The organism is Brenneria roseae subsp. roseae, assembly GCF_003115845.1.
Classification (GTDB): Bacteria; Pseudomonadota; Gammaproteobacteria; order Enterobacterales; family Enterobacteriaceae; genus Brenneria; species Brenneria roseae.
Window position 1 is genome coordinate 173,015 of the sequence record NZ_KZ819024.1, and the last position, 57,671, is coordinate 230,685.

Annotated in this window: 46 protein-coding genes, 2 pseudogenes and 1 CRISPR repeat array (2 of these 49 running past the window's edge); of the genes and pseudogenes, 24 read left to right on the top strand and 24 right to left on the bottom strand. The window is 51.7% G+C overall.

Translation table 11 applies throughout. From position 1 onward, the window contains the following. Together csy3 and cas6f are read left to right on the top strand one after the other, a co-directional pair. Positions 1 to 466 carry the final stretch of a type I-F CRISPR-associated protein Csy3 gene (gene csy3 / locus DDT52_RS05105; RefSeq protein ID WP_136155401.1) on the top strand. The gene continues 545 nt to the left of window position 1, outside the view, so only the last 466 of its 1,011 coding nucleotides appear in the window; the start codon falls outside the window, past its left edge; it ends in the stop codon at positions 464 to 466. Positions 467 to 476: 10 nt separating this feature from the next. Continuing rightward, entirely contained in the window at positions 477 to 1,031 is a 555-nt protein-coding gene (gene cas6f, locus DDT52_RS05110) for a type I-F CRISPR-associated endoribonuclease Cas6/Csy4 (protein WP_136155402.1), read from the top strand. 128 nt (positions 1,032 to 1,159) lie between these two features. Beyond that, a CRISPR array of direct repeats spans positions 1,160 to 2,267; the repeat unit is 28 nt; unit sequence GTTCACTGCCGTATAGGCAGCTTAGAAA. A gap of 374 nt (positions 2,268 to 2,641) precedes the next feature. Here cas6f and DDT52_RS05115 read toward each other — a convergent pair. Continuing rightward, positions 2,642 to 3,061, bottom strand: coding sequence for a secondary thiamine-phosphate synthase enzyme YjbQ (locus DDT52_RS05115; RefSeq protein WP_136155403.1), 420 nt, complete (start codon positions 3,059 to 3,061; stop codon positions 2,642 to 2,644). Between the two features lie 169 nt (positions 3,062 to 3,230). Further along, the gene (gene uvrA, locus DDT52_RS05120) at positions 3,231 to 6,068 is read right to left on the bottom strand and encodes an excinuclease ABC subunit UvrA (RefSeq protein ID WP_136155404.1); all 2,838 of its coding nucleotides are present in this window, start codon (positions 6,066 to 6,068) and stop codon (positions 3,231 to 3,233) included. Between the two features lie 250 nt (positions 6,069 to 6,318). Between uvrA and ssb1 the strand changes: the two genes are divergently transcribed. Continuing rightward, positions 6,319 to 6,858, top strand: coding sequence for a single-stranded DNA-binding protein SSB1 (gene ssb1 / locus DDT52_RS05125; protein ID WP_136155405.1), 540 nt, complete (start codon positions 6,319 to 6,321; stop codon positions 6,856 to 6,858). A gap of 146 nt (positions 6,859 to 7,004) precedes the next feature. Here ssb1 and DDT52_RS05130 read toward each other — a convergent pair whose 3' ends face one another. The 3 genes and pseudogenes from DDT52_RS05130 to bglB all read right to left on the bottom strand — a co-directional run bounded on the left by DDT52_RS05130 (position 7,005) and on the right by bglB (position 9,335). After that, positions 7,005 to 8,039, bottom strand: coding sequence for a LacI family DNA-binding transcriptional regulator (locus tag DDT52_RS05130; RefSeq protein ID WP_136155406.1), 1,035 nt, complete (start codon positions 8,037 to 8,039; stop codon positions 7,005 to 7,007). Between the two features lie 2 nt (positions 8,040 to 8,041). Further along, positions 8,042 to 8,149, bottom strand: a pseudogene (locus DDT52_RS21415) (carbohydrate ABC transporter permease); the annotation flags it as partial. 88 nt (positions 8,150 to 8,237) lie between these two features. Next, positions 8,238 to 9,335, bottom strand: coding sequence for a beta-galactosidase BglB (gene bglB / locus DDT52_RS05140; RefSeq protein ID WP_136155407.1), 1,098 nt, complete (start codon positions 9,333 to 9,335; stop codon positions 8,238 to 8,240). 508 nt (positions 9,336 to 9,843) lie between these two features. On the opposite strand from bglB, the gene DDT52_RS05145 reads away from it, so the two are divergent. From DDT52_RS05145 to DDT52_RS05165, 5 genes are all read left to right on the top strand, one after another. Beyond that, positions 9,844 to 10,551, top strand: coding sequence for a metal ABC transporter ATP-binding protein (locus tag DDT52_RS05145; protein ID WP_136155408.1), 708 nt, complete (start codon positions 9,844 to 9,846; stop codon positions 10,549 to 10,551). Next, positions 10,548 to 11,402, top strand: coding sequence for a metal ABC transporter permease (locus tag DDT52_RS05150; RefSeq protein WP_136155409.1), 855 nt, complete (start codon positions 10,548 to 10,550; stop codon positions 11,400 to 11,402). Before DDT52_RS05145 ends, DDT52_RS05150 begins: the two co-directional genes overlap by 4 nt. 31 nt (positions 11,403 to 11,433) lie before the next feature. Then, entirely contained in the window at positions 11,434 to 12,312 is an 879-nt protein-coding gene (locus DDT52_RS05155) for a metal ABC transporter substrate-binding protein (protein WP_109052512.1), read from the top strand. Between the two features lie 363 nt (positions 12,313 to 12,675). Beyond that, a complete protein-coding gene (locus DDT52_RS05160) occupies positions 12,676 to 13,623 on the top strand; it encodes an ROK family protein (RefSeq protein WP_136155410.1) in 948 nt (315 codons plus the stop codon). Between the two features lie 41 nt (positions 13,624 to 13,664). After that, the gene (locus tag DDT52_RS05165; RefSeq protein WP_136155411.1) at positions 13,665 to 14,687 is read left to right on the top strand and encodes a LacI family DNA-binding transcriptional regulator; all 1,023 of its coding nucleotides are present in this window, start codon (positions 13,665 to 13,667) and stop codon (positions 14,685 to 14,687) included. On the opposite strand, the gene DDT52_RS05170 is transcribed toward DDT52_RS05165, so the two are convergent. From DDT52_RS05170 to DDT52_RS21135, 3 genes and pseudogenes are all read right to left on the bottom strand, one after another. After that, complete coding sequence (locus DDT52_RS05170) at positions 14,668 to 15,483, bottom strand: DeoR/GlpR family DNA-binding transcription regulator (RefSeq protein WP_136155412.1); 816 nt, start codon at positions 15,481 to 15,483, stop codon at positions 14,668 to 14,670. The genes DDT52_RS05165 and DDT52_RS05170 overlap by 20 nt on opposite strands. A gap of 51 nt (positions 15,484 to 15,534) precedes the next feature. Next, positions 15,535 to 16,515, bottom strand: a complete 981-nt coding sequence (locus DDT52_RS05175; protein WP_136155413.1) for a D-threonate 4-phosphate dehydrogenase — start codon at positions 16,513 to 16,515, stop codon at positions 15,535 to 15,537. Further along, positions 16,508 to 16,690: pseudogene (locus DDT52_RS21135) on the bottom strand (nucleotide-binding domain containing protein); the annotation flags it as partial. The pseudogene DDT52_RS21135 and the gene DDT52_RS05175, both read right to left, overlap by 8 nt. 361 nt (positions 16,691 to 17,051) lie before the next feature. Between DDT52_RS21135 and DDT52_RS20890 the strand changes: the two are divergent. From DDT52_RS20890 to dtnK, 3 genes are all read left to right on the top strand, one after another. After that, positions 17,052 to 17,216, top strand: coding sequence for a hypothetical protein (locus DDT52_RS20890; protein WP_168709735.1), 165 nt, complete (start codon positions 17,052 to 17,054; stop codon positions 17,214 to 17,216). Positions 17,217 to 17,271: 55 nt separating this feature from the next. Further along, positions 17,272 to 18,267: a 2-keto-3-deoxygluconate permease gene (locus tag DDT52_RS05180; protein WP_136155414.1), complete on the top strand. Its 996-nt coding sequence runs from the start codon at positions 17,272 to 17,274 to the stop codon at positions 18,265 to 18,267. Between the two features lie 181 nt (positions 18,268 to 18,448). Next, positions 18,449 to 19,711 (top strand): D-threonate kinase, encoded by a 1,263-nt coding sequence (gene dtnK / locus DDT52_RS05185; RefSeq protein WP_136155415.1) that lies wholly within the window; start codon positions 18,449 to 18,451, stop codon positions 19,709 to 19,711. A gap of 242 nt (positions 19,712 to 19,953) precedes the next feature. Here dtnK and yacL read toward each other — a convergent pair whose 3' ends face one another. After that, entirely contained in the window at positions 19,954 to 20,343 is a 390-nt protein-coding gene (gene yacL, locus DDT52_RS05190; protein ID WP_136155416.1) for a protein YacL, read from the bottom strand. A gap of 445 nt (positions 20,344 to 20,788) precedes the next feature. Next, the gene (gene acnB, locus DDT52_RS05195; RefSeq protein ID WP_136155417.1) at positions 20,789 to 23,386 is read right to left on the bottom strand and encodes a bifunctional aconitate hydratase 2/2-methylisocitrate dehydratase; all 2,598 of its coding nucleotides are present in this window, start codon (positions 23,384 to 23,386) and stop codon (positions 20,789 to 20,791) included. 537 nt (positions 23,387 to 23,923) lie between these two features. On the opposite strand from acnB, the gene DDT52_RS05200 reads away from it, so the two are divergent. Beyond that, entirely contained in the window at positions 23,924 to 25,552 is a 1,629-nt protein-coding gene (locus tag DDT52_RS05200; RefSeq protein ID WP_136155418.1) for a methyl-accepting chemotaxis protein, read from the top strand. Positions 25,553 to 25,599: 47 nt separating this feature from the next. Here DDT52_RS05200 and DDT52_RS05205 read toward each other — a convergent pair whose 3' ends face one another. Then, positions 25,600 to 26,457, bottom strand: a complete 858-nt coding sequence (locus tag DDT52_RS05205) for an alpha/beta hydrolase (protein ID WP_136155419.1) — start codon at positions 26,455 to 26,457, stop codon at positions 25,600 to 25,602. 217 nt (positions 26,458 to 26,674) lie between these two features. Further along, positions 26,675 to 28,975 carry a TonB-dependent siderophore receptor gene (locus tag DDT52_RS05210; RefSeq protein ID WP_136155420.1) on the bottom strand — a complete coding sequence of 767 codons (2,301 nt, stop codon included), beginning with the start codon at positions 28,973 to 28,975 and terminating at the stop codon, positions 26,675 to 26,677. Between the two features lie 441 nt (positions 28,976 to 29,416). Here DDT52_RS05210 and DDT52_RS05215 point away from each other — a divergent pair, with 441 nt between their 5' ends. Together DDT52_RS05215 and DDT52_RS05220 are read left to right on the top strand one after the other, a co-directional pair. Further along, positions 29,417 to 30,400 carry a helix-turn-helix transcriptional regulator gene (locus DDT52_RS05215; protein WP_136155421.1) on the top strand — a complete coding sequence of 328 codons (984 nt, stop codon included), beginning with the start codon at positions 29,417 to 29,419 and terminating at the stop codon, positions 30,398 to 30,400. A gap of 117 nt (positions 30,401 to 30,517) precedes the next feature. Then, positions 30,518 to 31,846 carry an MmgE/PrpD family protein gene (locus DDT52_RS05220; RefSeq protein ID WP_136155422.1) on the top strand — a complete coding sequence of 443 codons (1,329 nt, stop codon included), beginning with the start codon at positions 30,518 to 30,520 and terminating at the stop codon, positions 31,844 to 31,846. On the opposite strand, the gene DDT52_RS05225 is transcribed toward DDT52_RS05220, so the two are convergent. The 5 genes from DDT52_RS05225 to pdhR form a co-directional block, all read right to left on the bottom strand. Further along, on the bottom strand, positions 31,835 to 32,998 hold the full coding sequence (locus DDT52_RS05225; protein ID WP_136155573.1) for a dienelactone hydrolase family protein: 1,164 nt from the start codon (positions 32,996 to 32,998) through the stop codon (positions 31,835 to 31,837). The two genes, DDT52_RS05220 and DDT52_RS05225, sit on opposite strands and share 12 nt — an antisense overlap. Before the next feature lie 237 nt (positions 32,999 to 33,235). Beyond that, a complete protein-coding gene (gene lpdA / locus DDT52_RS05230) occupies positions 33,236 to 34,660 on the bottom strand; it encodes a dihydrolipoyl dehydrogenase (protein WP_168709743.1) in 1,425 nt (474 codons plus the stop codon). A 214-nt stretch (positions 34,661 to 34,874) separates the two neighbouring features. Then, the gene (gene aceF / locus DDT52_RS05235) at positions 34,875 to 36,749 is read right to left on the bottom strand and encodes a pyruvate dehydrogenase complex dihydrolipoyllysine-residue acetyltransferase (protein ID WP_136155423.1); all 1,875 of its coding nucleotides are present in this window, start codon (positions 36,747 to 36,749) and stop codon (positions 34,875 to 34,877) included. Between the two features lie 14 nt (positions 36,750 to 36,763). Continuing rightward, a complete protein-coding gene (gene aceE, locus DDT52_RS05240; protein ID WP_136155424.1) occupies positions 36,764 to 39,427 on the bottom strand; it encodes a pyruvate dehydrogenase (acetyl-transferring), homodimeric type in 2,664 nt (887 codons plus the stop codon). 212 nt (positions 39,428 to 39,639) lie between these two features. Beyond that, positions 39,640 to 40,404, bottom strand: a complete 765-nt coding sequence (gene pdhR / locus DDT52_RS05245; protein ID WP_109052493.1) for a pyruvate dehydrogenase complex transcriptional repressor PdhR — start codon at positions 40,402 to 40,404, stop codon at positions 39,640 to 39,642. A gap of 790 nt (positions 40,405 to 41,194) precedes the next feature. Between pdhR and DDT52_RS05250 the strand changes: the two genes are divergently transcribed. Beyond that, positions 41,195 to 42,553, top strand: a complete 1,359-nt coding sequence (locus tag DDT52_RS05250) for an amino acid permease (RefSeq protein WP_136155425.1) — start codon at positions 41,195 to 41,197, stop codon at positions 42,551 to 42,553. An 84-nt stretch (positions 42,554 to 42,637) separates the two neighbouring features. Here DDT52_RS05250 and ampE read toward each other — a convergent pair whose 3' ends face one another. Together ampE and ampD are read right to left on the bottom strand one after the other, a co-directional pair. After that, a complete protein-coding gene (ampE, locus tag DDT52_RS05255; RefSeq protein ID WP_136155426.1) occupies positions 42,638 to 43,492 on the bottom strand; it encodes a beta-lactamase regulator AmpE in 855 nt (284 codons plus the stop codon). After that, positions 43,489 to 44,064, bottom strand: coding sequence for a 1,6-anhydro-N-acetylmuramyl-L-alanine amidase AmpD (gene ampD / locus DDT52_RS05260; RefSeq protein WP_136155427.1), 576 nt, complete (start codon positions 44,062 to 44,064; stop codon positions 43,489 to 43,491). Before ampD ends, ampE begins: the two co-directional genes overlap by 4 nt. A 418-nt stretch (positions 44,065 to 44,482) precedes the next feature. Between ampD and DDT52_RS05265 the strand changes: the two genes are divergently transcribed. The 5 genes from DDT52_RS05265 (at position 44,483) to hofC (ending at position 49,847) form a co-directional block, all read left to right on the top strand. Next, on the top strand, positions 44,483 to 45,343 hold the full coding sequence (locus DDT52_RS05265; RefSeq protein WP_136155428.1) for a nucleoside-specific channel-forming protein Tsx: 861 nt from the start codon (positions 44,483 to 44,485) through the stop codon (positions 45,341 to 45,343). 232 nt (positions 45,344 to 45,575) lie between these two features. Beyond that, positions 45,576 to 46,466 (top strand): carboxylating nicotinate-nucleotide diphosphorylase, encoded by an 891-nt coding sequence (gene nadC / locus DDT52_RS05270; RefSeq protein WP_136155429.1) that lies wholly within the window; start codon positions 45,576 to 45,578, stop codon positions 46,464 to 46,466. Between the two features lie 284 nt (positions 46,467 to 46,750). Further along, positions 46,751 to 47,197, top strand: coding sequence for a prepilin peptidase-dependent pilin (gene ppdD / locus DDT52_RS05275; RefSeq protein WP_136155430.1), 447 nt, complete (start codon positions 46,751 to 46,753; stop codon positions 47,195 to 47,197). A gap of 2 nt (positions 47,198 to 47,199) precedes the next feature. After that, positions 47,200 to 48,645: a type II secretion system protein GspE gene (gspE, locus tag DDT52_RS05280; protein ID WP_136155574.1), complete on the top strand. Its 1,446-nt coding sequence runs from the start codon at positions 47,200 to 47,202 to the stop codon at positions 48,643 to 48,645. Further along, positions 48,642 to 49,847 carry a protein transport protein HofC gene (gene hofC, locus DDT52_RS05285; RefSeq protein WP_136155431.1) on the top strand — a complete coding sequence of 402 codons (1,206 nt, stop codon included), beginning with the start codon at positions 48,642 to 48,644 and terminating at the stop codon, positions 49,845 to 49,847. Before gspE ends, hofC begins: the two co-directional genes overlap by 4 nt. A gap of 30 nt (positions 49,848 to 49,877) precedes the next feature. Here the strand turns inward: hofC and DDT52_RS05290 are convergent, their stop codons facing one another. Beyond that, on the bottom strand, positions 49,878 to 50,918 hold the full coding sequence (locus DDT52_RS05290; RefSeq protein ID WP_136155432.1) for a GMP reductase: 1,041 nt from the start codon (positions 50,916 to 50,918) through the stop codon (positions 49,878 to 49,880). A gap of 187 nt (positions 50,919 to 51,105) precedes the next feature. Between DDT52_RS05290 and coaE the strand changes: the two genes are divergently transcribed. The 3 genes from coaE (at position 51,106) to yacG (ending at position 52,746) form a co-directional block, all read left to right on the top strand. Further along, positions 51,106 to 51,732 (top strand): dephospho-CoA kinase, encoded by a 627-nt coding sequence (gene coaE / locus DDT52_RS05295; RefSeq protein ID WP_136155433.1) that lies wholly within the window; start codon positions 51,106 to 51,108, stop codon positions 51,730 to 51,732. Next, positions 51,725 to 52,477: a cell division protein ZapD gene (zapD, locus tag DDT52_RS05300; RefSeq protein ID WP_136155434.1), complete on the top strand. Its 753-nt coding sequence runs from the start codon at positions 51,725 to 51,727 to the stop codon at positions 52,475 to 52,477. The genes coaE and zapD overlap by 8 nt, the downstream gene beginning before the upstream one ends. Before the next feature lie 68 nt (positions 52,478 to 52,545). Next, a complete protein-coding gene (gene yacG, locus DDT52_RS05305; protein WP_136155435.1) occupies positions 52,546 to 52,746 on the top strand; it encodes a DNA gyrase inhibitor YacG in 201 nt (66 codons plus the stop codon). A 174-nt stretch (positions 52,747 to 52,920) separates the two neighbouring features. Here yacG and mutT read toward each other — a convergent pair whose 3' ends face one another. The 3 genes from mutT to secM all read right to left on the bottom strand — a co-directional run bounded on the left by mutT (position 52,921) and on the right by secM (position 56,703). Further along, entirely contained in the window at positions 52,921 to 53,316 is a 396-nt protein-coding gene (gene mutT, locus DDT52_RS05310; protein ID WP_136155436.1) for an 8-oxo-dGTP diphosphatase MutT, read from the bottom strand. A gap of 72 nt (positions 53,317 to 53,388) precedes the next feature. Then, complete coding sequence (secA, locus tag DDT52_RS05315) at positions 53,389 to 56,091, bottom strand: preprotein translocase subunit SecA (RefSeq protein WP_136155437.1); 2,703 nt, start codon at positions 56,089 to 56,091, stop codon at positions 53,389 to 53,391. 99 nt (positions 56,092 to 56,190) lie between these two features. Beyond that, positions 56,191 to 56,703 carry a secA translation cis-regulator SecM gene (gene secM / locus DDT52_RS05320; RefSeq protein WP_136155438.1) on the bottom strand — a complete coding sequence of 171 codons (513 nt, stop codon included), beginning with the start codon at positions 56,701 to 56,703 and terminating at the stop codon, positions 56,191 to 56,193. A 28-nt stretch (positions 56,704 to 56,731) separates the two neighbouring features. Between secM and DDT52_RS05325 the strand changes: the two genes are divergently transcribed. Further along, entirely contained in the window at positions 56,732 to 57,259 is a 528-nt protein-coding gene (locus DDT52_RS05325) for a DUF721 domain-containing protein (RefSeq protein WP_136155439.1), read from the top strand. Between the two features lie 12 nt (positions 57,260 to 57,271). On the opposite strand, the gene lpxC is transcribed toward DDT52_RS05325, so the two are convergent. Continuing rightward, on the bottom strand, positions 57,272 to 57,671 hold the final stretch of the coding sequence (gene lpxC / locus DDT52_RS05330; RefSeq protein ID WP_109052674.1) for a UDP-3-O-acyl-N-acetylglucosamine deacetylase. The gene runs 518 nt beyond the window's last position; only the last 400 of its 918 coding nucleotides appear in the window; the start codon falls outside the window, past its right edge — the gene reads right to left on this strand; its stop codon occupies positions 57,272 to 57,274.

The window sequence follows — 57,671 nt, forward strand, 5'->3', positions numbered from 1 at the left end:
CCAGCCGTCCGGTGAGTTGGCTGCGCTGGCACAGGCAATCGCACAAGGTTTATCTGGAGAATCCTCTGCCCTTTTTACCGTGGAAGCTTACGTACAACTCGGCAACGGACAGGAGGTTTTCCCCTCTCAGGAACTGGTGCTGGATGAAAAAGCCCGTAACGGAAAAAGCAAAATCCTTTATCAGGTGAATGGCGTCGCCGCCATTCACTCTCAGAAAATCGGTAATGCGCTACGCACCATTGATGACTGGCATCCGGCAGCCGATGAGGCAGGTCCGATTGCAGTCGAACCTTACGGTTCAGTCACCAGCCGTGGTAAAGCATACCGCCAGCCGAAAGAAAAAATGGATTTTTATACGCTGTTGGATAACTGGGTCATTAAAGGGGATGTACCAGCGACAGAGCAACAGCACTATGTGATCGCCACGCTGATTCGTGGCGGCGTGTTCGGCGAAAAAGGCGAATAAGGTAGCGACAATGGATCACTACATCGACATTCGTGTATTACCGGACCTGGAATTCAATGCGCCACAGTTATTGAACGCATTGTTTGCCAAACTACATCGAGCACTAGGGTTACTGGCAGACGGTTCAATCGGCGTGAGCTTTCCTGAGGTCGGCAAAACGTTGGGGGAATGTCTGCGGCTGCATGGTACAGCAACAGCGTTATCGACACTGGAGCAAACCGGTTGGTTGAAAGGGCTACGGGATTACACCCGAATTTCCAAACTCCAGGCCGTACCCGATGGCGTGAAATTTCGCACCGTGCGTCGCGTTCAGGTTAAAAGCAGCGCCGAAAGGCTACGCCGCCGTTCGGTTAATAAAGGGTGGCTTACCGCTGCTGAAGCCGCTGTGCGGATTCCTGATGCAGTAGAGAAACGTAGCAAACTGCCCTTTGTGCAACTAAAAAGCCTTTCCAGCGGACAAATGTTTCGACTGTTCGTTGAGCATGGACCACTACAGGATACTCCCGTCGCAGGTCGTTTCTCCTTCTATGGTCTAAGCACAGAAACCACCATCCCCTGGTTCTGACCCTTTTTTTACGGCCGACTGCAACTGATTGATTTCAAATGCAGTTGGCCTTCATAACAAAAAAGGGAGTTTTGCAAAAAAATGCGTATTTTCTTTAAAAATCTGGTGATTAGTGTAAAAAACTAACGGTTCACTGCCGTATAGGCAGCTTAGAAAGCCTCGTTCCCTTCAATATTTCCTGACTCGATGTTCACTGCCGTATAGGCAGCTTAGAAAACTGGTATAGCTGCGGGAATATCTTTCCCTTCGTTCACTGCCGTATAGGCAGCTTAGAAAAACCAGCTCAATGCATATCATGAAAACAAGCAGTTCACTGCCGTATAGGCAGCTTAGAAAACAGAAGAAAAGAACGATCTGATCACCGAAATGTTCACTGCCGTATAGGCAGCTTAGAAAATCAAACCCGTCAAGCCACGCCGACTCAATGAGTTCACTGCCGTATAGGCAGCTTAGAAATCAACATCGTGACCTCGCAGTTTAAGAACCGGGTTCACTGCCGTATAGGCAGCTTAGAAATTTCCCAGCGGACGGTATTACTTTCTCTGTTTGTTCACTGCCGTATAGGCAGCTTAGAAATCTGCCGTGTCGATATCCAGCATGCTCTGAATGTTCACTGCCGTATAGGCAGCTTAGAAACAAAGCGCTCGCTAATCTGGATGTCGTAGTAAGTTCACTGCCGTATAGGCAGCTTAGAAAGCAATGAAATTGAGGGGTATGAGAATGGTGATGTTCACTGCCGTATAGGCAGCTTAGAAACCTCAATTGTCCTCCCCTGCGCCTTTCCACTCGTTCACTGCCGTATAGGCAGCTTAGAAATTTCATTGCAGACGACGCAAGCGCGCCTTGAAGTTCACTGCCGTATAGGCAGCTTAGAAAACTGCCGCCACGGCCATCAGGAACCAATTGATGTTCACTGCCGTATAGGCAGCTTAGAAATATCGCTAACTATTCAGCAGGTATCTTCTTACGTTCACTGCCGTATAGGCAGCTTAGAAAGGCCACGCAGAAGGCCGTTTTCAACCCATCGTGTTCACTGCCGTATAGGCAGCTTAGAAAGAAAGTCCCGGCCAAATCATCGCCCAAATACAGTTCACTGCCGTATAGGCAGCTTAGAAAAGTTCAGCCAGCGAGCCATAGCAGCAATAGATGTTCACTGCCGTATAGGCAGCTTAGAAAGGACGGGCAGACGGTCACAGTAAAATCGCAATGTTCACTGCCGTACAGGCAGAACATAAAGCCGCTTTTCTTCAATGAAAGCGGATTAGCATGGCTGGATTAGAACGAACGTCAGTTCTTCGAACTATTCGTCGTTTTACCCGCAATGGTGACAAGCGCCAACGCGTTGTCCGCTGGCAGAATCCGCATTCCCGGTGGGTCGCCCGCCTAATGGAGAAATCACTGTTTTTATATCAACTGAGTAATACATTAGCATCGTGGAGGTTAATCAATTTTGATAAGAAACCGCTGGAAAGAATAAATTAAGCTGGGCTCAGAATAATACGCATTAACTATCAATATAAAAAACATTCTTCATTTTGTGAAAGTGCTAAAAATACAATAGAACTTCAGCTCAAATGAGTAGCAGGTGAATTTTCGTTTATTCATTACCGTTATTCCCCCTGGATAGTGATAATAAGCGTCCTGCTATCGCCATGATTACGATGCTCACATAAATAAATTCCCTGCCAGGTCCCCATATTTAAGCGTCCGTTGCTGATCGGAATAGTTAAATTATTTCCCAACAGACTCCCTTTCAGATGCGCGGGCATATCGTCGCTGCCTTCATATACATGGCGATAATAAGGTTCATCTTCCGGAACCATATGATTAAAGAAATTTTCAAAATCCTGCCGCACGGTAGGGTCGGCATTTTCATTGATCGTCAGTGCTGCTGAAGTATGTTTGATAAAAACATGCATCAGCCCAACGTTAATTTGTCGTAACGTTTTCACCTGCGCCAGCACTTCATCAGTAATCAGATGAAAGCCTCTGGTTTTAGGCTTAAGACGGATTTCATGTTGTATCCACATGGAAAACCTCCGATAGTGCTACGACAGCACGTGATAAAGATTAAACAAGAAACCGAGAAGAATAAGTCTTTTACCCGATGCCCGTATTCTTTAAACGATATCCTTGCCAGCGTTCAACATACCGTCGCCTTAGCTTCCTGCATGTTGAACGCGATGGATAAGAACAACATTACGCCGGCTGACGCGCCAGAATCGGTTTCAGGAAACGCGCGGTATGCGATTTTTCACACTCGGCAACGGTTTCCGGCGTACCGGAAACCAGGATCTCACCGCCGCCGCTGCCGCCTTCCGGCCCCAGATCAATGATCCAGTCGGCGGTTTTTATAACATCGAGATTATGTTCAATCACGACAATGGTATTTCCCTGATCGCGCAATTGGTGCAAAACCGCCAGCAATTGCTGAATATCGGCAAAATGCAGGCCGGTTGTCGGCTCATCCAGAATATACAGCGTCTGACCGGTGCCGCGTTTCGATAATTCACGCGCCAGTTTCACACGCTGCGCCTCGCCACCGGATAACGTGGTTGCCGACTGCCCCAGACGGATATACGACAGGCCAACGTCTATCAGCGTTTGCAGCTTACGGGCCAGCGCGGGTATTGCATCAAAGAACTCGCGAGCTTCTTCGATAGTCATATCCAGCACTTCATGGATGCCTTTGCCTTTGTACCTGATTTCCAGCGTTTCACGGTTATAACGCTTACCTTTACACTGATCGCACGGCACATAAATATCCGGCAGAAAGTGCATTTCCACTTTGATCACACCGTCACCCTGGCAGGCCTCGCAACGTCCGCCGCGGACGTTAAAGCTGAAACGACCAGGATTATAGCCGCGGGTTCGCGCTTCCGGCACGCCGGCGAACAGTTCACGGATTGGTGTAAAAATGCCGGTATAGGTCGCCGGGTTGGAGCGCGGCGTGCGGCCAATTGGGCTCTGATCGATATCGATAACCTTGTCGAAATGCTCCAGCCCCTGAATCTCACGGTATGCCGCAGGCTCCGCCAGCGTGGCGCCGTTTAACTGACGCTGCGCCAGCGGGAACAGCGTGTCATTAATCAGCGTGGATTTGCCCGAACCTGAAACACCGGTCACGCAGGTAAACAACCCTACAGGCAGGATCAGGGTCACATCCTTAAGGTTATTGCCTTTCGCACCAATCAGCTTCAGCACTTTGGTCGGGTCAGCCGGAACGCGGTGTTCGGGGACTTCAATCTTGCGTTTGCCGCTCAGGAACTGCCCGGTCAGCGAGTCAGGCACCGCCATAATCTGCGCCATTGTACCTTCGGCCACAATCTGACCACCGTGTACACCCGCCCCCGGTCCGATATCAATCACATGGTCAGCGGCACGAATCGCATCTTCATCATGCTCGACCACAATCACGGTATTGCCCAGATTACGCAGATGAATCAGCGTTTCCAGCAAACGCGCGTTATCTCGCTGATGCAAACCGATGGACGGTTCATCCAGCACGTACATCACCCCCACCAAACCCGCGCCAATCTGGCTTGCCAGACGGATACGCTGCGCTTCGCCACCGGACAAGGTTTCTGCCGAACGTGAGAGCGACAGGTAATTAAGCCCGACATTAACCAGGAACTTCAGACGATCGCCGATTTCTTTCAGCACCTTTTCTGCAATCTGGGCGCGTTGCCCGCTGAGCTTCATATTCTGGAAGAAGCTCATCGCATGGCCGATGCTCATATCGGAAATCTGTGGCAACGTAGTTTGTTCGACAAATACATGACGCGCTTCTTCACGCAGACGCGTACCGCCGCAGCTGGCGCAAGGGCGATTGCTGATAAACTTCGCCAGCTCTTCCCGCACCGCGCTGGATTCCGTCTCTTTGTAGCGGCGCGCCATATTGTGCAGAACGCCCTCAAACGGGTGACGGCGCACCGAGGTATCACCCCGGTCATTAATATATTTGAACTCGATATTTTCTTTGCCTGAACCGTAAAGGATCAGTTGCTGAATGGAATCGCCCAGGCTTTCAAACGGTACATCAACATCAAATTTGTAATGGTCGGCCAGCGAACGCAACATCTGGAAATAATAGAAGTTACGACGATCCCAGCCGCGGATCGCTCCTCCCGCCAGCGACAGCTCCGCATTCTGTACCACCCGGAGCGGGTCGAAAAATTGCTGAACCCCCAGGCCGTCACAGCTTGGGCACGCGCCAGCCGGGTTGTTGAATGAGAACATACGCGGTTCCAGCTCGTGCATGCTGTAACCGCAGACCGGGCAGGCGAAATTGGCGGAAAACAGCAGTTCCGGCATCGTCGGGTCGTCCATATCCGCCACCACCGCACTACCACCGGAGAGCTCCAGCGCCGTCTCAAACGACTCCGCCAAACGCTGAGCCAGATCGTCACGCACTTTGAAACGATCGACCACCACTTCAATGGTATGTTTTTTCTGTAATTCCAGCTTCGGCGGATCGGAAAGATCGCAGACTTCACCGTCGATACGCGCACGGATATATCCCTGCGTCGCCAGATTTTCCAGCGTCTTGTTGTGCTCGCCTTTACGGTCTTTCACAATCGGCGCCAGCAGCATCAGACGTTTGCCTTCCGGCTGCGCCAGCACGTTGTCCACCATCTGGCTAACCGTCTGGGCATCCAGCGGAATATCATGCTCCGGGCAACGCGGCTCACCCACGCGCGCAAACAGCAAACGCAGGTAGTCATGAATTTCGGTAATCGTCCCCACCGTGGAGCGCGGGTTGTGTGAGGTAGATTTCTGCTCGATGGAAATCGCCGGCGACAGGCCTTCTATATGATCGACATCCGGTTTTTCCATTAGCGACAGGAACTGGCGCGCATAGGCGGAAAGTGACTCGACGTAACGTCGCTGTCCCTCGGCATACAGTGTGTCAAACGCCAGCGATGACTTACCTGAACCAGATAATCCGGTGATCACTATCAGCTTGTCGCGAGGGATTATCAGATTGATATTCTTGAGATTATGAGTACGGGCACCACGAACTTCGATCTTATCCATTCACACACTTCCCGGAATAAATACAGTTTTGCATCATCTCACTGATGGAGACAACCGGTACGAAACGTGCAATTATGGCACAAAAAAAGCTGAATGGATATCCAGTATCCAATCCGTTTTCTATGCAAATGTTGCAAACGTTTTCTTCATTTTTGATCGCGTTCCGCAGGTATGATAGATACTTTTCCCATGTTAAGATTGATCGTTTAGACTTAAAAATAAATCTATTGATTCATCAGGAGACACGAGCATGGCCAGCAGAGGCGTTAATAAAGTGATTCTTGTCGGACATCTGGGGCAAGACCCGGAAGTTCGCTATATGCCGAATGGTGGTGCAGTTGCCAACATCACTCTGGCCACGTCCGAAAGCTGGCGTGACAAGCAGACCGGCGAGCAGAAAGAAAAAACCGAATGGCACCGCGTTGTCCTGTTCGGCAAACTGGCGGAAGTCGCAGGCGAATACCTGCGCAAAGGCTCTCAGGTTTATATTGAAGGTTCACTACAAACCCGTAAATGGACCGATCAGTCCGGGGTAGAACGCTATACCACCGAAATCGTGGTCAACGTCGGCGGCACCATGCAAATGCTGGGCGGACGTCAGAGCGGTGGCGCAGCGCCTGCCGGCGGCGGTCAGCAGCAAGGTAGCTGGGGCCAGCCTCAACAGCCGCAGGGCGGCAACCAATTCAGCGGCGGCGCTCAGCCGCAGCAAGCCCGCCCTGCTGCGCAAAATAACACGCCGGCGCCCAGCAATGAGCCGCCAATGGACTTTGACGACGATATCCCGTTCTAGGATTTATTTTTCATAGTTTGGATAGAATATCGCTGTAACGCCCCGCTAGTTCGGGGCTTTTTTCTTCACGGTCGATATCCTCAGTTGTCCCCCTGCCATACGCTTCGCCTTGACGCCACGCCCCGAAACAGAGTGGTTAAGGCAAGCTACAACGCCCGCACCGACCCCCTGATCACCACGCGCCCCGCCAGTTCGGTACGCTGGGCAACCCCCAGCGCCTGTGATGGCGTCAGCTGCTGCGTCAGCAGTTGCAGCGAAGCCCTGGCGATAGCCTCAAAGGGAAGATTCACGGTCGTGAGCGAAACGGGCAGCATATCAAGCGGCAAAATATCATCCATACCCATAACCGAAATATCTTCCGGTACGCGTAGCCCATACTGGTACAGCGCATCTACTACGCCAATGGCCTGATTATCCGCGGCACAGAAAACCGCCGTCACGCCGAGACGATCGGGATGGGCGGTCAGCCAACGCAAGACGGCATCCCGCGCCGTTCGCGGGTGGAAATCCGGCAATGACAGAATCAGCGCTTCGTCTACCTCAATCCCTGCCTGGCACAACGCTTCACGATAGCCTCGCTCACGCTGTTTGATGGTCATACGGGATGTCCAGGTGAGATGAAGAATGCGCAGGTGTCCCTGTCCGATAAGATAGCGCACGGCAGCCGCAGCCGAATAATGGTTGGCCGGCATCACGCAATTCAGCCGCATGCCGGGGTCTTCCCCATTAATCAGCACCGCCGGAATACCGCTTTCCGCAACGGCATTCAGCAGCATGGGGTGATCGTCGTTCACAATCAGGATGCCGCTTTCACGTCCGTCCTGTAGCTCACGCAGCAGTTGTTGTTCGTTAATGGTATCGTGCTCGCCCAGAAAAGGACGCAGTTGGATATTGCGTTGCAGACAGAGGGTTTTCAGCGCGTTAATCAGGGTCAGCGAGACCAGATTGTAATCATTTTCCAGCATCAGGTTGCGCGGCGTGGCCAGCATAATATGACGCAGTGGCTCGGCATGGGGCGCCAACGCCTTACCTGCCTTATGCAAGGGATAGCCTTGCTCGGCGGCAATCGCCATGATGCGCTGTTTGACTTTGGCGCTGATGGGCGCAGTGCCGTTCAAAGCACGGGATACCGTGCTGATTGAAACCCCGGCGCGATCGGCAATATCCTTGAGTGTCGACATCGTTATTTCATCCCCGTATTGGCAATACCTGTAGCGATGTATTTTGGCAGGAAGACACACACCGCCGTCACCGGCAACAAAGTGAGCATGGTCATCGCCAGTATATAATGCCTGCGGGTATCAGATCGTTCATTTTACACTCGTTGATCCACCGTTCGCCGCAGCCGAACGCTTCCAGACTCACCCTTGCCAGTCTCTTCAAACAGAATGTAAGCGCGCCAATAACATCAGCATGACCAGTGCTTGTCCGTAAGGCACGGCAACATTGGGAATATCGCGGTAAAACTGTAAATCATGTCCCATGGCGGTGCCGTCGGAGACGCCCTGCACCACGCCCGCGTCATCAATCTGCGCGACGACGGCGGCAAACCCTTTATCCAACCGCGCCTGCGGAAAATCGTTCAACATGCCGAGCCGCCGCGCCGTCAGGATCCCGGCGATAAAGCCCGCGCTGGCGGAGGTTTCGAGCGGAGAATCCGGATCGTCCAGTAAAGTATGCCACAGGCCGGAGTCGTGCTGACAACCGGCCAGCGCCTGCGTCTGCTGCTCCAGAATGGCTTCCAGCGTGCGCAACACCGGCGCAGACAGCTGATCCTGCGCCAGCACGCGCATTTCCGGCAGCACCAGCGTGATCCAGGCGTTGCCTCGCCCCCAGAAGGCATTAGCGTAATGATGTCTTCCGATGAATGTCCAGCCGTGATACCACAACCCGCTGCGTACATCCGCCAGATAGCGGGCATGGGTTAACAGTTGATACTCGGCTTCTTCAATCAGATCGCGGCGCAACAACAACCGCCCTGCCGCCACCAGAAAGAGTCCGGCCATAAACAGCGTGTCATCCCACAATTGTCCGGTGTTGGGGCGTTCTTTCACCGTGTGCTGAAAACCGCCATCTTCCGTTTTGGGTAACGAATGCAGCAGCCAGTCGGCCCATTCGCTCACCGCCTGCCGCCATTGCGATGGAGCCTGCGGGTTATCCAGACACAGCAGCGCCAGCACCAGCATCGGCGCCGTGGAATTGATCTGCCGCGGCGGCAGGCCGATATCCAGCTTTTGCTGATACCATTGCTCCAGCGCCAGCAACATGGCACGATCCTGCTTCAGATTCGCCAGTTTCCAAAAACCGTAAAGCCCGACGCCCACTTCCCAATCCCATTCCTCAAACTGAATCGCCAGCTCATCGGCAAGATCGGTTTCCTGCGTCACGCTGTCGATGGCCTTTAGCCGGCAGAATGCCCGCGCCACCTGCTCCAGCAACGCTTCGGTTTGTAATTTATCGAGCGATCCCGTCGGCATCTTATGCGCCCCTTGTTTCGTTAATTCAATGCAAATTTGCATTAATGTTTATTTGCATTCAAATTTTGACAATTCGCATTAATAAATAAGATTGCCACTTTTTTATATGTGATGAATCCCACAAAAACACGCTTTATAAATAAAGGGTTAAAATATTTTTAACCAGAGTCACATAAAACAATCCATGACGACGGCGAAATAATGACATGACAATGCAAATTTGCACGATTAAATACCGTGCGCTTTCAGGAGAGAATTTTCAGCAACCCTGCGCATGACGCGCCCCCTCATCACCACGCGGAAGTCTCATAACGTTTTTAAATACTTTTTTACCTATTCCGGCATGCCATATTGCAATAAAAATGTTATGTTATAATATAACAATTCATATCAATGTGCGGATAACGATGATGAGCCTTTATTCCCTCTCCGCCCCCAAACGGGTCCTGCTGGTGTCAGCGCTATTGTCATTCCTGTGGTTACTGGTTGTCTGGGCGGTGATGTTGCCATGATCGCATTACAAGAACTGGCGTTTGGCTACCGTGGCCAGACCCCGTTGGGGATACTAAGCGGAAGTTTCAATTCAGGATCGCTCACGGCGATTATCGGTACGAACGGCAGTGGAAAATCCACGCTGCTAAAAACGCTGGCGGGGCTGCTTCCTCCGCTGTCCGGCACCTTTCGCATCAATAATGCGGGAAAAAATACCATTGGCTACCTGCCGCAGCTTTCCGAGTTTGATCGACAGTTTCCTATCAGCGTCTGCGATCTGGTTCTGATGGGCTGTTTGCCGCACAGCGGTCTGCTGCGTGGTATTTCCGCCGATTGGCGTAATAAAGCAATACAGGCGCTTGAAGCGGTTTCCATGGCCGGGTTCGCCCATCAGCACATCGGCAAGCTCTCCGGCGGGCAGCTACAGCGTATTCTGTTTGCCCGTCTGCTGTTGACCCAATCGCCCATCATCCTGCTGGATGAACCCTTTACCGGCATCGACAGCCAAACCACGCAGACTCTGCTGACCCTTCTTCAGCGACTGCATGAAGAAGGCCGAACGATCCTTACCGTGCTGCACGATCTGGAACTGGTTGAGCAACATTTCCCCCAGGTTCTACAGCTGATCAACGGCAGTCACCGCTGGGGAAACCGACAGCAGATCTTCGCCAGCCGGCCGACAAGCGCCAGTGCCGCTCCGGTACTGCGGAGCGTGGCGTCATGACGTGGTTTCATTTAATCAGTACGCCGTTCGCCGAATTCGGCTTTATGCGTCGCGCACTGGTCGGCTGTCTGGTCCTGACGCTCAGCGCCGCGCCGCTGGGCTGTTTTCTGCTGCTGAGAAGAATGAGCCTGATTGGCGATGCGCTCTCTCACGCTGTCCTGCCGGGCGTTGCCATTGGCTATCTCGTTTCCGGCATGTCCTTGCTGGCGATGGGCATCGGCGGCTTTATCGCCGGACTGTCGGTTGCCATGCTCTCCGGCCTGGTCAGCCGTCAGACTGAACTGAAAGAAGACGCCAGCTTTGCCGGCTTTTACCTCGGCTCGCTGGCACTCGGCGTCACGCTGGTTTCCCTGCGGGGCTCCAGTATCGATTTGTTGCATGTGTTGTTTGGCTCTATTTTGGCCATCGACCGCGCCGCCCTGATCGACATTGCGCTGATCGGCTCGGCTTCTCTGATCGTGTTCGCCATTATCTATCGGGCGCTGGTGATTGAATCCTTTGATGTGACGTTCTTGCGCATTGCGTCCGGCCGCCACCGCGCGGTGATTCACGGCCTGTTTCTATCGCTGGTCGTGTTGAATCTGGTGGCGGGTTTTCAACTACTGGGCACGTTGATGGCGGTCGGCATGATGATGCTCCCTGCCGCCTGCGCCCGCTTCTGGACACAGCGGCTTGCCATCATGCTGGTGACAGCGATGCTTCTCGGCATGGCATCCAGCCTGATCGGGCTGCTCTGGTCATACTACGCTGACCTGCCGGCAGGACCGGCCATTATTTTGACCACGACGCTGTTTTTCTGTTTTTCAATTTGCTTCGGCCACAACGGCGGCATGCTCCGTGCTCGCCGCTGATTCCATGATGTAGAACTTCTGTGAGGAAAAAATGAAACGTTCACTACTCGCGCTTGCTTTATCCGGTCTGCTTTTAAGCCCGCTGGCGATGGCAAAAAACCTGAATGTGGTTGCCAGCTTTTCCGTATTGGGCGACATGGTCAGTCATATTGGCGGCGATCGCGTTACGGTAACCGAACTGGTTAAACCCAATGGCGATCCCCATGAATTCGAGCCGTCTCCGCAGGACAGCAAAACGCTGGCAAAAGCCGACGTGGTTTTCGTTAACGGACTGGGACTGGAAGGTTGGCTGGATCGGCTGGTTACCGCCTCGGGCTATACCGGCAAAGTGGTCACCGCCTCCGACGGCGTCCAGACCCGGACCATGATCGAAGACGGCAAAACGGAAACCGACCCCCACGCCTGGAACAGTATGGGCAACGGGGTGATCTATGCCAACAACATCGTTAATGCGCTAATTGCGGCAGACCCGCAGAATGCCGACGACTATCGCAAACAGGGGGAAGCTTATATCCGGCAGTTAACCGAACTGGACAGCTACGCAAAGAAAACCTTTGCCGATATTCCACCAGAAAAACGCAAAATCTTGACCAGTCATGATGCATTCGGCTATTTCAGCCAGGCATATGGCGTGAAATTCCTGTCGCCAGTCGGCTATTCCACCGAATCAGAGGCCAGCAGCAAAAAAGTGGCTTCACTGATCAAACAAATCAGGGAAGAAAAAATCAAAACCTACTTTATTGAAAATCAGACCGATCCGCGTCTGGTGAAACAAATTGCCAACGCCAGCGGCGCACAGCCCGGCGGTGAGCTGTATCCGGAAGCCCTGACCGATGCATCCGGCCCTGCGTCAAGCTACACCGCCGCGTTTAAACACAACGTTGATGCCATTGCATCAAGTATGAAGTAGCGCGCCATGCCAGCCCCGAGGGGAAACGCTGACTCCGTTTCCCCTCGGTAAAAAATCTAGCGCTCACTCTGATGACAGGATTGGAGACTCGCCGGATTTATTTAATGACGACCCAAAAAGTTTAGTAAACAAAGAAAATATCTTACTACTCCTGTCGTGATATTGTTCACAATTTTGGTTTATTTTTGCTTTCATCTTCAGAAATATAAAAAATATCTTAATGAAATATATGAATAAAAATAAAAAACCACCCCATAACATCGATAAAGCCAATTGAGTTTAGTAAACAAAAAGAAGTAGACTGACGCAACAGGTCATGGCGCTGCCTCCATCCGTCGGGGTTTTGAGCGGGAGCGATGAAGCATGTTAAGTCTGGGCATTGATATCGGTGGTTCGAAAATAGAAGCTGTGGTGCTGAATTCCCCCGGCGAGACGGTGTACAAACAGCGCTATCCAACGGAAAAGCAAAGCTACATCGCGTTCTTCACCCTGTTGTGCCGCGTGATCGACGATGTTCGTCAGGCAGTGTCGCATCCTTTCAGTATCGGTATTTGTCTGCCGGGAACCGTCGAAGCGAGCAACGGCGACATCAAGAATTCCAATATTCTGGTCATTAACCAGCAGCCGCTGCCTGCCATGCTTGAAGCATACTGCCAACAGCCGATTGCCATCAGTAATGATGCAAACTGCTTTGCGCTGTCAGAAGCCATAGATGGCGCGGGAAAAGGATACGACACCGTCTTTGGCGTGATCCTCGGCACCGGCTGCGGCGGCGGTATTGCCATTCATCAGCAGGTGATAGACGGGCGCAATCGCTGTGCCGGTGAATGGGGGCACAACGCGTTACCGCGTTACAGCCCGAAACGAGATGGCCCCACCGCCACCTGTTACTGTGGGCAAGATAACTGTATTGAATCCTTTATTTCCGGCACGGGTTTATCGCAACGCTACAACCTGCGCTATCAGCGCACGCTGACCGCCAAAGAGATTCTGGATGCCGTCGATATGCAGGACGACGATGCTCGTTCTCAGTTTACGCTATTTCAGGATCAACTGGCCCGCTCGCTGGCGGACGTCGTCAATCTGCTCGATCCTGATGTCATCGTGATCGGCGGCGGGTTATCAAATCGTCGCGTACTGTATCAGGGGCTGGATACGCAGGTTGCCCGCTATGTGTTCAGCAATACCTTTACGACGCCCATTGTTCAGGCGGTACACGGGGACAGCAGCGGTGTTCGGGGCGCGGCGTGGCTGGGACAAAAACTGTCGTCAACATCCGCTGCGGCACCACGCTGTGGTAATCTTCCCTGACATATTTGAATCGTAATGCCCATACCGATCGAAGGTAACGAATGACCAAACGTATCAGGATCAGGGATATTGCCGCTGAGGCGGGCGTTTCGGCAGGCGCGGTGTCACGGGCATTAAAAGGACAACCGGGTCTGAAAGAGGAGACGCGTCAACGCATTCTCAGCATAGCGCAGCAACAGGGCTACGACTTCACCCGGCTGCGTAACGATAAAGTCCGTCGCGTACTGTTTTTACTGCATCGCCAGCACAATATTTCCAGCGCATTGTCGTTCTATTCACCGTTATTGCTTGGCGTGGAAAATGCCTGCCGGGAAGCGGGGATCGCCCTGAGCTTTCTGGCATTGGGCCCCACTGACCCGGTGGAGCAGCAGGTCCGTCTGCACAATCCCGATGCGCTGCTGTGCGCCGGCTTTTTTGAACCGGAACTGCTTGCGGTTTTACAACATATGCAACTACCGCTGGCGCTGGTTGACCTGTGGTCGCCGCACCTTCCCTGCGTCAATCCCGATAACTTTCAGGGCGGCTATCTCGCCACTCGCCACTTGATGGCACAGGGCAGAACACGTATCGCGTTTCTCGCCAGCAGCCTTGCTCACTACAGTATCCGTTTACGCGAAAAGGGCTACCGTCAGGCGCTGTTCGACGCCAAACAGCTTACTCCACCGGAATACGAAGCGATTGCGCCTCCCCTGTTGGATATTGAAGCCTCGCTGACCCAAGCCGTGGAAGAATTGCTGGTTCTGCCCCAACCGCCCGACGCCATTTTTGCCTACAATGATTCCGCCGCACTGATTGCCATGCGTGTTTGTCAGCAGCGAGGATTGAAAGTCCCGCAGGATATGGCCATTGTCGGTTTTGATGACATCGAAACCGCCGCCATGGCGCACCCACCGCTGACGACGATCGCCATCAATAAAGCCGAACTCGGACAACAGGCGCTACAGCTGTTGATTAATCCCACAGAGGAAAACCAACAGCGGCTGCTGACAGTAGAACTGGTGCCAAGGGAAAGCGCCGGGGAAACCGCCATCCCGGGTGAAACACTCACACCAGTTTCAGATTAAAGGGCTGCGCCTTTAGCTGGTTTTGTACATCGGGAGGGAGTCCCACGTCCGTAACGATGTCACTCAAATCCGCAAGCGGCGTGACACAGAACAGAGAATAAGCGCCGTATTTGCTGCTGTCCGCCAGTAATACCCGGCGACTGGCATTCAGGCCGAGATCCTGTTTCAGGCCTGCCTTTTCCTCGGTCGGCGTGGTGATGCCTTTTTCCAGACTCCACGAGTTACAACTGATAAACGCAATATCCGGGTAGATGCTGCGCAGCAGACGCCGGCCATGTTCACCAATACAGGACTGGCTGCTGTCATCAATACGCCCGCCAATGATGGTGACTTCAATCTGTTTGAATTCAGACAGAAACAGCGCAATTTGCAGGTCAGCCGTAATAACGCGCAGCGGTAAATGGGTCAGGTTACGCGCCAATTCCAGCATGGTGGTGCCGGCATCCAGCACCACCGCACTACCCGGTTTCACCAGCTTCGCCGCATAGCGGGCAATCGCCTGCTTTTCCTGCAAATTACGTTGCAGCTTCTCGTTGGTCGTTGGCTGGGAAGGGATAAAACGATTGAGAGTAACGCCACCGTGACTACGGCTGATCACCCCTTGTTCATCCAGTTTGATCAAATCGCGGCGAATGGTCGCCGGGGAGGCATCAATGACGGAAACCAGCTCATCCACCGTCACCAGATTATGGCTCTTCAGATAGTCCATAATCTGATCCAGACGGCTTTGCCCTTTCACTCTCTCTCCACTTATGCGCAAAGCATCGCTCAATGTTTTCTCCTCGACGATATTCATCCGTTTAACTCATACGGCTCTCGTCGTGAGAAGTCCGTCACTAAGCGCGAATTACGCGAGCTGCATGGCTAACTGGATTGAGATCGCCATGCTCTCAGACTTCGCTTTTCCTGTCCACGCAATATCAAAAGCCGTACCGTGATCGGCGGAAGTACGAATAAAAGGCAGCCCGGCAGTGATGTTGACCCCATCATAAAAACCAAGCAATTTCAGCGGAATATGCCCTTGATCGTGATACATCGCCACCACCATATCATACTGGCCTTCATAGGCTTGCAGATAAACGGTATCCGGCGGGCACGGGCCGTACACATCAATGCCTTTGGCCTTCATCGCTTCAACAGAAGGCGACACGATCTTGATCTCTTCATCGCCGAATAACCCATTCTCGCCGGCGTGCGGATTGACCCCGGCGACCGCAATGCGGGGATGTGCGAAACCAACCCGTTTCAGAAAGGTATCCGCCATCGCAATGACCGTTTCAACGCGTTCGCGGTTAAGCGTATCGAGGAACTTGCGCAATGCGATGTGCGTTGAAACATGAATCACCTTCAGTTTATCCGTATACAGCACCATCGCGTAGTCGCGGCTGTTGGTCAGTTTCGCCAACAACTCGGTATGCCCCGGATAAAGATGGCCGGCAGAATGGAGCGCTTCTTTATTCAACGGGGCGGTAGCGATCGCATGCACTTCGCCCGCCATCGCCAGTTCTGTCGCGCGTTTAATGCAGCGGTAGGCCAGATCGCCCGCCTGCGCCTGAACTTTGCCGGGCTTCAGCGTCTCCGGCTCAGCCAGCGGTTCATCGATTATGTTAATCACACCCGGTGTAAAAATGGCATCGGCAGGCTTATCAATCACCCTTAGCTCCACCGCTGGCACGACATTCAGCGCAAGAATACGACGCAGTGTCTGTACACACCCAACCACGACGGCAGGCGCGCCGGAAAGTTCCCCCTCGGCCAGAGACTTGATAATAATCTCCGGACCAATACCCGCCGGATCACCCATGGTTACTGCTATAGTTTTACTCACTGGCCTTCTCCTCAATAAAACGTAAAACGTCGAGCAAGGTGGTTTCGTCGCCAAAGCCGCCTGCTTTAGTCATTACAGGCGCATCGCCGGCCAGACACTCCTGCCGCCGTCCCCATGGCTCTCAACCGGTAATTTGTCTCTTAATCTGGAACCCGCTGGCCTCCAGCGCGGCGGCGGCGTATGAAAATGCACCGGAATATCGTTCAGTACCAGGTCACGCTGCTGTATCAGGGCAATCTTTTTTGATCGATTTCGCTCACGCAATCCGTCATAACATAAGCAGGATAACGAAACCACCAGACAAACATAGCGAATAAGCCGGTCTCTCCTCGCCTTGTCATCTGAACCTGGATTGATTATATTAAATCATAATTGATTATATGTGAGCAAGATCAGATTATTTAATATCTAATTAACTTATAAATTACTCTTAGTAACATCGTGGACTGTCGTCTCTCTTAATGAACGAACAATCCCGGAGGGCAAGAGTCGCGTGAAGAGAAAATTCAGCACAGCAACAGCAATAGGCAGACAGGATGAATATTCACAATACGCTCCTTAGCAAAGTCCAGACACTGATTCAACAGACCCGCCAGCAGGCTGGACAGACGCCTCTGCCGCGCACGCCGCTACTCTTGACTACAGGTTCAGCGGCTGGTGAAGAATGTGCCGGCGCCGATGATAAACATGATTACGTATAGAAAATATAGATAGGATTGTTATTTTCTATAGTGACATATCCAGGAGAGATTAAAAATGGTTACAGAATCTAAAGCATTTAGTATACCGATGTTTGATTTCATGAATAAAATACCTGGTGGATTAATGTTAATTCCACTAATCCTGGGGTCAATTTTTGGAACTTTTTTTTCTGATGCATTAATGGTGGGATCTTTTACTACAGCACTGTTTAAAAATAGTGCCATGCCATTAATTGCACTATTAATTTTTGCAACCGGCACACAGGTATCCTGGCGCTCCAGCGGGCCGGTTCTCGCCCATACCGGTGTTGTTGTATTCATGAAAAGCGTCATACCAGGATTCCTGATTGTTTGTTTAGGTTTATTTATCGGCATTGATGGTTTTTTAGGGATCTCCATTCTGGCTTTACTGGCAGCCGCGGATAATAGTAACGGTGGCTTATGGTTAGCATTTACCGGGAAATACGGCGACTATCGGGATCGTGGAGCCTATATGGGTTCAGCGGTTACTGACGGCCCATTCTTTAGCATGTTATTTTTAGGGGTTTCCGGATTAGCTGAAATACCTTTATCCATGTTTGTCGCGGCTATTTTACCCTTCATCCTGGGCATGATAGTCGGTAACCTTGATAGTAAATGGAAGGCTATTTTAATTCCGGTACCTAACATCGTCATCCCGTTCTTTGCTTTTGCATTAGGTACCGGCATTAATCTTACCAGTGTTGTTACCGGCGGCGTTCAGGGTATTATTGTCGGGATAATCGTTGCCCCTTTTACAGGTTGGTTAGTTTATCTTGGTTACAAATATATTCTTCGCCGCGGCCCTAAAAGCGGTATCGGTTTTATCGCCGGGACAACGGCTGGTAACGCGATAGCCAATCCTGCGATTATTGCAGCGGTTGATCCCCGGTTTGCCCAATATGTGGACGTTGCTACGGCCCAGGTCGCCGCATCAGTATTAGTGACTGCAATACTGGCTCCCGTTTTAGCCTCATGGATGTTAAAACGCAACAATGCCTTAAGTTCACCGGATGAAGAAGAAATAGCGTAATTTTCATCTTTTAACCGGCATGTTTATCTATCAATTTGGCCGGCCAAAGGCGGGCCTGCGGCGGGAAACAGGACGTCGCTTATTAATCCCCGGAAGCGCCAACACCAGAATGTGACCGGGGAAGGCGTTAAAAAAAATTATAAATCAGTCAGATAAGAACAACCATTTCGAGAGGAATGATATGAAATTATTAGTTATCGCCGATGATTTTACCGGTTCTAATGATACAGGCGTTCAATTTGCTAAAAAAGGCGCAAAAGTCGATGTCTCTTTTTTATGGGATGATAAAAACGAAACCGATACGGAAGTGCTGGTCATTGACTCAGAAACCCGGGCCGTATCCATTGACGAGTCCAAACGGCGAATAAAAACCTGCATTATTCAACAGGAAACAGAATCCCGGGGGATGACGATTTACAAAAAAATAGATTCAACCCTGCGAGGTAATTTAGGTGCTGAAATAGAAGCCATTTTTGACGTAACGAATATCAGGCTGGCATTAGTCGTCGCGGCAATCCCTAATAATGGACGAGTGACCAAAGAAGGTATTTGCTATGTCAACGGAACACCGTTATTAGAAACAGAATATGCAACGGATCCCAAAACGCCGATCCATTCGTCCTCCATTAAAAACATTATCGCCAGCCAAACTGATTTGCCCGTTCACGAAATTCATTTGGCGAATATTCGCAGTGGGAACGCAAACCAACTCATTGATATAATTGAAAATAAAGAACGTTCCATTATTATATTGGATACTGAAACCGAGGAGGATTTGCGGATAATAGGCCAGGCGATTGATAATATATCCTGCCCTGTTGCTTTTGTTGGCGCTGCCGGGTTGGCCAGTGTATTGCCTGAACGTTTTTACAAAGAGCGACACAATAAATCACCCGCGTTAGTGATATCCGGCTCTATGAGTGATGCAACGATTAAGCAAATTAACTATGTGGTCAAAAATAGTTTAGCCGATATTATTGACATTGACGTCGATAGATTATTGTCCAGTGACTATATTCAGTTATTAACCGAGGTGGTTACCGAGGCTTCAGATATCCTTAAAAAAGGACATCACTGTATTATTCGATCGTGCACTGATTCCAGCGCCCGTAATACTATTGAAGAGCGATGTGAAAAATTGGGTTTCTCCAGGCAGGAACTGGGCGAAACCATAAGTTTAAAACTGAGTGAGATCACCAGAGAAATCTTACAAAAAAACAGCGTGGGCGGGTTATTTTTAACCGGCGGCGATATTGCCATTGCGGTTGCAAAAACAATTAAAGCGAAAGGCTATCGGGTCCAACATGAGGTCGCGCCATGTATTCCGTGCGGGGTCTTGATTGATAGTGAAATAAATAATGCCATTCCTGTTATCACAAAAGCCGGTGGTTTTGGTGCAGAAGACGCGATAAAAGTGTCTTTAGAATTTTTTGGAAAGATTTAATGCTTATAGTTTATTATACGCTTGATATTTGGATACCGATGCGAGGAAAAATCACTTAAAAAAATAGCCATTAATCATAGCGACGGTATTTGGGCGTGTTCCCGGCATAGCTCACGCTGAACGCACACGTCCAAAGGCCGGCGAGTGCGGAGCCGTCTGATTATCGGACCCGGTGACCGCATGGACGGCCACCTTTAAGCAAAATGGCGATGACACAGCATCACCAACAAGAGCCGGGGCGGTCATAATGTCTTCTTCTGCCCTGCCGCGCCATTTTCCCATACAAACTCGCGATATTTTTTCATTACCGTCAGAAAATCATCCGTACCGCAGAGCGATAGACTTTCTTCATCATAATAGCTCATCCCGTCTTCCATCTCATCGACGGAAAATTCAAGCTGGTTGGCGCGTATCATCACCTCTTCGCTATCCAGCAACAGGGTATATTCATGGCCGACATACTGCCACTGACGTTCGCTCCCCGACACGGAATGCGCCGCCGCCTCCACCTGTTCAAGTAACGCTAAATTATCTTTCACCTCTTCATTAAACCAGTGGCCAAGGGCTTCATGCCCCATTGACATTCTGACTATCACCTGGCCGGTAACATCGCGCAGAAATTCGTAGTCCATGGTGCCCCCTCCTGTATCACTCTCGTTATTTTTAGTTTAAAGGGCATTGGGTATTGCCACAGTGATGGTTCGCAAACGTCTGGTAAAAACCGGTAAGATTATTTGCTTCTCAGGCCGCCGAACCCGCTGACATGGCGGCAATGCGTAAAACTCACCTCCGCTTCCCGCGCCGGATGACGATTTCTTCCGGCCCGTCATCTTCAGCTCTTTCTCAACATCATCATAACCCATTGCTATATAATGGAAAATTATATCTCTTACGCTGCCGGTCAAATTCATTTTTATGAGCAGGCAGACTATCTGATGTTACCGCGGCGACGGAAGCAACGTTATTCCAGAGAAGTGAGGGGAAGAAGAGGTAAATATCCGATAAAAAACAATGCCGGTCACCTTAAGTGACCGGCATTAGGCCGAGGTCTCCCCCGAAGAACAGCACTATCGCGATTCAGACTGCGGTCTGGAAGATCACGCCATCCGCTTTCTCGGTATATTGACCCAACTGGTCAAAATTCAGATAGCGGTAGGTATCCTGCGCGGTTTTATCCACCTGGTTCATATAGGTTTGGTACTCTTCCGGCGTCGGCAGACGGCCCAGCAGGGATGCCACCGCGGCCAGTTCGGCGGAAGCCAGATATACATTCGCCCCCGTCCCTAAACGGTTCGGGAAATTACGCGTGGAAGTTGAAACCACCGTCGCACCGTCGGCCACTCGCGCCTGGTTACCCATACACAGCGAACAACCCGGGATTTCAATCCGTGCGCCGCTCTTGCCAAATACGCTGTAATAGCCTTCTTCCGTCAGCTGAGCCGCATCCATTTTGGTCGGCGGCGCAACCCACAGACGGGTCGGCAACTGGCCTTTGTGGCTATCCAGCAGTTTACCTGCTGCACGGAAGTGACCAATGTTGGTCATACAGGAACCGATAAAGACTTCATCGATCTTTTCACCCTGCACGTCAGACAGCCAGCGAGCGTCATCCGGATCGTTCGGCGCACACAGGATCGGCTCTTTGATTTCAGCCAGATCGATGTCGATAACGGCGGCATATTCCGCATCGGCGTCCGCTTCAAGCAGTTGCGGATCGGCCAGCCATTTTTCCATGCCCTGAATACGACGTTCCAGCGTGCGACGATCGCCGTAGCCTTCCGAGATCATCCATTTCAGCAGCACGATGTTGGAATTCAGATACTCAACGATCGGCGCTTTATCCAGCTTGATGGTACAACCCGCGGCGGAACGCTCCGCCGAGGCATCCGTCAATTCAAACGCCTGCTCGACTTTCAGATCCGGCAGACCTTCGATTTCCAGAATACGACCGGAGAAAATGTTTTTCTTCCCTTTTTTCTCCACGGTCAGCAGGCCTTGCTTGATGGCATACAACGGAATGGCATGAACCAGATCGCGCAGCGTAATGCCCGGCTGCATTTTACCCTTGAAGCGAACCAGTACGGACTCGGGCATATCCAGCGGCATCACGCCCGTTGCAGCGGCGAAGGCCACCAGCCCGGAACCCGCCGGGAAAGAAATGCCAATCGGGAAACGGGTATGGGAATCACCGCCGGTTCCCACGGTATCTGGCAGCAGCATGCGGTTCAACCAGGAGTGAATGACACCATCGCCCGGACGCAGGGAAACCCCGCCGCGGTTCATGATGAAATCAGGCAGCGTGTGGTGAGTCGTCACATCAACCGGCTTCGGATACGCCGCCGTATGACAGAAAGACTGCATCACCAGATCGGCGGAGAAGCCCAGACAGGCCAGATCTTTCAGTTCATCACGGGTCATCGGCCCGGTGGTGTCCTGCGACCCTACGGAGGTCATTTTCGGCTCGCAGTATTCGTTCGGACGAATACCGGCGACGCCACAGGCGCGGCCAACCATTTTCTGAGCCAGCGAGAAGCCCTTGGCGCTGGCTTCCACCGCTTTGGAAATACGGAATACGTCGCTGTGCGGCAGCCCCAGCGACTCACGGGCTTTGGAGGTCAGTCCACGACCGATGATCAGCGGGATACGTCCCCCTGCGCGAACTTCATCCAGCAGTACGTCGGTTTTCAGTTCAAACGTCGCCAGCACGTCATTGGTGTCATGACGGCAAACTTCGCCTTTGTACGGATAGATATCAATCACATCGCCCATGTTCAGGTCGTTGACATCCACTTCAATCGGCAGCGCACCGGCATCTTCCATGGTGTTAAAGAAGATCGGCGCAATTTTACCGCCAAGCACCACGCCGCCGCCGCGTTTGTTAGGCACATAAGGGATGTCATCCCCCATGAACCACAGTACGGAGTTGGTTGCCGATTTACGTGAAGACCCCGTACCGACCACGTCGCCAACGTAAGCCAGCGGGAAACCTTTTTTGTTCAGTTCTTCGATTTGTTTGATCGGACCCACCACGCCCGGCTGATCGGGTTCAATGCCTTCCCGGGCATTTTTCAGCATCGCCAACGCATGCAGCGGAATATCGGGACGCGACCAGGCGTCTGGCGCAGGCGACAGGTCATCGGTGTTGGTTTCACCGGTCACTTTAAATACGGTTACGGTAATCTTTTCCGCCAGCTCAGGGCGGGACAGGAACCACTCGGCATCCGCCCAGGATTGGATAACCTGCCTGGCATAAGCGTTACCCGCTTTCGCCTTCTCTTCCACATCATAAAAGTTGTCGAACATCAGCAAAGTGTGAGACAGGGCTTTGGCGGCAATGGGCGCCAGCACATCACTATCCAGTGCTTCAATCAGCGGGTGGATGTTGTAACCACCTTGCATGGTGCCCAGCAGCTCAACGGCTTTCTCAGGCGTCACCAGGGGAGAAGTGGCCTCGCCTTTTGCAATGGCCGCCAGAAAACCCGCTTTCACATACGCGGCTTCATCAACACCAGGGGGAACGCGGTTAGCTAACAGATCCAGTAAAACATCTTCTTCGCCTGCGGGTGGGTGCTTTAATGACTCAACCAGCGCGGCCATTTGTATGGCATCTAACGGCTTAGGAACAATCCCCTGTGCAGCCCGGTCGGCTACGTGCTTACGATATTCTTCTAGCACGACTTTCTCCTCGCTCTCATTGTCTTCGTTATGCCCGGCGCTCTTGTCCCGGTCTTGATGTCCATGCCTGGGTGTAAGCTTGTGGATGTAAGGTAATAGAGTGTCCGGTCCAGCCTCGTCAGCATACCAGAATTTGAATCGATTGTTAATTCGTTCACATAATAGCAACATTAATTATTATTAAATCGACCCTTATGCACGGTTAGTTATTTTTATCCGATGCTGGCTGACTTCAGCAGAATAGCATGCTCCTGATAACACACACTATACCCAATAGATTTCAAGGCGATCATCGCGTAAATCATCTTGCTTTCCAAGCCGATAACGGTGTGAGACCAAAGACCGGCACCGCAGCGCTTTAACAAAATGGCGGGGACGACATGGCAGGAAAAAGTCCGGACCGTTCACGATAGAATATGCGTAATTGTTAATAACCCGACTCCGGCGTAGCTCATAATAAATCAGTATGCAAACAATTGCCCCAACTGCCGATAGGCTATTAATAGTTAGGACAATATTGATACACCGGGAGTCGCTATGTTGTTGTTGCGAAATATCACCATCAGAAAAGTATTGTTGATTATTCTCAGCCTTTTTTTGTTGTTATGGGGAGGCGTCTCATGGTTCACATTATCATCCCTCAATCAGGCGACGCATTTCCTGACCATCGGTAATACACAGGTTGAAGGGTTAAATACCCTGACCGACGGCAATAATCAGGCATTACGCGCCGCAATCCGCCTCAATCAGGCCATGACGCTGATGCAAAGCGGAAAACTGGATGACATTGACGTTACGGTTTCGTCAGCCGTCGACGCCTTAAAGAGCAGCAAAGATAACCTTGAGAAATTCAAACAACAAACGCATCCACAGATTGATCGGCAGGTAGTCGATAACGTGATTGCAGCCTGGAGCAAACTCATCGACCAGGGATTGCAGCCCATGATGGACACGCTGCAAGAAAAACGCTTTGCCGAGTACCGGCGTTTATTCCGGGATGATTTTCAGTCTTTGAATGAGGCATTTATCACCGAGTTAAATCTTTATCAGGCCCTGTCAGCGGATAACCATACGTTGCAGCAGATCTATTCGCTGGTCGACTGGTGTAAAAAGATCCTGATTGCCGCCATGGCGACGGGCGCCATCATCCTGTTGCTGACCGATCGTTATCTGTCGAGCTATGTGGTTAAACCCCTGACCTTGATTAAAGCGCATTTCCGTACGCTGGCGGAAGGACGGCTCGATCGCTCTCTGGAAGATTTCGGCCGTAACGACGCAGGCCAGCTTATTCCCTATCTGAAAGAGATGCAGGAAAGCCTGAAATCAACGGTATCCACCATCCGCGACAGCGCCCACTCCATTTATCAGGGCACGGCGGAGATCAGCGCCGGTAACAACGATCTCTCTTCCCGTACGGAACAGCAGGCATCGGCATTGCAACAGACCGCGGCCAGCATGGAGCAGTTGGGTATTACGGTGAAACATAATACCGATAACGTTCATCAGGCCACGAGACTGGCGGAGAATGCCGCTACGGTCGCCAAACAGGGCTGGGAAATGGAACGTGAACTGGGCGTCATTATGCAGAGTATCGCCACCAGCTCGCATAAAATTACCGAAATTACCGGCATGATCAACAGCATAGCTTTTCAAACAAACATTCTGGCGCTAAACGCCGCCGTAGAGGCGGCGCGCGCCGGTGAGCAAGGACGCAGTTTCGCCGTGGTGGCGGGAGAAGTGCGTAATCTGGCGCAAAAAAGCGCTCAGGCGGCCAAGGAAATCGAGGGTCTGATTACTGAATCCGTTGAACGCGTTGATGCCGGTTCCAGGCAGGTAGCGCGAACCAGCGAAGTCATGGACGGCGTGATTACCTCTATCCGGCAGGTGAACGATCTGATGGGCGAGATTGCATCGGCTTCCGACGAACAGGCTCAGGGAATCAATCAGGTCAGTCAGGCGGTTACGGAGATGGACAGCGTCACACAGCAGAACGCCGCACTGGTGGAACAATCTGCGGCAGCGGCGGCATCGCTGGAAGAGCAGGCCCGCCAGCTCACCCAGGCAGCGGCAATATTCCAACTGGGGCAGGACAGCGATCGACAGGAAGACACCGGCGCTTTCACACCGCCAATTTCACAGCTATCGATGCTCGGAACGGCATCCTGAGAATCGGGGCGTCGGGGAAAAAAGCTGAAAACCATTTTCTGAAGTTCTTATCGACCATTTCCGGCAGGATCCTGCCGGAAATGGGTACGCAACGCATGCTGCAAAGCGAACAACGGAACGGATTGATGCGACTGTTCAGGATAAATATCCAGCGTAACCTGTAAATTCGATGAGTGGTTCTGCAACGACCACGCCAGTTCCCGGATCCCGTCGACCATCCGCCGCTGATGACGATGCCGCCGCAGCGCGAGACGCTGTTCGTCGGGCAACTGCCATTCCCACGGTTCCAGCGACTGTTCATATTCTCCCACCGATAAGGCCAGACTGGCGGTGTGCGGTATCGAGCGCGCAAGAAAACGTTCGGCTTGCTGAATAAGGTAACCCCCATTCCACCAGACGGATGGACTGGCGGCATAAAAATGCTGAAACGCGTTTGGTGCCGCAAACAGCGTATCGACAGTAAACAAACCGCCATAGGAATGACCGAATAATGCTTCGCGCCGGCTGTCAGTTGCATATTTACCGGCAATAAATGGTTTTAACTCGCTCAGGATAAAGTGACGAAACCCTGCCGCATTACCCGCCATACCGGATGGATAATACCCGCCCTGCGGATTCGCTTCCGGCACGATGCACTCAACCGCAGGACGATAGTCCCGTTCACGCCGGGTAGGGCCATCGTAATCAATCGCCGCAATAATCCCCCCGCCCATGCCGCAACGCGGATGGGCCAGCGCGTCCATCAATGACACGGCGACAGGAAAATAGCGGGCGCCATCCAGGAGATAAATAACCGGCCAACCCTGCGGCGGCGGCGGGATATCAGGGCAAAAGGACATAATGCGAAAGCGTCCGCATGCGGACGAGTCAAACATCTCATCACATGTATTGCGTAACTGATACATCCATCCTCCTGAACTTTTTCTTATTATTTATGTTGACGCCCTACTTGCCAAACCAAAAAACGCCGGAAGCGTTTTTTGACCACGCCCGGCGTTGGCCCGTCAGGGATGGCTGATCACAAAAAATCCGGTGGGTAAATTACCCCCACCGGAAACGATAGTGCGATGACGCCCGGTCTTTTAACCGGCGCCAACACGCGGCACCGGCTTAGCATAACCGTTAAAAGCGGGTATTCAGGCTGACAAAGAAGGTTCTGCCCGGTTCATTGTAGGTGGCCGCGCCGGCGCCATATGCAGTTACGGCCGTCCCGGTGGCGGTGGTATTAGTCAACGACTGCGCATTACCTGCCCTGAACTGACGTTTATCAAGCAGGTTATCAACACCGACAGTAACGCTGGCATACTTATTCACATCATAAGTGCCACTCAGACCGAACACCGCATACGGGCTAACTTCGTGCCGATCATACTCGGCAGTCAATGGCAGAGACGATGTCGCCTCTCCCTTATAGTTATATTTCTTCGGTTTCTGACGACCATACCAGGTCATGTCTGCCAGGAAAGAAAGGCTGTCAGTTGCCTGCCAACTGACAGAGGAATTCAGAGTGAATTCCGGTGTAATCGACAAATAATCACCAGTGGTTTTGTTTTTCGACTGCAACATCCAGGTAATATTATTATTCCAACTGATAGTATCCGTTACCGGAATATTCAGCGTACCTTCCACCCCTTCCACCAATGCTTTTGGTACGTTTTCCCATTGAAGAATGGCTGAATCAAGCGTGGTCGTTGAACCTGTTGAATGTATGCCAGATTCAATCTTATTACGATAATCATTACGGAAATAGGTCACGCCAGCCTGATAACCGTTACGATGAAACTCAAGACCAATTTCCTTATTAATACTGGTTTCCGCCTTCAGATCCTCATTCCCCATCAGGTAACATCCGTTTGTACCTGCAACACTACAACCATTGCCACGGCTATAGAGCAAATAATTGGGATTCATCTGATAAAGATTCGGTGCTTTATAAGCGCGGGCAATACCCATTTTCAACGTAAAATCTTCACCCAATTGTTGAGACAGGTTCAGCGACGGGCTCCAGTTACTCCCGACTATACTGTGATGATCGAAACGTAAAGCCGGCGTCAGCATAGTGCTGTCAGTCATTTCAATATTGTCTTCAGCAAAGACCGATGCAATACGGGCTGACATACGATCGTTGCGTGTGCCAGTAGGGTATCCGTCGATGATTCCGCCCAGTTGTGATTGCGTATTCGAGGCTGGATCTTTTAATTTCTGTTCAGACCACTCGACCCCAATGGTTGCCGTCTGATTAAACAGCGCCTCAAACGGGATATTAACTTCACTGTGGCCAGTAAATGCATCCAGCTTGATGGTGCTGAAGTCATTCCCTTCCGGCCGACCGGCTGGCCCACCCGCCAACAACTCAAAAATACGCGTATTGTGGGTACGTTCATATTGCAGGTAAGAGGTTGAACTTACACCACTATCCCAATAGCCACGATGGGTGATGGCAAAATTCTGCCGGTACATCCGATTGGTTTCCCGACCATAATTTTCCAGTGAGGTGGCACTACTGTTGTTATTTTCGGTATCCCCAGCGTAGATATTGCCCTGACGGCTGGCGCCGGCTTCAAATTCCAGCGACTGCTGTTTGGTAATGTCCCAGCGCAGCAGACCATTAATATCTTTATTGCGCACCCCTTCCCGCCCGGCCGGGATGGTAGTTGACAGTGGGCTGATCTGGTGGCCGTCGTTAATATCCCAGGCATCGGCCTGCGTTTTATTGATATTACCGAACAGACGGAAACTCAGGTTATCGGTCAGCCCGCCCATCAGGCTGAAATCGGTGCGTTTGGTCGCCCCTTCAGACTTATGCGCCGGCATATTCATATAGGTATTCCAGGTGCCGTGCAGTTCCTGCGTTGGCTGTTTGGTAATGATATTCACCACCCCGCCCGCGGCCCCATTGCCGTAGCGTGCCGCAGCCGGCCCCCGCAACACTTCAATCCGTTCTACCATATCGGCAGGTACCCAGTTGGTATCGCCACGGGTATCACGCTCGCCGCGCCAGCCATAGCGTACTGCATTACGGCTGGAAACAGGTTTACCGTCCACCAGAATCAGGGTATTTTCCGGCCCCATGCCACGCAGGTCGATCTGACGGTTATTTCCGCGGGAGCCACTGTTTGAGTTACCCGACAGATTAACCCCCGGCATGGTACGTATCAGTTCCGACAGGTCGTTAGCCGGTGGTCGCTTACTGATATCTTCCGCGGTAATCACCGACACACCGGGAGCCTGCCGGGTTTGTTCTGCGGCGGTCACCACCATTGTATCGCCCGATGTGCTATTATTTTCAGCCTGTTCCTGAACCTGAACGGCAGGCTCGTCAGAGGCAGCGCCTGTCGTTTGCGCAACAGTCAGAAAAGCGCTCATCCCACAGCTGACGCCAATGAGAGTCGCCAGATAATGGCGTGGTTGTGGTAATTTCATCAAAATCATCCTGCCCTGTAATCAATGAGTCTATCGTCTGACAGACGTTCTGGTGCCGCTACGGATACCGCAAACGTAACGGACAATCAGCAACGTGCTGAATAATAAGGGCGGAGAGAAAACCGGCGGCAAGCACGGTTGTCATCAAGGAGAACATCGTGTGTCGTGGTGAACACGTGTCGTTGTAAACGCATGTTGTTCTACATACGCATTGTTGTAATCAGTCAGTCCTTTTTCTCCGCAATACCAACAATGGCGCATGCGCATAAACGACGAGGAAACGATCCTCAACGAAAAATGCTATTGAGAAGTATTTGCATTACCATTTTGGCGCAGTCATTGTTACATTTGTCATTCGGAATGAGGTTTGCACTAACAGCAAATTGTTTTGCCAAAACATCAAAATGGCGGGGAATAACCAGATAAATACCAGGGGGAATCATGCAAAATACTATTCCATCGTCAAAATCCATCTATAAAAATCACATTGTGCAACAGTCCAGCCTGGTATCGAATGACTACCGTCTGCTCGGCCCCAAATGGGTGGATGACACGCCCGTGCTCTTTGGCAGTTTCAGCGTTATCCCGTTGAACCAGCATGTAACCTTGCATATTGCCGACGTTATCAACCTGCACAATATGAAAACTCAGGGCATGCTGAATGGTGCGATCAAGCTCGCCATCGTGGTCAATGGCACTGCGCATGTGACATTTGGCGAACAGCAATTACATCTGGGGGAGCATCAGCCCGCTTCCCTGGTGGTGTTAACCGAGCCCACCCTGTTTACCCGCATCGGCAAACGTGATGAATATGAACGCACCGTTTCACTGACCTTCAGCCGCGAGTGGCTATACGGTAATCTGCTGGATAGCGTCAATGACTGGCAGGCAATCTATGATTTTACCCAGACGCACCTCGCCACGCACCTGTGGACGCCCTCCCGTCAGGCGCTGGCCATTGCCCTGCAAATATTGAATTCGGAACCCTGTAAAACACCGCTTCAGCGGCTTTACCTTGAAACCCAGTGCATGAATCTGATTATTGAGGCTTTCACTTCTCTGACAGCCAGCGTCATGCAGGAAAAAAATAATGGCGTCACGCTGCGGGGATATCACCGTATTCAACAAGTCAGGGATATGCTGGAAAGCGGAATGGCCGACCAGCTCTCAATGAGCGAAATTGCCAAAAGCGTTAATATGAGTGAAAGTACGCTACAGCGACATTTTCGTCAGACCTTCAACATGACGGTGTTTGAATACTTGCGTAACTGCCGGTTACAGCGCGCCATGCTGGCCTTGAAAAAAGACGGTATCGGTATTGCGCAGGCCGCCAGTATCGCTGGCTATAACAGCCCCGCCAACTTCGCTACCGCGTTGCGGCGCGCATTTGGCATTACACCGGGGCAGTTGAAAGATCGGTTCTGAACGAATGAATTACCGTTGATATAATTCAAACCAATAATATATTTCATTTAGTTATTAATACCCTTTCAACAGAGCGCAGTAGATTAAGACATCTTTATTGCTGACTTTTTGCCGCTTATGACCAACCAGACTGACTTAACGACTACCCTCGCACAGTTCATTACGCACAGTTTACCGAGCCAGGCGGCGATCGATGCCGCCCGATTGGGGGTAACGGATTTTGTTGCTACTGCCCTGCCGATAACACAGGGCGCCATCGTCGACAGCGGCCTGATCCCGTTAAAGCAGGTTTTCAGCGGTACCGACAGCCAGACAAACAGTCTGATTCTGGGTTATGTCGGCCATGCGCTGGACTTTGATGACTATCATCCGGCTTTCCGCGGACATCCCAGTACGGTGATCCTGCCGGCACTGTTTGCGCTATCAGCGGAAAATCCGCACATCACCGAAGATGCCTTCCTGACCGCCTATGTCATCGGCGTGGAGGTCGCAGGCAGAATCGGCCTGGCTTGCGGGCCTCGCCATTACAGTCTTGGCTATCACAATACCGCGACGTTAGGTGCTATCGCGGCGGCCGCAGCCGCAGTTCGTCTGCTTGGCGCGCCGGTTGAACAGACCAAAAATATACTGGGTCTGGCGGCCACGCAGGCGGCAGGCTTACGCGCACAGTTTGGTTCAGCGGTAAAACCGCTTCATGCGGGGTTCGCCGCCAGAGCCGGCGTCACGGCAGCCAGGCTCGGGCTGGCGGGGTTCAAGGGCAATCCAGAGCACGTTATTGAGGCTTTTCTGGCTGCGCATGGCGATCGGAAACAGCAACCCTCATTACTGACTGAATCCTGGGGAGCGCCGTGGCGCATCCTTTCGCCTGGTCTGGAATTCAAACGCTACCCCACCTGTGGCGGTACACACAGTGCGGCGGAAGCGGCTTTCGAGCTAAGAGAACGCTGGTACGCACAACACGACAGCGGCGTTTCGCTTACCGACAGCGTAGAGCAGATTACCGTCTCCTTTCCACCCGGCGGCGATATCGCGCCGTTTATCCGCAGAGCCGCCACCGGCGTAGAAGCACGTTTCAGCCTGGAATATGTGATTGCCGCCGCGCTGCTGGAAGGTGAACTGAAGCTGACGCGTTTTGCGGAAGGGCCGGCTGATCCCGAAATTCTGGCGCTGGCTGACAAGGTTATCCGGATAGCGGACGATACCGCGCCACCGGACGAACAGGATCCCGAAGCCCGTTTTCATGAGGTCACGCTGTATTTGCATGATGGCACCATGCTGCGCCATCGCGTCACCCGTCGGGAGACAGCGATGCAGCCGACCGATTTGCGCGCCAAACTACGGCAGACCATCGGTTCACTGCCGCATCTGGACAGCGGGCAGCTCGCCGACCGTTGTGCATTAAGACAGGAAGGCGATCTGCGCTATCTGATTTCGCTATTGCTTTAACCATCGATCCAGCCAGATAAAGATGTCTTCCTGCTGCTCCTGATAGAAAACGTGACCGAGTTCAGGCCAGATTTTCGTTTCCAGCTTGCTATCAGCCTGTTGCGATTGCCAAACCTTATGCATTTTTGCATACGCGGCTTCCACGGCGCTATTGGGGAACAGTTTGTCCTGGCCGCCGTTGAACAGCAACATTGGCCTGGGTGCGGCGATGCTGGCGACATCAGGAAAATCCATACGCGCAGGTAAACCGGGATGCAGCATGTAAAACGCCGACTGTCCGCGCAGCACATTGTTGCCCGGCGTCATCAGCCCTTCGTAAGTCCCCATCCAGGAAACGGCTACCGTTGCGGCCACTCTGTCGGACAATGCCGCCAGTTGCCAGGCGCGATAGGCGCCCATGGAAAAGCCGACCACGCCGACACGTTTGTCATCCACCTGCTCAAGCGAAGCCAGAAAATCGATCGCTCGCGTATCTTCATACGCCATCAGCCCCGCCAGAGAACGGCCCAGATTGAAGAAGTTACTGGCCAGCGCCTGCTGCTGCTCATACTTGAGGGGGCCACGTTCGCCCCACCCCAGCGCATCAACCGCCAGCACCACATACCCCCGCTTCGCCAGCTCATCGCCCACAAAGCGCCCGGTGAAAAATTTATCCGCCCACGCCTGCGCTGAGGCGAGCTGTTCGGCATTGCCCCACGGTTTGATCATCTTCTCCTTGCCGATATCAAATTTCGATCCGTGATCGTGCAGCAGAATCACCGCAGGATGGGGCCCCGGCGTTTTCGGCGTCAGCAGCAGGGCATTTACGCGGCTTTCGTCGGTCAGATTGAATGCGACCTTCTCTGCCGTATAGCTGCCGCGATCCTGCTGTTCGAGCGTTTGTGGGGCAAAATCCTGCGTGGCATCCGGGGTCAGCAACAGCGCACGCAGCGTCTGTCGCGCTTCAGATTTCCACAGACCAAAGTCGGTATAGTTTCCGGAAAGCCAGGAATCCGGATAGGTCATCTGCCGCTTCAACTGGGGATAAAACGATGGCAATCCTTCATCGGTGATCGCCGGCGTGTGGGCATTCATATCATTGGCCATTAGCGAGGTACTGGGCAGTAACATAGCCAGCAACCAGACAAGGGGACGCAAGGCATTCAATTTCATCATAACCTCAAAAATAAAACACCGTTTCTTTTCTGAAGTCAGAGTGTAAATGAAGCGGGTAAAAATACCTGGGTGGAAGCGTAATTCTGCGATGCAGGTTAAAAAAATCGCCTGGAGAGATTTTAACCACGCGAAACGTCGGCCTGAAGGATGGCGGGCTATCCCCGCGCGCGATAAAAAAATCCGGCATCACAAGATGCCGGATTCAGAATGATTAACCGCTAACTGAAGACGAAATTATTTCTTTTTCGCTTTCGGATTCGGCAGGTCGGTGATGCTGCCCTCAAAAATTTCAGCAGCCAGACCGACTGACTCATGCAGCGTCGGGTGAGCATGAATGGTCAGCGCGATATCTTCCGCATCACAGCCCATCTCAATCGCCAGACCGATTTCACCCAACAGTTCACCACCGTTGGTACCGACAATCGCCCCGCCGATAACACGGTGAGTTTCTTTGTCGAAAATCAGCTTGGTCATGCCGTCTGCGCAGTCAGACGCGATAGCACGGCCGGAAGCCGCCCACGGGAAGGTCGCCGTCTCAAAGCTGATGCCTTTCTCTTTCGCTTCTTTCTCTGTCAGGCCAACCCATGCCACTTCCGGTTCGGTATAAGCAATAGAAGGAATCACTTTCGGATCGAAGTAGTGTTTCTTGCCCGCGATAACTTCGGCCGCTACGTGACCTTCATGCACGCCTTTGTGAGCCAGCATCGGCTGACCAACGATGTCGCCGATCGCATAAATGTGCGGCACATTGGTGCGCAGTTGCTTATCAACGCGGATAAAACCACGATCGTCAACCTCAACGCCAGCCTGACCGGCATCCAGTTGCTTACCGTTCGGTACACGGCCGATAGCCACCAGCACCGCGTCGTAACGCTGTGGTTCCGCCGGCGCTTTTTTGCCTTCCATCGTCACGTAAATACCGTCTTTCTTAGCTTCTACCGCGGTCACTTTGGTTTCCAGCATCAGGGTGAACTGCTGGCTGATACGTTTGGTGAACACTTTAACAATGTCTTTATCCGCCGCCGGGATCACCTGATCGAACATTTCAACCACGTCGATCTGAGAACCCAGTGCATGATAAACGGTCCCCATTTCCAGACCGATGATGCCGCCGCCCATGATCAGCAGACGTTCTGGAACGGTTTTCAGCTCCAGCGCATCGGTGGAATCCCATACGCGCGGGTCATCATGAGGAATAAATGGCAGTTGGATCGGACGTGAACCCGCGGCGATGATCGCGTTCTCAAAGTTGATCGTCGTTTTACCGTTTTCACCGTCAACCACCAGCGTGTTCGCGCCGGTAAATTTGCCCAGACCGTTAACGACTTTAACCTTACGGGCCTTCGCCATACCCGACAGACCACCGGTCAGCTGCTTGATAACTTTCTCTTTCCACAAACGGATTTTATCAATATCGGTTTTCGGCTCGCCGAACACGATGCCATGCTGTGCCAGCGCTTTGGCTTCTTCAATCACTTTAGCGACGTGCAGCAGGGCCTTAGAAGGGATACAACCTACATTCAGACACACCCCACCCAGCGTGGAGTAACGCTCTACCAGTACGGTTTCCAGACCCAAATCCGCGCAACGGAACGCCGCAGAATAACCTGCGGGGCCGGCACCCAGCACCACTACCTGAGCTTTAATTTCAGTACTCATCATGACCTCTTAATTAATTTCCGGCGGGTCTGTGACGTCATTGTTATTGAGTCTTAACGCCCTCTTCCACCGGGACGTGTCTTTGCCGCGGTAGTTTACAAAATCATTAACAATTTTGAAACAACAAGCGACTAACGATTTGTCCTTAATCACTGATCGCTGTAGCCAATGACAGCTTACCAGAAAAAAGCCGGCCGTCAGGCCGGCTTTTCGATTACATCACCAGACGGCGAATATCAGACAACGTGTTGTTGATGATGGTAATAAAGCGTGCACCATCAGCACCGTCAATGACACGATGGTCGAAGGACAGAGATATCGGCATCATCAGACGCGGCGTAAACTCTTTACCGTTCCAGACCGGTTCCATCGCGGACTTAGACACACCCAGGATAGCGACTTCCGGCGCGTTGACAATCGGCGCGAAGTGCGTCGTACCCAGACCGCCGATGCTGGAGATAGTGAAGCATCCCCCCTGCATTTCGCCTGCGGTCAACTTACCGTCACGGGCTTTCTTGGAGATCGTCATCAGTTCACGGGACAGCTCAATGATGCCTTTCTTGTTCACATCTTTGAACACGGGAACCACCAAACCATTCGGAGTATCAACCGCCACACCGATGTTGATGTATTTCTTCAGCGTCAGACGTTGGGCATCTTCGGACAGCGAACTGTTGAAACGCGGCATCTGTTCAAGCGCAGCGGCAACGGCTTTCATGATGAAAACAACCGGAGTAATCTTCACGTCCAGTTTACGCTTCTCGGCTTCTGCGTTCTGCTGTTTACGGAACGCTTCCAGATCGGTGATATCCGTTTTGTCGAAATGCGTAACGTGCGGGATCATCACCCAGTTACGGCTCAGGTTGGCGCCGGAGATTTTCTGGATACGACCCAGTTCAACTTCTTCAATCTCGCCGAACTTGCTGAAGTCCACCTTCGGCCACGGCAGCATGCCAGGCAGACCGCCACCGCCCGCAGCCGGCGCGGATTCAGCGCGTTTCACCGCGTCTTTCACGTAAGCCTGAACGTCTTCGCGCAGGATACGGCCTTTACGGCCGGTACCCTTCACTTTTGCCAGATTCACGCCAAACTCACGAGCCAGACGGCGGATAACCGGCGTCGCGTGAACATAGGCGTCATTCTCGGCGAATTCGCCCTTGCTGTCAGATTTCGCAGCAGGCGCGGCTTCGGCTTTCTTCTCTGGCGCAGCAGCTTCCTGCCTGGCGGCAGGCGCGGCTGCCGGGGCAGCGCCCTCGACTTCAAAGATCATGATCGGCGAGCCGGTTTTCACTTTGTCGCCGGTGTTGATTTTGATCTCTTTTACCGTCCCGGCAAACGGCGCCGGCACTTCCATCGAGGCCTTGTCGCCTTCAACGGTGATCAGTGATTGTTCTGCGGCGATTTTGTCGCCCACTTTCACCATCACTTCCGTGACTTCGACTTCGTCACCGCCGATATCCGGCACGTTGACTTCTTTAGCGACAGGCGCGGAGCTGGCGGCCGGAGCGGCCTGAGTTTCTTCTTGCGCCGCAGCCGGGGCAGCAGCGCCGGCGACTTCGAATACCATAATCAGTGAACCGGTTTTCACTTTGTCGCCGGTACTGATTTTGATTTCTTTAACCACGCCCGCAAACGGCGCCGGCACTTCCATTGAAGCCTTATCGCCTTCAACGGTAATCAAAGATTGCTCGGCTTCAACGCTGTCGCCGACTTTGACCAACACTTCGGTGACTTCAACTTCGTCTGCGCCGATGTCCGGCACTTCAACGTCTTTGCTGGCGCTGGCAGCGGCGGCTGCCGGTTTGGCGTCTTCTTTCTTCTCTTCAGCCTTGGCAGGCGCAGCATCGGCTGCACCGTCGGCGGAATCGAAAATCATGATCAGTTTGCCGGTTTCTACTTTGTCGCCGACAGCAACTTTGATCTCTTTTACTACACCGGCCTGCGGAGAAGGCACTTCCATAGAAGCCTTATCGCCTTCTACCGTGATCAGCGACTGTTCAGCTTCAACTTTATCGCCCACCTTCACCAGCACTTCGGTGACTTCAACTTCATCTGCACCGATGTCCGGTACGTTGATTTCGATAGCCATGTAATCTTTACCTCTTATGCCAGACGCGGGTTAACTTTATCTGCATCGATCTCGAATTTGGCAATTGCGTCGGCAACCACTTTCTTATCGATTTCACCGCGTTTGGCCAGTTCACCCAGGGCCGCAACCACGACGTAAGACGCATCCACTTCAAAGTGATGACGCAGGTTCTCACGGCTGTCGGAACGTCCGAAACCGTCGGTTCCCAAGACGCGATAATCGCTGGCCGGAATGAAGTTACGAATTTGCTCAGCAAACAGCTTCATGTAGTCGGTTGACGCAACGGCAGGCGCATCACTCAATACCTGAGCCACATAAGGAACGCGTGGTTCTTCGGTTGGGTGCAGCATGTTCCAACGTTCGCAGTCCTGACCATCACGAGCCAGTTCGGTGAAGGAGGTCACGCTAAAGACATCGGAACCGATGCCGTAGTCTTTCGCCAGAATCTGTGCGGCGTCGCGTACGTGACGCAGGATGGAACCTGAGCCCAGCAGTTGAACTTTACCTTTGCTGCCTTCAAGCGTTTCCAGCTTGTAGATACCCTTACGGATACCTTCTTCCGCACCCTGCGGCATCGCAGGCATGTGGTAGTTTTCGTTCAGCGTGGTGATGTAGTAGTAAATGTTTTCCTGCGTTTCGCCATACATGCGATGCAAACCATCATGCATGATGACAGCCACTTCATAAGCGTAGGCCGGATCGTAAGAAATGCAGTTCGGGATAGTCAGAGACTGAATATGGCTGTGGCCATCTTCGTGCTGTAGGCCTTCGCCGTTCAGCGTGGTACGGCCGGAGGTGCCGCCGATCAGGAAACCGCGAGCCTGTTGGTCACCTGCTGCCCAGCACAGGTCGCCGATACGTTGGAAACCAAACATGGAGTAGTAGATGTAGAACGGGATCATCGGCAGATCGTTGGTGCTGTAAGACGTTGCCGCCGCCAGCCAGGATGAACCTGCGCCCAGTTCGTTGATCCCTTCCTGTAGGATCTGGCCTTTTTTATCTTCTTTGTAGTAAGCAACCTGTTCACGGTCCTGCGGGGTGTACTGCTGACCGTTCGGGCTGTAAATACCAATCTGACGGAACAGGCCTTCCATACCGAAGGTACGCGCTTCATCGGCGATGATCGGAACCAGACGATCTTTGATCGACTGATTTTTCAGCATCACGTTCAGGGCGCGAACGAAAGCGATAGTGGTGGAAATTTCTTTATTCTGCTCTTCCAGCAGCGTGCTGAAGTCTTCCAGCGTCGGCAGTTCCAGTTTTTCACTGAATTTCGGCTGACGGCTTGGCAGGTAACCTTCCAGCGCCTGACGACGCTCATGCAGGTATTTGTATTCTGCGGAGTCTTTGTCGAAGGTGAGGTACGGCAGTTTTTCGATGTTTTCATCGCTGACCGGCACGTTGAAACGATCGCGGAAGTAGCGCACGCCGTCCATGTTAATTTTCTTAACCTGGTGAGCGATGTTTTTACCTTCAGCGGCGTCGCCCATACCATAACCTTTGATGGTATGCGCCAGAATAACCACCGGCTTGTCTTTGGTTTCCTGCGCTTTTTTCAGTGCAGCATAGACTTTCTTCGGATCGTGACCACCACGGTTCAGTGACCAAATCTGATCGTCGGTCCAGTCTTTGACCAGCGCCGCCGTTTCCGGATATTTACCGAAGAAGTGCTCACGAACATAAGCGCCATTTTTGGATTTGAAGGTCTGGTAGTCACCGTCAACGGTTTCGTTCATCAGTTGGATCAGCTTGCCGCTGGTGTCTTTACGCAGCAGTTCGTCCCAGCGTCCGCCCCAGATAACTTTGATCACTTCCCAGCCGGCGCCGCCGAAGATGCCTTCCAGTTCGTTAATGATCTTGCCATTACCGGTAACCGGCCCGTCGAGGCGTTGCAGGTTACAGTTGATAACGAACACCAGGTTATCCAGTTTTTCACGGGTCGCGATGGTGATTGCTCCCTTGGATTCCGGTTCATCCATTTCACCGTCGCCCAGGAAAGCATAAACCGTTTGTTTGGACGTCTCTTTCAGCCCGCGGTGCTCAAGGTATTTCAGGAACTTAGCCTGATAAATTGCACCAATCGGACCCAGCCCCATGGAAACGGTCGGGAACTGCCAGAATTCCGGCATCAGTTTCGGGTGTGGATAAGAAGACAACCCTTTACCGTGCACTTCCTGACGGAAGTTGTTCATTTGCTCTTCAGTCAGGCGGCCTTCAAGGAAAGCACGGGCATAAATGCCGGGAGAAATGTGACCCTGGAAGTAAACCAGATCGCCACCGTCATGCGCATTACGCGCACGGAAGAAGTGGTTGAAACACACTTCATAGAACGTTGCGGAAGACTGGAAAGACGCCATGTGGCCGCCCAGATCCAGATCTTTTTTCGAAGCACGCAATACTGTCATGACCGCATTCCAGCGAATTGCTGAGCGAATACGACTTTCCAGATCCAGGTTACCTGGATATTCCGGCTCATCTTCCACTGCGATGGTGTTGATGTATTGACGTGCGGCACTGCCAGCAGCAACGCTCACGCCACCTTTACGCGCTTCACTCAATACCTGATCAATCAGATACTGGGCGCGCTCAACACCCTCTTCACGGATGACCGATTCGATCGCCTGCAGCCAGTCGCGGGTTTCGATCGGATCCACGTCATTATTTAAACGATCTGACATGGTTATTCCTTATCTTCTCTAATAAGTTAGTTTGTTGGAGCCTGTCTTCTTGTGCTCTGGCTTATTCAGTCATAAATAATAAAGCACATGAAGACAGGCCCATCGTCATATCCCCGTCACCTTTCAAGTTACAGCTCCGTTGGCTTACCGCCCTACTGCACCTTGAAATCTATTGGGTATAATTGCCGCATTCAGAGCCCAAAATCGGACGCTCAATCCTTGCGTTGCTGGAGCCGACGCAGCGATCTCTCGCGCCGACTATGTTCCCGGTTAAGATCCAGCAATACTTCCTCAATAAACGCCAGATGGCGGTGTGATGCTTCACGAGCCTTTTCTGGTTCACGGGCAACAATCGCCTCAAAAATTCCAGCGCGATGAATGCTTACCTTCCCCAACACTTCACGGCTCAGGTAAAGCAATTCAAAATTCTGTCTTACGTTCTGTTCCAGCATCGGCCCCATGCAACGCAATAAGTGCAGCAGCACCACATTATGCGTGGCCTCTGTTACAGCAACCTGATACTGCATAACCGCTTCCGATTCCGCGTTCAAATCCCCTGAGTCTCTGGCCTGCTGAATGACGGCGTGGCAATCCCGGATGCGCTGGAGATCCGATTCGGTACCGCGTAACGCCGCGTAATAGGCAGCGATACCTTCCAACGCGTGGCGAGTTTCCAATAGATCGAATTGTGATTCGGGGTGCGTACTCAGTAATTCTGCCAGCGGATCGCTGACGCTTTGCCATAGATTGGCTTGAACGAAGGTACCACCACCCTGACGGCGCAAAAGTAACCCTTTGGCTTCCAGACGTTGAATGGCTTCTCTCAGAGAAGGGCGGGAGACATCGAACTGTTTCGCCAGTTCACGCTCCGGAGGGAGCTTCTCGCCGGGGCGCAAGGTTCCCTCAAGTATCAGAAACTCCAGTTGCTGCTCAATCACATCTGACAGCTTAGGCTGACGGATCTTGCTGTATGCCATGGTGGATTCTTCTCTGCGAATGGCGCGGAGTCAATTGGTAATACCAATTTAAAAAACGTGACGTTAAAGTAACAAAGTATTCACCTTCTGTCCATAAGGACGTTGAGCTAAATCACCAATCCCACCAGATTTTAACAAATGCACAGGGAATATGAGGCAAAGTGATAATACACCAGTGGTATTACCATTAATCCCTCCCATTTATATTTTAACTTTTTTGAAACGTAGCACAGGCATGGCTGAACCGTTTAAAGCACGCCAATATTGAATATTAAATCAAATTTAATGAATATTAATTCAATTTTATTTTACAGCAAACCGCCTTGATCACTGCTTTTGCACACGCTTTGTCCCTCTCTGGTAATAGAGAATAACCATCATGAGGTCATCGATGAATCAGACATGAAAAGGTTTTCAAAACGCGATAGGCGACACCGATGAACAGAACCTTGGCGTAGCGATGATTTTTATCTATCGCTGAGCAAGAAATCAGTGCAATTTTGCGTGCTTATCACTATTCTCTGACAAACGGTAGGTGCCTCAGGATATTAACCTGCATTTCACCGTAAAAATAAAATTACACAAACGTAAAAGAGTTAATACGAGCTGTGCTTATACCCAATAGATTCAGAACGGGCTATCTCGCCCCTCGACGGGAGTCAACGCTACGCGTTTTTTTCGAGAGGCAGGATAAAACGTTGTCGTTTTGAACAACGCGCCTGCAATCTGACATATGGCGGGTATATTGCGTCAGTTTTTATTTGCTCGTAATGGCAGAGGATTAAATTTGATGGATGATCAACAACAGGACGGCGCGCTAAAGCGTGGCTTAAAAAACCGTCATATCCAGTTGATTGCCTTAGGTGGTGCGGTAGGTACCGGATTGTTTCTTGGTATTGCTCAAACCATCAAAATGGCTGGACCGTCGGTACTTTTAGGCTACGCAATTGGTGGGGTGATTGCCTTTCTCATCATGCGTCAGCTTGGTGAAATGGTGGTAGAGGAGCCGGTAGCCGGTTCTTTTAGCCACTTTGCGTATAAATACTGGGGAAATTTTGCAGGATTTGCCTCTGGCTGGAACTACTGGGTGTTGTATGTTCTGGTCGCCATGGCCGAACTGAGCGCCGTCGGTATTTACGTACAATATTGGTGGCCTGATATCCCAACCTGGGTCTCCGCCGCCGTTTTTTTCCTGCTTATTAACGCGATCAATCTGGCAAACGTCAAAGTTTATGGCGAAATGGAGTTTTGGTTTGCCATTATCAAAGTCGTAGCCATTATCGGCATGATCGTCTTCGGAGGCTGGTTATTAATTAGCGGTTCTGGCGGCCCGGAAGCGACGGTTACCAACCTCTGGGCGCAGGGCGGATTTTTCCCGAACGGCATTTCCGGGCTGGTCATGGCGATGGCCGTCATCATGTTCTCGTTTGGCGGGCTGGAACTGGTCGGGATTACCGCGGCCGAAGCCGATAATCCGGAAAAAAGCATCCCGCGCGCCACCAATCAGGTCATCTACCGTATTCTGATCTTTTATATCGGTTCTCTGGCCATCCTGTTGTCACTCTATCCGTGGGGTAAAGTGGTCGAAGGCGGTAGCCCCTTTGTCTTAATCTTCCATGAACTGAACAGTAACGTGGTGGCTACGGTGCTGAACATCGTGGTACTGACCGCGGCGTTATCGGTTTACAACAGCTGTGTTTACTGTAATAGCCGCATGCTGTTCGGTCTGGCAAAACAGGGCAACGGCCCGAAAGTGTTGCAAACGGTTGACGCCCGCGGCGTACCTGTCGTGGCGATCGGCGTGTCGGCGCTGGTGACCGCGCTGTGTGTGCTGATCAACTACCTGATTCCAGGCAAGGCCTTTGAATTACTGATGTCGCTGGTGGTTTCCGCTCTGATGATCAACTGGGCGATGATCAGTCTGGCGCACCTGAAATTCCGGGAGCAGAAAGATAAAGAAGGGATCGTCACCAAGTTTAAGGCGCTGATTTATCCACTGGGCAACTATATCTGCCTGCTCTTCCTGGCTGGCATTTTGGTCATTATGTATCTGACGCCGGGCATCCGGATTTCAGTGCTGCTGATTCCGGTGTGGCTGATTATTCTGAGTCTCGGTTACTTCTTTAAACAGAAGAATCAGGGCCGTTAAGGTTCTATCCGACTAATACGCAAATGGCCGATAATATCGGCCATTTTTCATTTTATCCCCTTGTACCTGACGACTGGCCGGGACTCAGACCAGCGCGCCATAAATGGTCAAAAGCGCCACTACAACCACCAGCACCATCGTCACTTTTTTGGCCAATGTCACGGCCGCCTTCGGCGTTTCCACCGGATCAATGTGCGGCTCACGCGCCAGAGAAAACTGCGCCAGTTGGGTTAACACCCAGTATTGCGAATTACGGGTGTCGCCCAGCGAGGAAAACCAGGCCGGCAAGGCTTTCTCACCATGGCCCAGCAAGGCATACGCCACGCCTGCCAGACGTACCGGAATCCAGTCGAGCCAGTACAGCAGCGAATCGACGCCGGACTGCGCGCGCGCCAACGGCGTATGATGGCGAGCCAGCCACGTTTGTCTGGCGCGTAAAAAAGCATACCCCGCCAATGCCACCGGGCCGTAAGGCCCGGCCACCGTAAACCAGAAGAGCGGCGCCAGATAGAACCGGAAGTTAATCCATAACAACGCGTTCTGTAATTCCTTCAGGCGCTCGTTTTCCCCCGTCCCCACCGGCAACCCGTGGATTAAAGCCAGCTCCGCCGCCAACGCCTGACTGGCATCTTTTTCACCACGCTGCGCTGACTGGAGATAATGACGATAATGCTGACGAATCTCGCCGGCGCCAATGCACATCAGGCTGATGACCACCCACAGCAATAGCAGAACAAGGCCGAATAGCACGTCGCTTACCAGCCATAGTAATACGGCCACCGCCCCCATACAGCAAAGCGTCAGAAACAGGGTCTGAAATAAAGAAGGAGAAGGCAAACGGCGAAACACCACTTCAAGACGATGATCGATCTGCCAATGTTCACCTTGTTTGAACAAACGCTCCCACGTCAATACCAGCAACAATGTAAACAGCGTCATCGTTTTATACTCCCTTCGTTTTCTCTCCAGCCTTCCTGAATCAGGCGATGATATTGGTCCCAATCAAAGGCAGGACCAGGATCGGTTTTACGTCCTGGTGCGATATGGCTGTGTCCGGTGATCCTTGACGGTGTAATAGGGTAAACGTCGAGCAATAGCCGTGTTATCGCCGCCAGCTGATGATATTGTTCAGTAGTAAAAGGTAGCGTATCCGTTCCTTCCAGCTCGATCCCGATTGAAAAATCGTTACACCGCTCACGGCCTGCAAAACAGGAAACGCCGGCATGCCACGCCCGCTGGTCAAAAGAAACATACTGAATCACTTCCCCATCCCGGCGAATCAGGCAGTGTGCCGAAACACGCAAATGGCTGATATCCGCAAAATAGGGGTGTGCGGCAGGATCGAGCGTCGCAGTAAATAACTGATCAATATAAGGCCCGCCGAATTCACCCGGTGGCAGGCTGATATTGTGGATCACCAGCAGTGAAGGTGCTTCTTCTTCCGGACGGCTATCAAAATGGGGTGAAGGTATGTGTTTTATCTCAGATAACCAGCCATTTTCCAAAAGCATCGGCGGTAACCTCGCATTATGTCGTTTGCCGGGCTAAATAAGGTGCGGTGAGTTGCTGTGATTCGTAACAAATAATTTGCCAACAGAGTACCATGTTTCTCAATACCATAGCTAACCAGCTGGATACAAAAAGATTTTTCTATTCTCCCCTCAGGGCTTCAACACGCTCCCGAATGGTTAATTCCCTGTTCAAAAACATTCGCAGAAATAGCATCGATACAATCACTCCTACATTAACGTGATATTGATCACATTAATAATGCAATTATATGAATGTGTGATCTAGATTTCGTGCATCACATCAATTTTTATTTAAAATACCCCTCAGGAGCCATCTCCTGTTTTCTTAGATATTACAAAAACTTATTTAAAAATATTCCACATCACAGCGTTCCGCTGACACGACATGGTAATTGACATGAAAAAAACACTCACCGCAGGCGCTTTAATCGCGTTGTCTTACAGCGTACCGACGCTCGCTGACAGTAATAAACCAGAATATCTTTCTGACTGGTGGCATCAGAGTGTGAATGTGGTGGGCAGTTACCACACGCGTTTTGGGCCGCAGTTAAATAACACCACCTATCTGGAATATGAGGCGTTTGCCCGTAAAGACTGGTTCGATTTTTACGGCTATGTTGATGTGCCGAAATTTTTCGGTGGCAATACAGATAGCCGGGGCGTTTGGGACAAGGGCTCACCGTTATTCGTGGAAGTTGAACCCCGCTTTTCTATCGATAAGCTGACAGGCACCGATCTCAGCTTTGGTCCATTTAAAGAATGGTATATCGCGAACAACATCATCTATGACCAGGGCCGCAATAGCGATTCACGCCAAAGCACGTGGTACATGGGATTAGGGACTGATATTGATACCGGCACGGACCTCTCGCTCTCGCTGAACGGCTATGCCAAATATCAGTGGCAGAACTATAACGCGGGCAACGAAAACGAATGGGATGGCTACCGCGTTAAAGTGAAATACTTCTACCCGTTAGGCAGCCTGTGGGGCGGCAATGTAACCTACATCGGTTTCACCAATTTTGATTTTGGCTCCGATCTTCGCAATCAGGATGGCCGCTCCCGAACCAGCAACTCGATCGCTTCCAGCCATATCCTGGCCCTGGGTTACGATCACTGGCACTACTCGGTTGTTGCCCGTTATTTCCACAACGGCGGACAGTGGGCCGACGGGGCCGAACTGAATTTTGGCAAAGGTCCATTTGAAGTGAAATCTACCGGCTGGGGCTATTATCTGGTCGTAGGCTACAATTTCTAATATTTTCAATCTGTTCAATACAAAATGGGCGCGAAGCGTTTCATAAAGAGGCTTCGCCCCACGACAGAACACACGCTCCCCGGATTGCATCGGTGCCGTTAAGTTCGTTCCCCTGTTATGAATAATGATTAAAAACAAAATAACCAGCTGAATTACAAAGATTATTCATTCTGGATGTCAGCCTGTAAACAGGGTAGCATATTGCTCCGAATCCCCTTTCGGAGTTTTTGTGATGCCAACTCGTCGTTACAGTCAGGAACAGCGCCAAATCGACCTGCTCGCGCGTATTGAACGTGATATTCCCGCCAGCGTTAATCTGGCCTTGAGTGAAGATTTAGGTGGCATCGTTGATGCCAGTCAGGACATTACCGCGCATTTACTCTCGAGTGAGGCTTCGGCGCACGCCCGCATTATCACCCGTGAGGCAGGCGTGTTCTGTGGCAAACGCTGGCTTGAGGAAGTCTTTTCTCAGCTTGGCGATGCCACTACCATTACCTGGCATGTTGCCGACGGTGAGGCCATCACGCCCAACCAAATGCTGTGTGAAATAACGGGGCCGGCAAAACAGCTGTTGACCGGGGAACGTACCGCCCTGAACTTCCTGCAAACCCTTTCCGGCGTCGCCACCGAAGTCAGCCATTACGTCTCTTTATTACAAGGCACCCGCACCCGTCTGCTTGATACCCGTAAAACCATACCGGGCCTGAGGACAGCCCTGAAATATGCCGTTTCATGCGGGGGCGGAAACAATCATCGCTTAGGGCTCGCTGACGCATTCCTGATCAAGGAAAACCATATCATTGCGGCAGGCTCAATCAGACAGGCGGTGGAAAAAGCGCTATTGTTGCGTCGCGATGTGCCGGTAGAAGTCGAGGTCGAGTCGCTTGATGAACTGCAACAAGCGCTGGATGCCGGCGCAGACATCATCATGTTAGATAATTTCAGTCTGGAAAAGATCCGTGAAGCGGTCACGATCGCACAAGGGCGGGCGCTTCTGGAAATCTCGGGCAATGTCACCATTGAGACATTGCGCGGTTACGCCGAAACCGGCGTGGATTATATTTCTGTGGGCGCGCTGACCAAACACATTCGGGCATTGGACTTATCCATGCGTTTCCTCTGAACCTCTTTTTATGGTGGGCAATCCCTGCCCACCACCCTACGGGCCGCCACTACGTGGCGTTGAAAAATGCTCCCGACATTTTTTTATGGTGGGCAATCCCTGCCCACCACCCTACGGGCCGCCACTACATGGCACAGATTGCGTAGCGGCCCGCAATAATCTTTCAATAAACAGCAAATCCAAAAATCTTTTCCATAACACCTTCCCGTTTGGCCTCTATCTTATCGCCATCCTTGCTCCGGTTTTCTATCCTGCCGTCACCGACAACAACAGAGAAATCAGAAATGGAGCAACAACAGGGGTTTACGCTGGTTGAATTGATGGTGGTTATTGCGATTGTCGCCATACTCAGCGCCATTGGCGTTCCGGCTTATCAGGGATATCTACAGAAAGCCGCCATGACCGACATGCTGCAAACCATGGCGTCCTATAAGACGGCTATCGATTTGTGCGGTCTGGAAAATACGGCCTTTTCTACCTGCAACTCAGGCAATCAGGGAATTCCCGGCAGCAGAACCTCACGCTATATCAGCGAAGTGACCGTGAATCAGGGCACGATCACCCTGACAGGGCAATCAACATTGCAAGGACTGCGCGTCATTCTGACCCCCGTATGGGACTCGGCGACCAGCACATCACGTTGGACAAAAAACTGCGCCACGGACGGTAAGGCCGAAAGCTTGCAATCCGCGTGTCAGGATGTTTTCCGCTTTGACAATACGGCAGGCTGATGATGACTGACGCCAAGCATCTGATGGACGAATTGCAGCAACTGTGCCGCCGTTATCATGCCCTGCTAGTGGGACTGGACGAACAAACGATTTCCGTTGCGGTCAGTGCTTCCCCCTCAGCAGAGATGATCGCCGCCCTGCGTTTTGCCGGTAACCGCCGGATATTAGTCGAGCAATGGCCGCAGGCAAAAATGGAGCAGCAGCTTAATCCGGCAAATATCATTGAAAAGCCCGCGACAGCGCCGCCCACTCAACCGGATAGCCCCACCGGCGACGACGATCCTCCTGTCGTTCAGTTTATTGATCAGACGTTGCGGCTGGCTATTCAGCGCCGGGCCTCAGACATTCATTTTGAGCCTTTGCTGACCTACTACCGGCTCCGGCTGCGCATTGATGGGGTGTTACAGGAAATAGCCGCGCCACCCGCGGAACTGACAGCGAGGCTGACCGCACGGCTGAAAATCATGGGCAAACTGAATATCGCTGAACGCCGTTTACCGCAGGATGGGCAATTCAGCCTGGTGCTGGATCAGCAAACCTACTCATTACGCATTGCAACACTTCCGGTACAGCAGGGAGAAAAAGTGGTGTTGCGCATTTTACAAACCCATCAGCAGGAGTTGATACTCGGCAAGCTGGGGATGTCCGAAAACGCGCTGGCGCAGTTTATCCAGATACTTAGCGCCCCTCAGGGAATGATTCTGGTTACCGGACCGACAGGCAGCGGAAAAACCGTGACGCTCTATAGCGCCATTCGGTGGCTGAATGATGTCAGCCGTAATATTTGCAGCGTTGAAGATCCCATTGAGATCCCCCTGCCCGGTATTAACCAGACGGCGGTCAACCCGAAAGCCGATCTCGATTTCAGTCGGATACTACGCGCCCTGTTACGTCAGGACCCGGACGTGATCATGATTGGCGAAATCCGCGATGCCGAAACCGCAGAAATAGCCGTTAAAGCAGCGCAAACCGGGCATCTGGTCATGTCCACGCTGCATACCAACTCCGCAGTAGAAACGCTGAGCCGATTGAGTCACCTCGGTATTCCCGGCTATCTGCTTGCCACAGCACTGAAGTTAGTCATAGCACAACGGTTGGTCCGCCGTTTATGTCCGCACTGCAAAACCCAGAGCGAACCCCTCCGCCATTTTCCTGACGAAATATGGCATGGCCCCTTGAATCATTGGCAAGCGCAAGGTTGTAGCCACTGCTTTTCCGGCTATTACGGCCGCATCGCCATACACGAATTACTGGTTGTGACACCGGCGCTCCAGCAGGCGCTGGTCAGCAACGCCAGTGACCGTCAGTTAGCCGCACTCTCGCGTAATGCAGGCTTTCCTACACTGTTTGTGACTGGATTATCTCTGGTTAATGAGGGAATAACGTCGATAGCCGAAGTGTATCGTGTCGTTGGCGACAATATTGCGGGTAAGGCAGAAACAGTATGAAGCAGGAGCGCTTATATCACTGGCAGGCGATTACACCGGAAGGCGAGTTCGCGCATGGCGAAATAATTGATTTCCATCGGCATCAGGCTTATATCCGCCTCATTGCGCAGGGCTATCAGCCCTTGTCTCTCAAAACGGGACAATATCTATCACCGCGTTATTGGAAAAATGAGCATCTTGGTGAGTTGATCAAACAGTTGGCGACACTGCTACAGGCGGGGCTCCCTTTATTGGATGCGCTGAAACTGCTCGCAGAGCAGCATGAACGTCCCGGCTGGCGCTGTGTTCTCAAAGACATCGGAATCCAGGTTGCGCAGGGGAAAGCGCTATCTGAAACGCTTGCTGACTACCCGCACATCTTTCCCGTCGTCTATCGTTCCTTGATCGCCGTCGGCGAGCTCACCGGGAAACTCGATGAATGCTGTCTGCAACTGGCGCACCAACAGGAAAAACAGTGCCATCTACAGCGCAAGGTCATTAAAGCACTGCGCTATCCTTGCTTCGTATTGGCTGTCGCGTTGCTGGTCAGCACCATGATGTTGACTCTGGTATTACCGGAGTTTGCCAACCTATACGCTTCATTTGATACCCCGCTTCCCTGGTTTACCCAGCAGTTGATGCGCCTGGCAAGCTGGGGAGTCCATTACGGTTTGGCTGCACTACTCCTATTCACGGCCTTATTGATGGTTTATATCGGCCTGCGAAGCCGCAGGCGGGCATGGCGGGAAAGAGAGCAGGCGTGTTTACTTAAAATACCGGTGATATCAGGCCTGATTCGAGGGAAATGTCTGAATCAGATATTCAACATATTGGCCATGACTCAATATGCAGGGTTGACCTTGCCTGCCGGACTGGATGCCGCCGCCACGATCCCTCATCCTCTCTACCAATCAGCCGTACGGCAAATACAAGAGCAGATTCATCAGGGCATTACCCTGCATCACGCCACCCGGCAATTCATCATGCTGTTTCCCGCGCCCTGCCAGCAACTGATTAGCGTCGGCGAAGAAACGGGGGCATTAGATACGCTATTTGCACAGTTAGCACAGTGGTATGAAAGAAAGACAGAGCAGCAGGCCGAAAACCTCACTCAAACGCTGGAGCCCATATTGATGATGGTGGTAGGAGGGATGGTCGGAGCAATCGTGGTAGGCATGTATCTGCCTATCTTTCAGTTAGGTAATGTATTGGCTGGAGGGTGATCCAGCCAATGCCATCAAAAGAAACGGCCATTACCCGTTGAAAATACGGTTTTCCTGTTCAGCGACACGGATAAACGTCGTGCGTTTGGTCAACTCTTTCAGGCGGGATGCGCCGACATACGTACAGGCTGAACGTAATCCCCCCAGGATGTCGCGCACGGTATTATCCACCGGACCGCGCAGAGGCAACTTAACGGTTTTACCTTCCGCTGCACGGTATTCGGCAACGCCGCCTACGTGTCTCTCCATCGCCGAAGCCGAACTCATGCCATAAAACAGCATCATTTTTTCGCCATTTTCCTCGACAATCGTGCCTTCACATTCATCATGCCCGGCCAACATGCCTCCCAGCATGACAAAATCAGCGCCGCCGCCAAACGCTTTGGCAACGTCCCCCGGCGCAGAACAGCCACCGTCACTGACGATTTGTCCACCCAGTCCGTGTGCGGCATCAGCACATTCAATCACCGCGGACAATTGCGGATAGCCAACCCCGGTTTTGACCCGGGTAGTACAAACCGAACCAGGTCCAATACCGACTTTCACGATATCCGCACCAGAGAGGATCAGTTCTTCAACCATTTCCCCCGTCACGACGTTACCCGCACAAATCACCTTATCCGGAAAAGCTTCACGCGCTTTTTGCAGGAAAGTGACAAAGTGCTCGGAATAACCATTCGCCACATCGATACAGATAAATTTCAGCTCCGCCGACAACGCGACAATTTGCTTTAACCTGACAAAATCCGCATCGGACGTCCCCGTCGATACCATGACATGACGCAGGACAGCGGCCGATGAACGTTGTACAAACTGCGTCCATTGCTCCAGCGAGTAATGTTTGTGAACGGCGGTCAATACATCAAACGATGCCAGCGTCTCTGCCATACGGAATGTACCAACCGTATCCATGTTGGCGGCAATAATCGGCACCCCGGACCAGTCTTCCCCGGCGTGGAGAAAGGTGAACTGACGTTCCAGTTCAACGTCAGAACGGCTTTTGAGGGTGGAACGTTTAGGGCGGATGAGAACGTCTTTAAAGCCCAACTTTAAATCTTCTTCGATACGCATGGGATTTGAATTCCTGGTTAGTGGCGACGACGGGCAAAGAAGTTTTCAGCTACGATAAGCCGAATGATTAATGCCATTCCCAGTGACGTTATCATACGCGGTAATAATCCTTCGGCAAGACTGCGAATTTACCTTTATTTGGGATAAAATCGATGAAATTTACTTATTCATTTTCACAATCGGTGCCATGACATATATCGTAGCCCTGACAGGTGGTATCGGCAGCGGGAAAAGCACGGTTGCCAATGAGTTTGCAAAATTAGGGGTAACCATCATTGACGCAGATATTATCGCGCGTCAGATGGTTGAGCCCGGCACGCCTGCGCTGGAAGCGATCAGACACCGATTTGGCGACAACATCCTCAATGCTGACGGCTCCCTCAATCGCTCAGCGTTACGTCAACGCATTTTTTCTTCTCCGGAAGAAAAACGGTGGCTGAACAATCTGCTGCATCCATTGATTCATGCAGAAACACAGCGACAGTTTCAGACATCAACCGGACCGTATCTGCTTTGGGTGGTACCATTGCTGATAGAGAACGGCTTGCAACAACGTGCTCAGCGTGTTCTGGTAGTAGACGTCAGCCGGGATACACAGCTTGAACGCACGCTGGCACGAGATGGAACCAGCCGACAACAGGCAGAAAACATACTGGCGGCGCAGGCGACCCGAGAGCAACGCCTGGCTTATGCCGATGATATTATCGATAATAATAGCAGTCAGAAACAACTCGCCCCACGCGTTGCCGAACTGCACCGCCATTACCTTGAGCTGGCTGCTTCTGCTACTGACAGGATTACTAAGAATGAGTGACGCTTCCTCAACCATTTTGTTTGAATATCCTCTTAACGAAAAGACGCGTACCTGGTTACGAATCGAATCGTTGTTGCAACAATTACATCAAAATCATGCCCTGACCGATATGGGAAGCGCCCTGACGTTCTTTCGTTCCATTTCAGACCTGATGGACGTATTGGAACGCGGAGATGTCCGTACTGAATTATTAAAAGAACTGGAACGCCAGCAGCAAAAATTATTGCAGTGGAGCGATGTGCCAGGCGTCGATATGGATCGTATTCACGCCCTGCGACGCCAGTTAAAAGATCAGTCTGCGGTACTGATGGCGGCGCCGCGGATGGGGCAAATTCTGCGTGAAGACCGTCTGATCAGCATGGTTCGCCAGCGGCTGAATATTCCGGGGGGATGTTGCAGCTTCGATTTACCAACGCTGCATATCTGGCTTCATCAGCCACAGGAGCAGCGTGAGCATCTGGTGTCAGGCTGGTTAGCCTCATTAACGCCGTTAAAGAAATCACTGGATATGATACTGGAACTGATTCGCCACTCCGGTACCTTCCGCCAACAAACCAGCCTGAATGGCTTCTTTCAGGATAACGCGTCCGATGCGGACCTGTTACGCTTACGTATCGCACTGGCGCTCCAGCTTTATCCGCAGATATCCGGTCATAAAACGCGTTATGCCATTCGTTTTCTCGCTCTGGATAGTGAAAACGGTCAAATTCCCTCTCATTTAGCTTTCGATTTAGCCTGTTGTTAACGCAGCGATGAAGAAAATGTCAGGATTAGAATCAACATGTTATAAGGGAACTTGTCAGGAGGAAATAAATGGATAATGAGACAATAACGGTGCAATGTCCGACGTGTAAAAAGTCGGTGGTGTGGAATGCAAAAAGCGTTTATCGACCATTTTGCAGTAAGCGCTGCCAGCTCATTGACCTCGGTGAATGGGCTGATGAAGAGAAGCGTATTCCCAGCGATGATATCATTTCAGACAGTGAAGACTGGAGCGACGACCAGCAGCACTAATGCTGTGCCGCCTTCAACCAAAAGCGTCTGCCGACATTCAGATACCGCACGCAGATAAAACGGTATCTGAATCGGGTAAAGCGGGTCATAGGCATGACGCAGGCTTTTCAGATAATGGCTTCATGTGATTTTTTACACGGCGCGTTATTAAAAAGGGCGTTATTACAAGCGTCGTTAGTTCGATTTCAACCAGCGGATCATTTCCGCATTCGCAGGCGGAAATTCGTCTTCCTTCAGTTCATCCACGTTCAACCAGCGGGATGATTGCCCTTCACGGCCATAGGGTTCGCCCTGCCAGCTTTCCACCAGAAAAAAGTGCAGCGTAATAACGCGCTCTGACGTAGAAAACGTCTTTTTGTTCAGAAACGTTGGTCTCTCGGCTTCAATCCCGGTCTCTTCGCGCAGCTCGCGAATTAATGCTTGTTCAGGCGTTTCGCCCTCTTCTACTTTTCCGCCAGGAAACTCCCACATCCCCGCCATATGAACGCCAACAGGACGACGAGCAATAAAAAACCGTTGCTCCGCATTGCGAATGATACCTACCGCAACAGATAACTGTTTTTGCACCATGATATGATATTTCCTATCAAGTAAAAGGCGGTCCAAGACCGCCTTTGCATTACGACTCAATACGACGTTGCGTTATTTCTGCAAACGACCGTGGCATTGCTTATACTTTTTGCCCGATCCGCAAGGGCAAGGATCGTTACGACCAACTTTACGCCCGGCATGAACCGGAGAGCCGGTGTTCAGACTATCTTCCTCCTGATGGCTCAGCTGTTGCTGGCGAGCCAGGCGCTCCGCTTCTTCACGACGCTGCTGCTCCAAAGCTTCAATCTCTTCAGGCATCCGGACCTGCACTTTACTCAACGTGCTGATCACTTCATATTTCAGCGATTCCAGCATAGCTGCAAACATTGAGAACGACTCACGCTTGTATTCCTGCTTGGGATCCTTCTGGGCATAACCACGCAGATGGATACCCTGACGCAGGTAGTCCATCGCAGCCAGATGCTCTTTCCACAGGGAATCCAGCGTCTGCAACATCACGCCTTTCTCGAAATTGCGCATCACTTCGCTGCCCACAACCTCTTCTTTACGCTGATACACGTCGATAGCCTGCTGGAAAATACGCTCACGCAGCGTTTCTTCATGCAGTTCCGGCTCTTTATCCAACCATTCTTTAATCGGCATATCCAGATCAAAGTCGTTTTTCAGACGCTGTTCCAGACCTTCCGTATCCCACATTTCTTCCAGCGACTGCGGCGGAATATAGCTATCGATAGTGACCTTGAATACGTCCTCACGAATGCTGTTGATGGTTTCGCTGATGTCGGAAACATCCAGCAGTTCATTACGCTGAGTATAAATAGCACGACGTTGATCGTTGGCAACGTCATCATATTCAAGCAATTGCTTACGAATATCAAAGTTGCGGCTTTCCACTTTACGCTGAGCGTTGGCAATCGCTTTGGTCACCCATGGGTGTTCAATCGCTTCGCCCGGTTTCATCCCAAGCTTACGCATCATGTTGGATACGCGATCGGAAGCAAAAATACGCATCAACGCATCTTCCATCGACAGGTAGAAACGAGAAGATCCCGCGTCCCCCTGACGGCCGGAACGACCGCGTAACTGATTATCAATACGACGGGATTCATGCCGCTCAGTACCAATGATATGCAAACCGCCCGCCGCCAGCACCGCGTCATGGCGCGCCTGCCAGGCAGCCTTGATTGCCGCGATTTGTTCTTCATCCGGATTTTCCAGATGCGCGATTTCAGCCTGCCAGCTGCCGCCCAGCACGATATCCGTACCACGACCGGCCATGTTGGTTGCAATGGTAACCGCTCCGGTTTGACCGGCCTGAGCAACGATGTCCGCTTCCATTGCATGGAATTTCGCGTTCAACACATTGTGTTTGATACCCGCTTTTTCCAGCGCATGAGAAACGACTTCCGATTTCTCAATGGAAATCGTACCGACCAGAACAGGCTGACCTTTTTCAGTACGCTCTTTGATGTCTTCAATGATCGCATCAATTTTCTCTTGCTCCGTCATATAAACCAGATCGGGCAAATCTTTACGGATCATCGGACGGTTGGTCGGTACGACAATCGTGTCCAGTTTGTAAATGGAGCTGAACTCAAACGCTTCGGTATCCGCCGTACCGGTCATCCCGGCAAGCTTTTCATACAGACGGAAGTAGTTCTGGAAGGTTATGGAAGCCAGCGTCTGGTTTTCGTTTTGAATCGCCACATGCTCCTTCGCTTCCACCGCCTGATGCAGACCATCCGACCAGCGACGTCCCTGCATGGTACGACCGGTGTGCTCATCAACGATAATGACCTCACCGTCTTTGACGATGTAATCCACGTCACGGGTAAACAGCACATGGGCACGCAGTGCGGCAGTCACATGGTGCATCAGCATGATGTTCGCCGGAGAGTACAGCGACTCACCTTCTGCCATGATGCCTTCTCTCACCAGCAACTCTTCAACCAGCACCAGACCGCGTTCGGTCAGGTTAACCTGGCGGGATTTCTCATCGACGGAGAAGTGCCCCTCACCGTGGAACGTATCCGAGTCCTCTTTTTCCTGACGAATCAGGTGAGGGATAATCTTATTCACCCGGGTATAAAGCTCAGAGCTGTCTTCGGCAGGGCCGGAAATGATCAGCGGTGTCCGCGCTTCATCGATCAGAATGGAGTCAACCTCATCCACCAGCGCGTAGTAGAGTTTACGCTGAACACGTTCTTCCGGGCTGAATGCCATGTTGTCACGAAGATAGTCAAAACCATATTCGTTGTTGGTACCGTAAGTAATATCTGCCGCATAGGCTTCGCGTTTAGCTGGCGCAGGCATGCCAGGCAGGTTGATCCCGACGCTCAGGCCAAGAAATTCAAACAGAGGGCGGTTATTTTCGGCATCACGCTGCGCCAGATAGTCGTTCACCGTGACCACATGCACGCCGCGTCCCGTCAGGGCATTGAGGTAAGCGGGCAACGTCGCCGTCAGCGTTTTACCTTCACCGGTACGCATTTCTGCGATGCAACGTTCGTTCAATACCATCCCGCCGATGAGCTGTACGTCAAAATGACGCATACCAAATACGCGCTTACTGGATTCGCGAACGACAGCGAACGCTTCCGGCAACAGGCTCTCCAGCGTTTCGCCTTTTTCCAGACGGGCGCGAAACTCCGTCGTTTTCGCTTTCAGCTCTTCATCTGAAAGCTTTTCCATCGCGGGTTCCAGACGGTTAATCACTTCTACGTTTTTGCGCATACGGCGCAAGGTACGATCGTTACGGCTACCAAAAATTTTGGTTAGTATATTCATGACCATAATAGTTTTAATCTCACAAATGCCACTCATCCAGCGGCTGCACAACATCAAAATGCTGGGAAAAAGTCCTACAGCTGTTAATTATCAATAACGTATTTTTCAGCTTTTGAAGTGCGGGCCGGCACGAATGCCTTGAATCTGGGCAAGCCAGAGTCCCGTTTGATGACGTGTCGGGGGGAAAAGGGATACGCGCCCTGTTTGATGAACGGCGGTCGGCGCTTTTTCTTCACGCGTTAGCAGCGCATTAAGCGTATCCAGCAGCACTAACGAGTGCGACGGTAGCTCATCTGCCTGCTGTGCATCAATTTGCTGTGGCGTCGTCAGCGCAAAAGACAGGTGACGAATGACAGTACGAATGGCATGCTGATGCCAGTAGTCCACACTAAAAGACGATCGGCGATGCGCCTCTTTCAGCGCCACGAGGTCGGTAAGGCTGAGTGATACATTATTCTGGCGGCTGACGCTGGATGCAGAATTTGGCAACGAAGCCAGATCCTGCGCTTCATTCAACCCTGTCGGCAAACCAAGACTCGCCGCGACCATCCCCAACAGGAGATGCGGCCAGAAATAACGTCTGCCAAATTGTCGCCAACGATTTAGAATACCAATCACAAGTTTAACGTCCGTCGGAGCCTGATTTATGCGTGATAGCCGCCCACAATCACTGGAGTCCCTGTTTGATAGCGCATCAGGTTCGGGCTCTGGCCCACTGCGTGATGTGCAACAACGCGCTATCGCCTTATTAAAACTTAACCGCGCCGTGCGCGGGTTGCTTCCTGCACAATTGCACCCGTGGTGCCGCGTAGCGAATTACCGTCAAGGCCTGCTTATTCTGGAAACCGCCAACGCTAACTGGTTGATGCGGTTACGTTATGAACAACCCGCCCTGCTCTCTGCATTACGCGCACAAATATTACCATCATTGGCTTCAATCGACATCAGGATTAATCCATCACTCGCCGCAAAAGGACATGAAATCCTGAAAAATAACGACACAACGTCAACCAACGAAACAGAGAACAAACCGTTACGTCAGTTAAGTGAGCAAAGCGCGAAAACACTAAGGAGTTTGGCTGGGCACAGCCCGGAGAAACTACGCAAGATATTAGAACGACTGGCTTCACTGGCCGGAGAGAGTACCAGTAAAACCAGTCGTAATAAGAAATGACAGCGCTAAGCGTTACGCCAATACTGTTGACGGCGCTTTAAATGCCAACGGCATCTCAGCTTCGTCTTCAAAGGTGACGTATTCCCACGCTTCCTGCTTAGCCAGAACCGCCTGCAACAGTTTGTTGTTCAAGGCATGACCAGACTTAAAGGCAGTAAATGCACCGATGATGTTATGACCACACATAAACAGGTCGCCAATGGCGTCCAGCATTTTATGGCGGACAAACTCATCTTCAAAACGCAAGCCGTCTTCGTTCAGTACCCGATAATCATCTACGACTATTGCGCAATCGAAACTACCGCCCAGGCACAACCCACGAGACTGCAAGTATTCGATATCACGCATAAAACCGAAGGTACGCGCGCGGCTAATCTGGCGCACGAACGCATCAGCAGAGAAGTCCAGACGA

Excerpts from the sequence above, each read along its gene's own strand:
- DDT52_RS05290 (WP_136155432.1), bottom strand. The coding sequence starts at position 50,918 with ATGCGTATCGAAGAAGATTTAAAGTTGGGCTTTAAAGACGTTCTCATC.
- mutT (WP_136155436.1), bottom strand. The coding sequence starts at position 53,316 with ATGGTGCAAAAACAGTTATCTGTTGCGGTAGGTATCATTCGCAATGCG.
- aceE (WP_136155424.1), bottom strand. The coding sequence starts at position 39,427 with ATGTCAGATCGTTTAAATAATGACGTGGATCCGATCGAAACCCGCGAC.
- DDT52_RS05160 (WP_136155410.1), top strand. The coding sequence starts at position 12,676 with ATGTTAAGTCTGGGCATTGATATCGGTGGTTCGAAAATAGAAGCTGTG.
- ampD (WP_136155427.1), bottom strand. The coding sequence starts at position 44,064 with ATGCTTTTGGAAAATGGCTGGTTATCTGAGATAAAACACATACCTTCA.
- uvrA (WP_136155404.1), bottom strand. The coding sequence starts at position 6,068 with ATGGATAAGATCGAAGTTCGTGGTGCCCGTACTCATAATCTCAAGAAT.
- DDT52_RS05205 (WP_136155419.1), bottom strand. The coding sequence starts at position 26,457 with ATGTATCAGTTACGCAATACATGTGATGAGATGTTTGACTCGTCCGCA.
- DDT52_RS05180 (WP_136155414.1), top strand. The coding sequence starts at position 17,272 with ATGGTTACAGAATCTAAAGCATTTAGTATACCGATGTTTGATTTCATG.
- DDT52_RS05220 (WP_136155422.1), top strand. The coding sequence starts at position 30,518 with ATGACCAACCAGACTGACTTAACGACTACCCTCGCACAGTTCATTACG.
- lpdA (WP_168709743.1), bottom strand. The coding sequence starts at position 34,660 with ATGAGTACTGAAATTAAAGCTCAGGTAGTGGTGCTGGGTGCCGGCCCC.
- yacG (WP_136155435.1), top strand. The coding sequence starts at position 52,546 with ATGGATAATGAGACAATAACGGTGCAATGTCCGACGTGTAAAAAGTCG.
- DDT52_RS05115 (WP_136155403.1), bottom strand. The coding sequence starts at position 3,061 with ATGTGGATACAACATGAAATCCGTCTTAAGCCTAAAACCAGAGGCTTT.
- aceF (WP_136155423.1), bottom strand. The coding sequence starts at position 36,749 with ATGGCTATCGAAATCAACGTACCGGACATCGGTGCAGATGAAGTTGAA.
- DDT52_RS05265 (WP_136155428.1), top strand. The coding sequence starts at position 44,483 with ATGAAAAAAACACTCACCGCAGGCGCTTTAATCGCGTTGTCTTACAGC.
- DDT52_RS05155 (WP_109052512.1), top strand. The coding sequence starts at position 11,434 with ATGAAACGTTCACTACTCGCGCTTGCTTTATCCGGTCTGCTTTTAAGC.
- DDT52_RS20890 (WP_168709735.1), top strand. The coding sequence starts at position 17,052 with ATGAATATTCACAATACGCTCCTTAGCAAAGTCCAGACACTGATTCAA.
- dtnK (WP_136155415.1), top strand. The coding sequence starts at position 18,449 with ATGAAATTATTAGTTATCGCCGATGATTTTACCGGTTCTAATGATACA.
- yacL (WP_136155416.1), bottom strand. The coding sequence starts at position 20,343 with ATGGACTACGAATTTCTGCGCGATGTTACCGGCCAGGTGATAGTCAGA.
- DDT52_RS05210 (WP_136155420.1), bottom strand. The coding sequence starts at position 28,975 with ATGAAATTACCACAACCACGCCATTATCTGGCGACTCTCATTGGCGTC.
- DDT52_RS05170 (WP_136155412.1), bottom strand. The coding sequence starts at position 15,483 with ATGAATATCGTCGAGGAGAAAACATTGAGCGATGCTTTGCGCATAAGT.
- DDT52_RS05215 (WP_136155421.1), top strand. The coding sequence starts at position 29,417 with ATGCAAAATACTATTCCATCGTCAAAATCCATCTATAAAAATCACATT.
- DDT52_RS05325 (WP_136155439.1), top strand. The coding sequence starts at position 56,732 with ATGCGTGATAGCCGCCCACAATCACTGGAGTCCCTGTTTGATAGCGCA.
- DDT52_RS05130 (WP_136155406.1), bottom strand. The coding sequence starts at position 8,039 with ATGTCGACACTCAAGGATATTGCCGATCGCGCCGGGGTTTCAATCAGC.
- DDT52_RS05250 (WP_136155425.1), top strand. The coding sequence starts at position 41,195 with ATGGATGATCAACAACAGGACGGCGCGCTAAAGCGTGGCTTAAAAAAC.
- nadC (WP_136155429.1), top strand. The coding sequence starts at position 45,576 with ATGCCAACTCGTCGTTACAGTCAGGAACAGCGCCAAATCGACCTGCTC.
- DDT52_RS05145 (WP_136155408.1), top strand. The coding sequence starts at position 9,844 with ATGATCGCATTACAAGAACTGGCGTTTGGCTACCGTGGCCAGACCCCG.
- zapD (WP_136155434.1), top strand. The coding sequence starts at position 51,725 with ATGAGTGACGCTTCCTCAACCATTTTGTTTGAATATCCTCTTAACGAA.
- gspE (WP_136155574.1), top strand. The coding sequence starts at position 47,200 with ATGACTGACGCCAAGCATCTGATGGACGAATTGCAGCAACTGTGCCGC.
- coaE (WP_136155433.1), top strand. The coding sequence starts at position 51,106 with ATGACATATATCGTAGCCCTGACAGGTGGTATCGGCAGCGGGAAAAGC.
- DDT52_RS05150 (WP_136155409.1), top strand. The coding sequence starts at position 10,548 with ATGACGTGGTTTCATTTAATCAGTACGCCGTTCGCCGAATTCGGCTTT.
- hofC (WP_136155431.1), top strand. The coding sequence starts at position 48,642 with ATGAAGCAGGAGCGCTTATATCACTGGCAGGCGATTACACCGGAAGGC.
- pdhR (WP_109052493.1), bottom strand. The coding sequence starts at position 40,404 with ATGGCATACAGCAAGATCCGTCAGCCTAAGCTGTCAGATGTGATTGAG.
- DDT52_RS05165 (WP_136155411.1), top strand. The coding sequence starts at position 13,665 with ATGACCAAACGTATCAGGATCAGGGATATTGCCGCTGAGGCGGGCGTT.
- cas6f (WP_136155402.1), top strand. The coding sequence starts at position 477 with ATGGATCACTACATCGACATTCGTGTATTACCGGACCTGGAATTCAAT.
- ssb1 (WP_136155405.1), top strand. The coding sequence starts at position 6,319 with ATGGCCAGCAGAGGCGTTAATAAAGTGATTCTTGTCGGACATCTGGGG.
- secA (WP_136155437.1), bottom strand. The coding sequence starts at position 56,091 with ATGGTCATGAATATACTAACCAAAATTTTTGGTAGCCGTAACGATCGT.
- ppdD (WP_136155430.1), top strand. The coding sequence starts at position 46,751 with ATGGAGCAACAACAGGGGTTTACGCTGGTTGAATTGATGGTGGTTATT.
- bglB (WP_136155407.1), bottom strand. The coding sequence starts at position 9,335 with ATGCCGACGGGATCGCTCGATAAATTACAAACCGAAGCGTTGCTGGAG.
- ampE (WP_136155426.1), bottom strand. The coding sequence starts at position 43,492 with ATGACGCTGTTTACATTGTTGCTGGTATTGACGTGGGAGCGTTTGTTC.
- DDT52_RS05200 (WP_136155418.1), top strand. The coding sequence starts at position 23,924 with ATGTTGTTGTTGCGAAATATCACCATCAGAAAAGTATTGTTGATTATT.
- DDT52_RS05225 (WP_136155573.1), bottom strand. The coding sequence starts at position 32,998 with ATGAAATTGAATGCCTTGCGTCCCCTTGTCTGGTTGCTGGCTATGTTA.